At 67.3% G+C, this 54832-nt stretch carries 63 protein-coding genes and 1 tRNA gene (2 of these 64 cut by a window edge); 23 read left to right on the top strand and 41 right to left on the bottom strand.

Going from position 1 to position 54832, the window contains the following annotated elements:
* Positions 1-125: the 5' portion of a G/U mismatch-specific DNA glycosylase gene (gene mug, locus TPAU_RS19585; RefSeq protein WP_013128488.1), read on the bottom strand. Its footprint begins 448 nt before the window's first position; 125 of the gene's 573 nt are visible here — the first part of the coding sequence; its start codon is at positions 123-125; the stop codon falls past the left edge of the window.
* Between the two features lie 44 nt (positions 126-169).
* On the opposite strand from mug, the gene TPAU_RS19580 reads away from it, so the two are divergent.
* Positions 170-694 carry a nuclear transport factor 2 family protein gene (locus TPAU_RS19580; RefSeq protein ID WP_013128487.1) on the top strand — a complete coding sequence of 175 codons (525 nt, stop codon included), beginning with the start codon at positions 170-172 and terminating at the stop codon, positions 692-694.
* Here the strand turns inward: TPAU_RS19580 and TPAU_RS19575 are convergent.
* The 4 genes from TPAU_RS19575 to acs are packed head-to-tail and all read right to left on the bottom strand — an operon-like array spanning position 667 to position 5294.
* Positions 667-1623, bottom strand: coding sequence for an ABC transporter ATP-binding protein (locus TPAU_RS19575; protein WP_013128486.1), 957 nt, complete (start codon positions 1621-1623; stop codon positions 667-669). The two genes, TPAU_RS19580 and TPAU_RS19575, sit on opposite strands and share 28 nt — an antisense overlap.
* Positions 1620-2465, bottom strand: a complete 846-nt coding sequence (locus TPAU_RS19570) for an ABC transporter permease (RefSeq protein ID WP_013128485.1) — start codon at positions 2463-2465, stop codon at positions 1620-1622. The genes TPAU_RS19575 and TPAU_RS19570 overlap by 4 nt, the downstream gene beginning before the upstream one ends.
* Positions 2458-3312, bottom strand: coding sequence for an ABC transporter permease (locus TPAU_RS19565; RefSeq protein ID WP_013128484.1), 855 nt, complete (start codon positions 3310-3312; stop codon positions 2458-2460). The genes TPAU_RS19570 and TPAU_RS19565 overlap by 8 nt, the downstream gene beginning before the upstream one ends.
* A gap of 35 nt (positions 3313-3347) precedes the next feature.
* Positions 3348-5294 (bottom strand): acetate--CoA ligase, encoded by a 1947-nt coding sequence (gene acs, locus TPAU_RS19560; protein ID WP_013128483.1) that lies wholly within the window; start codon positions 5292-5294, stop codon positions 3348-3350.
* Between the two features lie 200 nt (positions 5295-5494).
* On the opposite strand from acs, the gene TPAU_RS19555 reads away from it, so the two are divergent.
* Genes TPAU_RS19555 through TPAU_RS19535 form a run of 5 tightly spaced genes read left to right on the top strand, consistent with a single transcriptional unit; the run spans position 5495 to position 11554 of the window.
* Positions 5495-7126, top strand: a complete 1632-nt coding sequence (locus tag TPAU_RS19555; protein ID WP_013128482.1) for a peptide ABC transporter substrate-binding protein — start codon at positions 5495-5497, stop codon at positions 7124-7126.
* Positions 7127-7130: 4 nt separating this feature from the next.
* Positions 7131-8057: an ABC transporter permease gene (locus tag TPAU_RS19550; protein ID WP_013128481.1), complete on the top strand. Its 927-nt coding sequence runs from the start codon at positions 7131-7133 to the stop codon at positions 8055-8057.
* The gene (locus TPAU_RS19545; RefSeq protein WP_013128480.1) at positions 8050-9000 is read left to right on the top strand and encodes an ABC transporter permease; all 951 of its coding nucleotides are present in this window, start codon (positions 8050-8052) and stop codon (positions 8998-9000) included. The genes TPAU_RS19550 and TPAU_RS19545 overlap by 8 nt, the downstream gene beginning before the upstream one ends.
* Positions 9000-10784: a dipeptide ABC transporter ATP-binding protein gene (locus tag TPAU_RS19540; protein ID WP_013128479.1), complete on the top strand. Its 1785-nt coding sequence runs from the start codon at positions 9000-9002 to the stop codon at positions 10782-10784. Before TPAU_RS19545 ends, TPAU_RS19540 begins: the two co-directional genes overlap by 1 nt.
* 32 nt (positions 10785-10816) lie before the next feature.
* Positions 10817-11554 carry a Fic family protein gene (locus tag TPAU_RS19535; RefSeq protein WP_013128478.1) on the top strand — a complete coding sequence of 246 codons (738 nt, stop codon included), beginning with the start codon at positions 10817-10819 and terminating at the stop codon, positions 11552-11554.
* A 437-nt stretch (positions 11555-11991) separates the two neighbouring features.
* Here the strand turns inward: TPAU_RS19535 and TPAU_RS19530 are convergent, their stop codons facing one another.
* A complete protein-coding gene (locus TPAU_RS19530; RefSeq protein WP_115329954.1) occupies positions 11992-12822 on the bottom strand; it encodes an HAD family hydrolase in 831 nt (276 codons plus the stop codon).
* Positions 12823-12961: 139 nt separating this feature from the next.
* Here TPAU_RS19530 and ssd point away from each other — a divergent pair, with 139 nt between their 5' ends.
* From ssd to TPAU_RS19505, 6 genes are read left to right on the top strand one after another with little or no spacing between them, the layout of a single operon-like run.
* Complete coding sequence (ssd, locus tag TPAU_RS19525; protein WP_013128476.1) at positions 12962-14029, top strand: septum site-determining protein Ssd; 1068 nt, start codon at positions 12962-12964, stop codon at positions 14027-14029.
* Positions 14026-15207: a TadA family conjugal transfer-associated ATPase gene (locus TPAU_RS19520; protein ID WP_013128475.1), complete on the top strand. Its 1182-nt coding sequence runs from the start codon at positions 14026-14028 to the stop codon at positions 15205-15207. Before ssd ends, TPAU_RS19520 begins: the two co-directional genes overlap by 4 nt.
* Entirely contained in the window at positions 15204-16013 is an 810-nt protein-coding gene (locus TPAU_RS19515) for a type II secretion system F family protein (protein WP_013128474.1), read from the top strand. Before TPAU_RS19520 ends, TPAU_RS19515 begins: the two co-directional genes overlap by 4 nt.
* The gene (locus TPAU_RS19510; RefSeq protein WP_013128473.1) at positions 16010-16603 is read left to right on the top strand and encodes a type II secretion system F family protein; all 594 of its coding nucleotides are present in this window, start codon (positions 16010-16012) and stop codon (positions 16601-16603) included. Before TPAU_RS19515 ends, TPAU_RS19510 begins: the two co-directional genes overlap by 4 nt.
* A gap of 23 nt (positions 16604-16626) precedes the next feature.
* Positions 16627-16791: a DUF4244 domain-containing protein gene (locus tag TPAU_RS22555; RefSeq protein WP_013128472.1), complete on the top strand. Its 165-nt coding sequence runs from the start codon at positions 16627-16629 to the stop codon at positions 16789-16791.
* Complete coding sequence (locus TPAU_RS19505; protein WP_013128471.1) at positions 16779-18161, top strand: recombinase family protein; 1383 nt, start codon at positions 16779-16781, stop codon at positions 18159-18161. The genes TPAU_RS22555 and TPAU_RS19505 overlap by 13 nt, the downstream gene beginning before the upstream one ends.
* Here the strand turns inward: TPAU_RS19505 and TPAU_RS23260 are convergent.
* From TPAU_RS23260 to TPAU_RS19430, 17 genes are all read right to left on the bottom strand, one after another.
* The gene (locus tag TPAU_RS23260; RefSeq protein ID WP_013128470.1) at positions 18143-18286 is read right to left on the bottom strand and encodes a hypothetical protein; all 144 of its coding nucleotides are present in this window, start codon (positions 18284-18286) and stop codon (positions 18143-18145) included. The genes TPAU_RS19505 and TPAU_RS23260 overlap by 19 nt on opposite strands.
* A gap of 10 nt (positions 18287-18296) precedes the next feature.
* Entirely contained in the window at positions 18297-18452 is a 156-nt protein-coding gene (locus TPAU_RS23255; protein ID WP_013128469.1) for a hypothetical protein, read from the bottom strand.
* A gap of 51 nt (positions 18453-18503) precedes the next feature.
* Entirely contained in the window at positions 18504-19718 is a 1215-nt protein-coding gene (locus TPAU_RS19500) for an IS110 family RNA-guided transposase (protein ID WP_013125570.1), read from the bottom strand.
* Between the two features lie 380 nt (positions 19719-20098).
* Positions 20099-20407, bottom strand: a complete 309-nt coding sequence (locus tag TPAU_RS19495) for a hypothetical protein (protein ID WP_013128467.1) — start codon at positions 20405-20407, stop codon at positions 20099-20101.
* 2 nt (positions 20408-20409) lie between these two features.
* On the bottom strand, positions 20410-21249 hold the full coding sequence (locus tag TPAU_RS19490; protein WP_013128466.1) for a phage major capsid protein: 840 nt from the start codon (positions 21247-21249) through the stop codon (positions 20410-20412).
* Between the two features lie 210 nt (positions 21250-21459).
* On the bottom strand, positions 21460-21741 hold the full coding sequence (locus TPAU_RS19485) for a hypothetical protein (RefSeq protein WP_147291117.1): 282 nt from the start codon (positions 21739-21741) through the stop codon (positions 21460-21462).
* 14 nt (positions 21742-21755) lie between these two features.
* A complete protein-coding gene (locus tag TPAU_RS19480; RefSeq protein ID WP_013128464.1) occupies positions 21756-22139 on the bottom strand; it encodes a hypothetical protein in 384 nt (127 codons plus the stop codon).
* Positions 22129-22719 (bottom strand): VG15 protein, encoded by a 591-nt coding sequence (locus TPAU_RS19475; RefSeq protein ID WP_013128463.1) that lies wholly within the window; start codon positions 22717-22719, stop codon positions 22129-22131. The genes TPAU_RS19480 and TPAU_RS19475 overlap by 11 nt, the downstream gene beginning before the upstream one ends.
* Positions 22716-23990, bottom strand: coding sequence for a phage portal protein (locus TPAU_RS19470; protein ID WP_013128462.1), 1275 nt, complete (start codon positions 23988-23990; stop codon positions 22716-22718). The genes TPAU_RS19475 and TPAU_RS19470 overlap by 4 nt, the downstream gene beginning before the upstream one ends.
* Positions 23991-24000: 10 nt before the next feature.
* Positions 24001-25470, bottom strand: coding sequence for a terminase large subunit domain-containing protein (locus tag TPAU_RS19465; RefSeq protein ID WP_013128461.1), 1470 nt, complete (start codon positions 25468-25470; stop codon positions 24001-24003).
* Positions 25467-25976: an HNH endonuclease gene (locus tag TPAU_RS23750; protein ID WP_083773895.1), complete on the bottom strand. Its 510-nt coding sequence runs from the start codon at positions 25974-25976 to the stop codon at positions 25467-25469. Before TPAU_RS23750 ends, TPAU_RS19465 begins: the two co-directional genes overlap by 4 nt.
* Positions 25969-26241: a hypothetical protein gene (locus TPAU_RS19455; protein ID WP_013128460.1), complete on the bottom strand. Its 273-nt coding sequence runs from the start codon at positions 26239-26241 to the stop codon at positions 25969-25971. The genes TPAU_RS23750 and TPAU_RS19455 overlap by 8 nt, the downstream gene beginning before the upstream one ends.
* Positions 26242-26342: 101 nt before the next feature.
* Positions 26343-27614, bottom strand: coding sequence for a hypothetical protein (locus TPAU_RS19450; RefSeq protein ID WP_013128459.1), 1272 nt, complete (start codon positions 27612-27614; stop codon positions 26343-26345).
* A complete protein-coding gene (locus TPAU_RS19445; RefSeq protein ID WP_013128458.1) occupies positions 27611-27970 on the bottom strand; it encodes a DUF2742 domain-containing protein in 360 nt (119 codons plus the stop codon). Before TPAU_RS19445 ends, TPAU_RS19450 begins: the two co-directional genes overlap by 4 nt.
* Positions 27971-28054: 84 nt before the next feature.
* Positions 28055-28258, bottom strand: coding sequence for a hypothetical protein (locus TPAU_RS19440; protein ID WP_013128457.1), 204 nt, complete (start codon positions 28256-28258; stop codon positions 28055-28057).
* Complete coding sequence (locus TPAU_RS19435) at positions 28255-28437, bottom strand: hypothetical protein (RefSeq protein ID WP_013128456.1); 183 nt, start codon at positions 28435-28437, stop codon at positions 28255-28257. The genes TPAU_RS19440 and TPAU_RS19435 overlap by 4 nt, the downstream gene beginning before the upstream one ends.
* Positions 28434-28643, bottom strand: coding sequence for a helix-turn-helix transcriptional regulator (locus TPAU_RS19430; protein WP_013128455.1), 210 nt, complete (start codon positions 28641-28643; stop codon positions 28434-28436). The genes TPAU_RS19435 and TPAU_RS19430 overlap by 4 nt, the downstream gene beginning before the upstream one ends.
* A gap of 172 nt (positions 28644-28815) precedes the next feature.
* Between TPAU_RS19430 and TPAU_RS19425 the strand changes: the two genes are divergently transcribed.
* Both TPAU_RS19425 and TPAU_RS19420 read left to right on the top strand, forming a co-directional pair.
* A complete protein-coding gene (locus TPAU_RS19425) occupies positions 28816-29124 on the top strand; it encodes a TadE family type IV pilus minor pilin (protein WP_013128454.1) in 309 nt (102 codons plus the stop codon).
* Complete coding sequence (locus tag TPAU_RS19420; protein ID WP_013128453.1) at positions 29121-29483, top strand: Rv3654c family TadE-like protein; 363 nt, start codon at positions 29121-29123, stop codon at positions 29481-29483. Before TPAU_RS19425 ends, TPAU_RS19420 begins: the two co-directional genes overlap by 4 nt.
* Here TPAU_RS19420 and TPAU_RS19415 read toward each other — a convergent pair whose 3' ends face one another.
* Entirely contained in the window at positions 29484-29957 is a 474-nt protein-coding gene (locus tag TPAU_RS19415) for a tetratricopeptide repeat protein (protein WP_013128452.1), read from the bottom strand.
* Positions 29958-30025: 68 nt separating this feature from the next.
* Between TPAU_RS19415 and TPAU_RS19410 the strand changes: the two genes are divergently transcribed.
* Positions 30026-30355, top strand: coding sequence for a TfoX/Sxy family protein (locus tag TPAU_RS19410; protein ID WP_013128451.1), 330 nt, complete (start codon positions 30026-30028; stop codon positions 30353-30355).
* Between the two features lie 2 nt (positions 30356-30357).
* On the opposite strand, the gene TPAU_RS19405 is transcribed toward TPAU_RS19410, so the two are convergent.
* On the bottom strand, positions 30358-32676 hold the full coding sequence (locus TPAU_RS19405) for a DEAD/DEAH box helicase (RefSeq protein ID WP_041944508.1): 2319 nt from the start codon (positions 32674-32676) through the stop codon (positions 30358-30360).
* A gap of 366 nt (positions 32677-33042) precedes the next feature.
* Between TPAU_RS19405 and TPAU_RS19400 the strand changes: the two genes are divergently transcribed.
* From TPAU_RS19400 to TPAU_RS19390, 3 genes are all read left to right on the top strand, one after another.
* Positions 33043-33246 carry a cold-shock protein gene (locus TPAU_RS19400; RefSeq protein WP_013128449.1) on the top strand — a complete coding sequence of 68 codons (204 nt, stop codon included), beginning with the start codon at positions 33043-33045 and terminating at the stop codon, positions 33244-33246.
* 144 nt (positions 33247-33390) lie between these two features.
* Positions 33391-33798 carry a hypothetical protein gene (locus TPAU_RS22995; RefSeq protein ID WP_115329697.1) on the top strand — a complete coding sequence of 136 codons (408 nt, stop codon included), beginning with the start codon at positions 33391-33393 and terminating at the stop codon, positions 33796-33798.
* 61 nt (positions 33799-33859) lie between these two features.
* The gene (locus TPAU_RS19390; RefSeq protein ID WP_425358571.1) at positions 33860-35119 is read left to right on the top strand and encodes an IS30 family transposase; all 1260 of its coding nucleotides are present in this window, start codon (positions 33860-33862) and stop codon (positions 35117-35119) included.
* Between the two features lie 53 nt (positions 35120-35172).
* Here TPAU_RS19390 and TPAU_RS22545 read toward each other — a convergent pair whose 3' ends face one another.
* Positions 35173-35307, bottom strand: coding sequence for a zinc transporter permease (locus TPAU_RS22545; protein ID WP_425358570.1), 135 nt, complete (start codon positions 35305-35307; stop codon positions 35173-35175).
* Between TPAU_RS22545 and TPAU_RS23845 the strand changes: the two genes are divergently transcribed.
* Entirely contained in the window at positions 35245-35754 is a 510-nt protein-coding gene (locus tag TPAU_RS23845) for a hypothetical protein (RefSeq protein WP_425358560.1), read from the top strand. The genes TPAU_RS22545 and TPAU_RS23845 overlap by 63 nt on opposite strands.
* Positions 35755-35932: 178 nt before the next feature.
* Positions 35933-38839, top strand: a complete 2907-nt coding sequence (topA, locus tag TPAU_RS19380; protein ID WP_013128447.1) for a type I DNA topoisomerase — start codon at positions 35933-35935, stop codon at positions 38837-38839.
* On the opposite strand, the gene TPAU_RS19375 is transcribed toward topA, so the two are convergent.
* Positions 38836-40335, bottom strand: a complete 1500-nt coding sequence (locus TPAU_RS19375) for an adenylate/guanylate cyclase domain-containing protein (protein WP_013128446.1) — start codon at positions 40333-40335, stop codon at positions 38836-38838. The two genes, topA and TPAU_RS19375, sit on opposite strands and share 4 nt — an antisense overlap.
* 97 nt (positions 40336-40432) lie before the next feature.
* Between TPAU_RS19375 and TPAU_RS19370 the strand changes: the two genes are divergently transcribed.
* Complete coding sequence (locus TPAU_RS19370) at positions 40433-41653, top strand: DNA polymerase III subunit delta' (RefSeq protein WP_013128445.1); 1221 nt, start codon at positions 40433-40435, stop codon at positions 41651-41653.
* On the opposite strand, the gene TPAU_RS19365 is transcribed toward TPAU_RS19370, so the two are convergent.
* From TPAU_RS19365 to TPAU_RS19310, 12 genes are all read right to left on the bottom strand, one after another.
* The gene (locus tag TPAU_RS19365) at positions 41650-43326 is read right to left on the bottom strand and encodes a serine/threonine-protein kinase (RefSeq protein WP_245537812.1); all 1677 of its coding nucleotides are present in this window, start codon (positions 43324-43326) and stop codon (positions 41650-41652) included. The two genes, TPAU_RS19370 and TPAU_RS19365, sit on opposite strands and share 4 nt — an antisense overlap.
* 66 nt (positions 43327-43392) lie before the next feature.
* Positions 43393-43788 carry a PPOX class F420-dependent oxidoreductase gene (locus tag TPAU_RS19360; RefSeq protein WP_013128443.1) on the bottom strand — a complete coding sequence of 132 codons (396 nt, stop codon included), beginning with the start codon at positions 43786-43788 and terminating at the stop codon, positions 43393-43395.
* A 3-nt stretch (positions 43789-43791) separates the two neighbouring features.
* Positions 43792-44334 carry a dihydrofolate reductase family protein gene (locus TPAU_RS19355; RefSeq protein WP_013128442.1) on the bottom strand — a complete coding sequence of 181 codons (543 nt, stop codon included), beginning with the start codon at positions 44332-44334 and terminating at the stop codon, positions 43792-43794.
* A gap of 109 nt (positions 44335-44443) precedes the next feature.
* Positions 44444-45943: a flavin-containing monooxygenase gene (locus tag TPAU_RS19350; RefSeq protein ID WP_013128441.1), complete on the bottom strand. Its 1500-nt coding sequence runs from the start codon at positions 45941-45943 to the stop codon at positions 44444-44446.
* A 208-nt stretch (positions 45944-46151) separates the two neighbouring features.
* A complete protein-coding gene (locus TPAU_RS19345) occupies positions 46152-47369 on the bottom strand; it encodes a PucR family transcriptional regulator (RefSeq protein WP_013128440.1) in 1218 nt (405 codons plus the stop codon).
* A 133-nt stretch (positions 47370-47502) separates the two neighbouring features.
* Positions 47503-48288: a S1 family peptidase gene (locus TPAU_RS19340; protein ID WP_013128439.1), complete on the bottom strand. Its 786-nt coding sequence runs from the start codon at positions 48286-48288 to the stop codon at positions 47503-47505.
* A 206-nt stretch (positions 48289-48494) separates the two neighbouring features.
* Positions 48495-49289, bottom strand: a complete 795-nt coding sequence (locus TPAU_RS19335; protein WP_013128438.1) for a phosphotransferase — start codon at positions 49287-49289, stop codon at positions 48495-48497.
* An 82-nt stretch (positions 49290-49371) separates the two neighbouring features.
* A tRNA-Thr gene (locus TPAU_RS19330) sits at positions 49372-49447 on the bottom strand.
* Positions 49448-49536: 89 nt separating this feature from the next.
* Positions 49537-50037, bottom strand: a complete 501-nt coding sequence (locus tag TPAU_RS19325; protein WP_013128437.1) for a DinB family protein — start codon at positions 50035-50037, stop codon at positions 49537-49539.
* Between the two features lie 109 nt (positions 50038-50146).
* The gene (locus TPAU_RS19320) at positions 50147-51136 is read right to left on the bottom strand and encodes an ABC transporter substrate-binding protein (protein ID WP_013128436.1); all 990 of its coding nucleotides are present in this window, start codon (positions 51134-51136) and stop codon (positions 50147-50149) included.
* A gap of 83 nt (positions 51137-51219) precedes the next feature.
* Positions 51220-51447, bottom strand: a complete 228-nt coding sequence (locus TPAU_RS19315) for a type II toxin-antitoxin system antitoxin (RefSeq protein ID WP_013128435.1) — start codon at positions 51445-51447, stop codon at positions 51220-51222.
* The gene (locus TPAU_RS19310; protein ID WP_013128434.1) at positions 51447-52367 is read right to left on the bottom strand and encodes an SPFH domain-containing protein; all 921 of its coding nucleotides are present in this window, start codon (positions 52365-52367) and stop codon (positions 51447-51449) included. Before TPAU_RS19310 ends, TPAU_RS19315 begins: the two co-directional genes overlap by 1 nt.
* A gap of 276 nt (positions 52368-52643) precedes the next feature.
* Between TPAU_RS19310 and TPAU_RS19305 the strand changes: the two genes are divergently transcribed.
* Entirely contained in the window at positions 52644-53117 is a 474-nt protein-coding gene (locus TPAU_RS19305; RefSeq protein ID WP_013128432.1) for an SgcJ/EcaC family oxidoreductase, read from the top strand.
* Positions 53118-53253: 136 nt separating this feature from the next.
* Positions 53254-53943, top strand: coding sequence for a hypothetical protein (locus tag TPAU_RS19300; RefSeq protein ID WP_013128431.1), 690 nt, complete (start codon positions 53254-53256; stop codon positions 53941-53943).
* Positions 53944-53955: 12 nt separating this feature from the next.
* On the opposite strand, the gene TPAU_RS19295 is transcribed toward TPAU_RS19300, so the two are convergent.
* Complete coding sequence (locus TPAU_RS19295; protein ID WP_013128430.1) at positions 53956-54582, bottom strand: PaaI family thioesterase; 627 nt, start codon at positions 54580-54582, stop codon at positions 53956-53958.
* 3 nt (positions 54583-54585) lie between these two features.
* A protein-coding gene (locus TPAU_RS19290) for a lipid-transfer protein (RefSeq protein WP_013128429.1) crosses the window boundary here: on the bottom strand, positions 54586-54832 show its 3' end. It continues 926 nt past the right edge of the window; the window shows 247 of its 1173 coding nt (coding positions 927-1173); the start codon falls outside the window, past its right edge; its stop codon occupies positions 54586-54588.

Below are 54832 nucleotides of genomic sequence, written 5' to 3'. Positions count from 1 at the left end.
GCACCGGTGGCGGCCGTCCACAGTCCCGGATTGATTCCGGCGAACAGCAGCCGGCAGTCCGGACCGACCAGGTCGGGCACCGTCGTGCCCGCGTACGCCAGGAGTTGCTCGCGTGTGAATCCCACGGAACCTGCCTACGCGGTCCAGCCCGTGTAGTCCACTGGAATCCGTGACGCTCGATGACGTACTGGCTCGGCAGGAGATTCACGATGTCGTGCTGCGCTACTGCCGCGGTATCGACCGGCTCGACCTCGACGCGGTACGCGAGTGCTACCACCCGGGCGCCGTCGATCACCACACCGGGTTCACCGGTCCGGTCGAGGAGTACGTACCTTGGGTACGCGGCCAACTCGCATCACTCGGTGGCACGCACCATCAGATCGGCAATCATCTGTGTGAGCAGTTGCGGGATGTCGCCGCAGTCGAGACATATTGCACGGCAACGCATTGGTCCAGGCCGGGTGCGGACCTCCAGGTCCATCTGACGCTGGGGATGCGCTATGTGGACCGGTTCGAGCGCCGCGGTGGACGGTGGGCGATCGCGGAGCGCTGGGCCGTGACCGACTGGACGCGCTGGGAGAACGATCTGACGGGGCCCCTCGGCGTCCCCGAGGCGGGGCCGCCGCCTGGGCGCGAGGGCGACGATCCGGTCGACCTGCTGCGCGCTCACTTACTGGGGCGCGAGCGTTCGTAGAGCCGGCGCACCACGTCCTCGATATCGGGCTCGTCCACCGTCAGGTCGCGCACCGTCGCCGTCCGTGAGACCGCTGCCAGCACCTCGGGGAGCGGGCCGCGCAGTTCCAGTCGCTGGCGCAGGCCCCCGGCTTCGCTGGCGAGGTGCCGCGCACCGTCGACGTGCAGATCAGGCGTGGGACGGTTCAGGTCGAGCGCGAGCACCCGTGCGGCGCCGACGGTGCCGACCAGTCCGGGAAGGGTGCCGTCGTAGACCGTTCTGCCGTGATCCACCACCACGATCCGGTCGCAGAGTCGTTCCACGTCGCCCATATCGTGCGTGGTGAGCAGCAGGGTGAGGCCCCGTTCGGCCCGCTCGGCGATGAGGAACTCCCGCAGCCGTTGCTTGCTGAGCACGTCGAGGCCGATCGTCGGCTCGTCGAGGATCAGCAACTCGGGGGAGTGGAGGAGGGCCGCCGCGACCTCCGCGCGCATACGCTGTCCCAAGCTGAGCTGGCGCACGGGCTGATCGAGGAATTCGCCCAGTTCCAGTCGTTCGACGAGCCGGCCGGTCCGGGCTCGTGCCTCGTCGGGCGTGAGCCGGTGAATCGCGGCGAGGATGTCGAACGAGCGCGACGTCGGCAGGTCCCACCACAGTTGCGACCGTTGGCCGAAGACCACGCCCACCCGCCGGGCCACTTCGCGTCGCTGTGCCAAGGGATCGAGACCCACGGTGCGCACCGTTCCGGATGTGGGCACCAGGATCCCCATGAGCATCTTGATGGTGGTCGACTTGCCGGCTCCGTTGGCACCGATGTAGCCGACTGATTCGCCTGGCGCGAGAGTCAGATCCAGCCCGTCGACGGCGGTCGTCGACGTCCTCACCCGCCCGTTCCAGGCGCGGCGGACGAAGGTGCGCGTCAGGCCCCGTGTCTCGATGATGTTCGTCATCCGCCCGCTCCTCGGTAGTGTCGAAGTCCGGCCCGCCACGCGAACGCCGCAAGCAGCGCGGCCCACAGTGCCATCAACGGCAGCAGCCATGCCAGCCACGGCTGGAAGGCGCCCCGACCGGGCGATCCCAGCACCACGAGTGTGGGGAGATACCCGGTGAAGGACAGCGGCAGAACGAATCCCAGCGTCACCTTGACAGCGCCGGGCCATACCGACGCGGGCTGGGTCGAGGCGTAGTGCCCTCCGTAGACGAACGCGTTGGTGAACTCCGCGCCGTTGACCATGATGAACTGCAGGCCCGCGGCCATCACGAACAGGGAAGCGTAGATCACCGGACCGCAGACCATCGCGAGCACCAACATGCCGATGGTGTCGGGGCCCCAGTCGATCGGGTTGTGGGTGAGTGCATAGACCAAGGCGAACACGCTGACCAGCGGCCGGGTGAGCCGGTTGATCCGGATGTCGCTGGTCATGAGCTGTGCCAGGATCGGCTGCGGCCGAAGGTAGAAGACGTCCACGGTGCCTGTGCGGACGTAGCGGCTGAGCTTGTCGAGGTGCCCGAACAGGATGTCGGCGAGGCAGAAGGAACCGTCGGCCAGTGCGAACACCAGGAGAACAGCGGAGAAGGTGAGGCCGCCGATGATCGCGGCGTTGTGGAACAGGAGCCACACCTCGGCCAGCTCGACGAGTCCGAGGATCGCAGCGGTCACCAAGTCGAGCGCGAGGGATGGGCGATAGGACGCTTGAGCCTGGATCCGCGAGGCGAGCACAGCGCGGTACGGGGCGAACCTGCCCGGGCGGCGAGCGCCGGACGCGCGCCCGCGGCTCGACACCTCAGCCACCCTGGACCTCCAGCCGTCGTCGGCCGGCGGCCGTTAGTGCCGCCCCGATCGCGACGGCCGCCACGCACCACAGCGCCTGCGCCCCGACCGCCGAGGCGCCGGCTGCTACGTCGATCCGGCCCGACAGGATATCGCAGGGAGGCATCAGGACCGACGCGAACGGCGAGTACTCGGCGATCGCCGCGAGCCAGCCCGGGAACATCCCGATCGGGACGAACATGCCCATCAGGAAGCTCGCCACGATGACGTAGAACAGAACGATGCCGCGGGTCTCGACCACCCAGAAGCCGATGACCTCGACGGCGTACAACAGGGCGCGGGCGAGCACGATGGAGAGCAGGATGCTCAGTGCCCCGAGGGGATACGCGGCGGGCTCGCGGGCCCACGCCATCATCCCGGTCAGCAGACCGACCCCGACGAGCGGCAGCCAGCGCGGAATGAGGGAGTAGAGGGCGCCACCGATGCCGGTGGCGAGCGAGGCGAATTGCACGTTGAGCGGTCGCAGGAAGTCGACGGCGATATCGCCGCTACGAATCCGTTCCGGGAGCTCGCCATCGGTGCCGAAGGCTCCGACCGCGGTGAGCAGCCCCTGCGAGAGGAAGATGTAACTCACCATCAGGCCCGGGGTGTATCCGCCCGCCACACCGCCGGCGCCGGCGACCGTCGCGAGCAGGACGCCCATCTTGAGAAAACCGAAGACGGTGTTCGTGAACAGCCCGGCGAGCGCCGCCGTGAGATAGGTCGACTGTTGCCGGAACCCCGCGACGACCAGGCGGACGTACGGGCGGAGAGCTGCGGGGAGGGCGGCACGCCCGGACACTGCGGCCGCGCGGGATGGCGACGACACAGTTGTCCGACGTTACCGCCCTCCCGCGGGTCGTGCTAGCTCTTTCGCTTCCGAATGTTCTCGAAGACGGTGGGATCGACCAGCGTGGACGTATCGCCCAGCTCGCGGCCCTCGGCCACATCGCGGAGGAGGCGGCGCATGATCTTGCCGGAGCGCGTCTTCGGCAGTTCGGGCACGATGTTGATCTCGCGCGGCTTGGCGATCGGGGAGATGTCCTTGGAGACCTGTGCCGTCATCTCGGTGATCAGCCTGTCGGGATCGGAGTCGTCCACGCCCTGGCGGAGGATGACGAACGCCGCGATCGCCTGGCCGGTGGTCGCATCGGATGCGCCCACGACGGCGGCCTCGGCGACGGCGGGGTGGCCGACGAGTGCCGATTCGACTTCGGCGGTGGAGATCCGGTGGCCCGAGATGTTCATGACGTCATCCACGCGGCCCAGCACCCAGAGGGCGCCGTCCTCGTCGTACCGCGCACCGTCGCCCGCGAAGTACCAGCCCTGATCGGCGTAGCGCGACCAGTAGGTGTCCACGAACCGTTCCGGATCGCCCCAGATACCGCGCAGCATCGCCGGCCACGGCTCGTCGAGTACGAGGAGGCCGGATTCGCCACGGGGCAGACTGTTTCCGTCGTCATCGACGATGTTGGCGCTGATGCCGGGGACCGGCTCCATCGCCGAACCGGGCTTGAGTGTGGTGGTACCCGGCAACGGGGCGACCATGGCGGCACCGGTCTCCGTCTGCCACCAGGTATCGACGATGGGTGCGGTGCCCGCACCGATCACCTCGCGGTACCAGCGCCACGCCTCGGGATTGATCGGCTCGCCCACCGAACCGAGTACGCGGATCGAACGGAGGTCGTGGGCATCGGGAATCTCCCTGCCCCACTTCATGAACGTGCGCACCAGGGTGGGGGCGATGTAGTAGATCGAGACGCCGTACTTCTCGATGATCTCGAAATGACGGTGTTCCGTCGGCGAGTTCGGGGTGCCCTCGTAGACGATCTGGGTGGCACCGTTCGCGAGCGGTCCGTACACGATGTAGGTGTGCCCGGTGACCCAACCGATATCGGCCGTGCACCAGTACACGTCCTTCTCGGGCTTGAGGTCGAAGAGGTAGTAGTGCGTGTACGCGGCCTGGGTGAGGTAGCCGCCGGAGCTGTGCACGATGCCCTTGGGCTTACCGGTGGTGCCGGAGGTGTACAGCAGGAACAGAGGGTGCTCGGCGTCGAACGCCTCGGGGGTGTGCTCCGGCGACGCGGCACCGACCGACTCGTGCCACCACACATCCCGGTCGTGCCAGTCGATGTCGTTCGTGCATCGCTGCACGACGATGACCTTCTCGACCGAGGTGGCTTTCGCACCGTCGACGTCCATGTCCAGGGCCTCGTCGACGTTCGCCTTGAGCGGTGCGGGCTTACCGCGACGGAACTGACCGTCGGTGGTGATCACGACCTTCGCCTGGGCATCATCGATGCGCGAGCGCAGGGCGCCCGCGGAGAAGCCGCCGAAGACCACGGAGTGCGTCAGGCCCAGGCGGGCACAGGCGAGCATCGCGACGATGGCCTCGGGGACCATCGGCATGTAGATCGCGATGCGGTCGCCCGCGTTCAGGCCCAGCGAGCTGAGGTAGTTGGCGGCGCGGCTGACCTCGGCCTGCAGGTCGGCGTAGGTGATATCGCGAGTATCGCCGGGTTCGCCGACCCAGTGGATGGCCACTCGATCGCCGTTGCCGGCAATCACGTGCCGATCGACACAGTTGTACGCCACGTTGAGTTTGCCGCCCACGAACCACTTCGCGAAGGGGGCACCCGACCAGTCCAGGACCTCGCCGAACGGGGTGTCCCAATCCAGCCGATTCGCCTGCTCGGCCCAGAATCCCAAGCGGTCTGCTTCGGCACGGTCGTACAATTCTCTGCCATGGGTATTGGCCTGAGCTGCGAAGTCTGCGGAGGGCGGGTACGCGGAGGTCGCGGAATCAGTCATGAGCCGATCGTAGTTTTCGGCTCGGGACGTGAGGAGGGGTTTACCCGAATTCGCGCTGCTACGGGCGGGGTTGCAGGGGGTTGCCGAGTCGTGCCGGACGGTCGCGCGACGACGGTGCCCGTTATCGGTTAGCAAGACAACACAGGAGGGGCGGCCTTAAAGTGCTCAGCACCGAAGACAGGCCAATTCAGGCGGAGGTAATGGTGAGAAGACGAAGTAGGTCGACGGCGACGCGGGCGATCCTCGCGATCGCGGTGGCCGCGAGCCTGGCGGTATCGGGCTGCAGCATGCAGGGGGCGCGTTCGCAGAACACGGTGGGCCCCGACGCGATCATCCGGGTGAACGGCGGCGAACCGCAGAACGGGTTGATCCCGTCGGACACCAGCGAGAACATGGGCGGCCGCGTGGTCGACTCCCTATTCACCGGTCTGTACAGCTACAAGGCCGACGGCACGCCCGAGTTGGCGAACGCCGAGTCGGTCGAGACCACCGACAACAAGCGCTTCCTGGTCAAGCTCAAGCGGGACTGGAAGTTCACCGACGGCACGCCGGTCAAGGCGGAGAACTACGTGCGTGCCTGGAACTTCGGTGCCGCAGTGGGCAATCTGCAGAAGCAGCAGAGCTTCTACGCTCCGATCGCGGGTTTCGACGAGGTGTCCGAGAAGGGTGCCACGAAGACCGAGATGCGCGGCCTGCAGGTGATCGACGACTACACCTTCTCGATCGAACTGGCGGCGCCGAACATCGACTTCAAGCTTGCGTTGGGGTTCACACCGTTCGTTCCGCTCCCCGATGTCTTCTTCACCGAGGGTAAGGAGAAGTTCGGCCAGAACCCGGTGGGCAACGGGCCGTACAAACTCAAGCAGTGGCGGCACAACGTGCAGCTCGAGGTGGTGCGGTACGAGGACTACAAGGGTCCGAAGCCGAAGAACGGCGGGCTCACCTTCATCATGTACGAGTCCTACGATCCCGCGTACATCGACCTCACGTCCGGGAATCTCGACGCGCTCGACAACATCCCGAACAGCGCGCTGCGCTCGTTCCAGAAGACGCTGGGCAAGAAGGCGATCATCAAGTCGACCGCGCAGACCCAGAACTTCGTGATCCCGCAGTTCCTGGAGCACTTCGGCAGCGACGAGGAGGGCCGCCTGCGCCGGCAGGCGATCTCCATGTCGTTCGACCGGCAGCAGATCATCGATGTGGTGTTCCAGGGCTTCCGGAATCCCGCGCTCGAGTTCACCGCTCGCTCGATCCCCGGGTGGGACGGAAACATCCCCGGCAATGGCAACGTCAAGTACAACCCGGAGCTGGCCAAGCAGCGCTGGGCGCAGGCGAACGCGATCAAGCCGTGGACCGGATCGTTCACCATCGCCTACAACTCCGACGGCGATCACAAGCAGTGGATCGATGCGGTGACCAACCAGATCAAGAACACGTTGGGCATCGATGCGGCGGGCAAGCCCTACGCGACGTTCAAGCAGATCCGCGATGAGCTCACCAAGAAGACGATCAAGTCCGCGGGGCGCAGCGGTTGGCAGGGCGACTACCCGACGCAGCTCAACTTCTTGGAGTCCAACTACCTCACTGGCGCTGGGTCGAATGACGGCGACTACAGCAATCCCGCGTTCGACGCCAAGATCGCCGAGGCGCAGCAGGCGCTCGACCCGGTGCAGTCGACCAGGCTCGTCAACGAGGCACAGGCGATCCTTCTCAACGACTTGCCCGTGGTCCCGCTGTGGGACTACAAGGCCGCGGCCGGCGTCGGCGACGGTGTCAAGGGTGATCTCACCTGGAACGGCCGCTTCGACTTCACCAACATCACGAAGGAGTAGCGGGATGACCAGATATCTCCTGAGCAGGCTCGGGCAGTTGGTGATCGTCTTCTTCGGTTCCACACTGCTGATCTACGCGCTCGTCTTCCTGGTGCCGGCCGACCCGATCGCAGCGCTCGGCGGCGATCGGACACTGCCGCCCGAGGTGGTGGAGGGCCTGCGTGCCCAGTACCACCTCGACCAACCGTTCCTGGTGCAGTACTGGTACTACATCAAGGGCGTCTTCACGCTGGACTTCGGCACGTCCTTCTCCGGCCAGCCGGTGTGGGACGTGATGAAGCGGGCCTTCCCGGTCACCGTGAACCTCGCGCTCATCGCGCTCGTCGTGGAGGCCGTGCTCGGCATCTTCTTCGGTGTGCTGGCGGGCCTGAAGAAGGGCAAGTGGTTCGACACCACGATCCTCTTCGTCTCGCTGGTGATCATCGCGGTGCCGATCTTCGTGCTCGGCTTCATCGCCCAGTTCATCTTCGGCGTGAAGCTGCAGTGGTTCCCGGTCACCGTGGGTGGCAACCTGGACTTCTACCACTTGCTGCTGCCCGGCATCGTGCTCGGGCTGGTGTCGTTCGCCTACGTGGTGCGGCTCACCCGCTCGCAGGTCTCCCAGAACCTCACCGCCGACTACGTGCGGACCGCCACGGCCAAGGGCCTCCCGCGCTCGCGCGTCGTGCTGGTACACGTGCTGCGGAACTCGCTGATCCCGGTGGTCACCTTCCTCGGCGCCGATATCGGTGCATTGATGGGCGGTGCGCTCGTCACCGAAGGCATCTTCAACATCCCCGGCGTCGGCGGCACCATCTACCAGGCCATCATCCGTGGCGAGGCAACCACCGTGGTCTCCTTCGTGACGGTGCTCATCGTCATCTACCTCATCTGCAACGTGGTGGTCGACCTGCTCTACGCCGCCCTCGACCCGAGGATTCGCTATGCCTGACAATCAGACCTACCCCGGACAGGAACGTTTCGTCGCCGCTGCGGACGACGTGGTGGTCGGCGCGATCGACGCCGTCGATCAGGATGTGGAGCCGGCAGGCTTCTGGAAGACGGCGTGGTTGCAGCTCAAGGTCAAACCGCTGTTCTGGGTCTGCATGGCTTTGCTCACGCTGATCCTGCTCGTAGTGCTCTTCCCCGGTGTGTTCGCCTTCGGGAAGGATCCGCACGAGGCCTCGCTGGACCGGTCGCTGCTGCCGCCCAGTGGTGAGCACTGGTTCGGCACCGACCTGCAGGGCTACGACATCTACGCCCGCACCATCTACGGTGCCCGCGCTTCGGTACTCGTCGGTGTGCTGACCACACTGGCCGTGGTCGTGATCGGTGGCCTCCTCGGCGCCACCGCCGGATTCTTCGGCGGCTGGCTGGATTCGGTGATCGCCCGCCTATCGGATGTCTTCTTCGGCGTTCCGCTCATGCTGGCCGCGGTCGTGGTGATGCAGATGGTCACCGAACGCACAGTTCTGTCGGTGGTCTTCGTTCTCACCATCTTCAGTTGGCCGCAGATCGCCCGCATCGCGCGCTCGGCAGCCATCTCGGTTCGCAACGAGGAGTTCATCACGGCGTCGAAATCGTTGGGCGCCTCGAAGATCCGTACCCTGTTCACCCACGTGATTCCGAACTGCCTCGGGCCCGTGATCGTGGTCGCCACCGTGGCGCTCGGTATCTACATCGTCACCGAGGCCACACTCTCCTACCTCGGCATCGGTCTCCCGTCGAGCACCGTGTCCTGGGGCATGGACATCTCCGACGGCCAGACTCTGCTCCGCGAAGGCACACCGATCCTGTTCTTCCCCGCGTCCGCCCTGGCGCTCACCGTGCTCACCTTCATGATGCTCGGTGACGTCCTGAGCGACGCACTCGATCCGAAGGCGAGGACCCGCTGATGTCCGACGACCACAAGCGCAGTATCGCCGGCAAGATCAAGGACACCGTCAAGGACAAGGTCGCCGAGAAGTTCGGCAAGACACCGGATCCGCTGCTCGAGATACGCGATCTCATCGTGGAATTCACGGTGGCGGGCAAGCAGGTACCCGCCGTGCGCGGCGCGAACCTCACCGTGTATCCCGGGCAGACCGTCGCCATCGTCGGCGAGTCCGGATCGGGCAAGTCGACCACCGCGGCCGCGGTCCTGGGATTGCTCCAGGGCACCGGCAAGGTGGCGGGCGGCCAGATCCTTTTCGACGGGCAGGATCTGGCGAAGGCCTCCGAGAAGGACTTCCAACAGATCCGCGGTAGCGGCATCGGCCTGGTTCCGCAGGATCCGAACACGAACCTGAACCCGCTGTGGCGGGTCGGATATCAGATCCGGGAGACCCTCAAGGCCAATAACGCCGATCGAGGTGACGCGAAGAAGCGCGCTGTCGAGCTGCTGGACGAGGCGGGGATGCGTGATTCCGATAAGCGCGTCAATCAGTACCCGCACGAGTACTCGGGCGGTATGAAACAGCGCGCGCTGATCGCGATCGGTCTCGCTGCCCGCCCCAAGCTTCTCATCGCCGACGAGCCGACCTCTGCACTGGACGTCACCGTGCAGCGGCAGATCCTCGATCACCTGGAGACGCTCACCGAGGATCTCGGAACGGCGGTGCTGCTGATCACGCACGACCTGGGGCTCGCGGCGGAACGCGCCAGCCACCTCGTGGTGATGTACAAGGGGCGCGTAGTGGAATCCGGTCCCGCGCAGGAGATCCTGCAGAGTCCGCAGCACGCCTACACCAAGCGATTGGTTGCCGCGGCGCCGTCGCTCAACGCGCGGCGTGAGGACGCCCCGTCGATCACCGACGTGGTCGAGCAGGAGAAGGCCGAGGAGGCGGGCGCGGATGCGCTCGCTGAGAAGGCCGGCGCGGCCTCGCGGGCGGAAGGCCCCGCCGAAGTGGTCGTCGCATCGCATCTGGTGAAAGACTTCCCGATTCGCGGCTCGGTGCCCTTCCAGAGCACCGATTTCCGCGCGGTCGACGACGTCAGCTTCACCATGCTGCGGGGCACCACCACCGCGATCGTGGGTGAGTCGGGCTCGGGTAAATCCACCGTCGCCCAGATGGTGCTCGGGTTGCTCGAACCCACGAGCGGCACCGTCGAATTCGACGGCGTCGACGTGACGACCCTGCGCGGCGCCGACGCCAAGCAGTTCCGACGGCGGGTGCAGCCGGTGTTCCAGAATCCGTACGGATCACTGGATCCCATGTATTCGGTGTACCGGGCGGTGTCCGAGCCGCTAGCAGTGCACGGCATCGGCAGCAAGGACGAGCGAGTGGCGCGGGTGCGTGAACTGCTGGAGATGGTGGCGCTGCCGCCGGACACCATGCACCGCTACCCGAACGAGCTCTCGGGTGGACAGCGGCAGCGCGTCGCGATCGCTCGGGCGCTTGCACTCAATCCCGAGGTCGTGGTGCTCGACGAGGCTGTCTCTGCGCTCGATGTTCTGGTGCAGGCGCAGATCTTGATCCTGCTGGAGAATCTTCAGAAGGAACTCGGGCTGACGTACCTGTTCATCACGCACGATCTGGCCGTGGTCAAGCAGATCGCGCACCAGACGATCGTGATGTCGCGCGGCAAGGTGGTGGACTCCGGTCCCACGGATCAGGTCTACGACAATCCCTCGTCGGACTACACCCGGAAGCTGATCGACGCCATTCCCGGTGGCTCGATCGAGCTGGCGGCGGGCTGAGATGCGCGGCGGGCGGGCTACCCTGGATCATCGTGACCGATCCGCTGAGCCCGCTCGCCGCCGTCCCCGCCGTCGCGGAGGCGGCGTCCGCCGCGCGTGATGCGCTCGCCCAAGTGCACCGTCATCCCGCCAACCGGCGGGAATGGCGCGCCACGGCCACCGAATCGTCGCTGCGTGGCGCCCGCGCCTCCGCGGCGCTCGACGGTGGCGCCGTCGAACTGAGCCGCGACGAGCTGATCACCGATCCGGTGCTGGCCGGTGCCATGCGCGTCTATCAGGCGATCGACGGTGATTCGCTGGACGCCACGGTCGCGGTGTGGCGGCGTGCCCCGCTCCAGGTGCTGGCCCGGCTGCACACGCTGGCCGCGGCGGACCTCGTGGAGGGTGACGCTGAACGGCTCGGACGGCCCCGTAGCGGGGCGGGAGAGCGGTTGGGGCTGCTCGCTCAGCTGATCACGGGTGGCACGCAGGCCCCGGCGCCGGTCCTCGCCGCCGTCGTGCACGGCGAGCTGCTGTCGCTGCGGCCGTTCGAGGTGTCCGATGGGGTGGTGGCCCGCGCGGCGTCGCGGCTGGTCACGGTGTCGTCGGGGTTGGATCCGCACGCGCTGGGAATTCCCGAGACCACGTGGCTGAAGTTCGCGCCCAGCTACGCGGAGGCGGCGGATACCTTCGGGCTGGGCGGTACCGATGGCGTGGTCGCATGGGTGGTGTTGTGCTGTCAGGCACTCGAGGCCGGCGCTCGTGAGGCACTCGCGCTCGCCGAACGCTGACCGTCGGCCCGGCGAACCTACCCCGGACATGCGCAACGGCGACCCGGCCTGAGCTCCAGGGCTCACACCCTGCGGGTGCGTCCTGAAGAACGGGTCCGAATCGCCGTTCGCAAGCACGGATCCCGGTTACCAAGCGTGCTGGGTGGGCTGTGTGTCCGGCCTCGGCGTACACCGGTGGAGAGGTCCACTATCCGCAGACCTATTCAGACGAATATCCCCGGTGCCGCAGGCCCACAGCGCTTTCTGCCAACGTGGCGTGCTCCGCGTGGGTGCCTGGTGTCCGTGCTGGGAGCCTTGACGCTCAGGAACCCTCGACCTTCTCTTCCGGTGGGGGTTTGGCTTTGCGCCGCTCCGTAATTCATTTGTACCTTGTGGTCGCGGTCACATCAAGGGTTCCGTGAAGAATTTTCCGCCGGCCGCGAGAACGTGGGAGCGAATCAGGGGCGTTTGCGTTGTAGCGCAAAGTAAGTCGCAACACTCGCACCGGCTGCCAGCACACCCAGCCCCGCTGTAGCCAGCACGGAGTTCCGTGAAGGAGTCGGAATGCGGTCGCGAAGCGGAACCGGATTCGAGAACGAAAGCACCGGCCACCCGCGGTCAGCCGCCTCTTTGCGCAGGCCACGGTCCGGATTCACCGCAGTGGGATGGCCGACTGCCGCGAGCATCGGCACATCGGTCACTGAGTCGGAGTAGGCGAAGCACTGCTCCAGGTCGTAACCGTGCTCGGCGGCCAACTTCTCCATCGCGGTGACCTTGTTCTCGCCATAGCAGTAGAACTGCACTTCACCGGCGTACTTACCGTCGTCGACCGCCATGACCGACCCCACGGAGTAGTCGGCGCCGAGCATCTCCGCGATCGGCCCCACCATCTCCTCGCCGGATGCCGAGACCACCACCACGTCGTGGCCGCGGGCGTGGTGGCCTGCGATGAGCTCGGAGGCCTCGGCGAACACCAGTGGGTTGACCACGTCGTGCAGGGTCTCGCGCACGATCGAGCGCACCTGCTCCACGTTCCAGCCCTCGCACATCTGCGTGAGGTGATCACGCATGCGTTCCATCTGGTTCTGGTCGGCGGCCGTCAGCATCATCAGGAACTGGGCGTAGCTCGACTTGAGCACGGCTCGGCGGTTGAGCAGGCCCTCGTCGAAGAAGGGACGCGAGAACGCCAGTGCGGACGATTTCGCGATGATCGTCTTGTCCAGGTCGAAGAACGCGGCGACCCGGCGCACCGGGGCCTCTGCGGGCGCGGTAGGGCTCACGTCCTTCAGCGTACCGCTGCCACGGCGGCGCACGCGCCGCAAGCGATGACCCCGGATTCCTCCACAGGTTTCTGCGGAGGCGTCCGTTCATCCACAGGTAGGGCATCGTCGCCGAGTTCGCGACGGCCCGCGGGGTGAGGCTGGGCCCATGCGGGGAATCGAGATCGGAATGGCCGTGGCCGACGGTGTGCTGGCCGACGATGTACGGCGCGCCGCTGCGGCCGCGGCACGCACCGTCACCGACGTCGACCGGGGGCAGCCCCGCGCGGCCTGGGCCAGCGCCAGTGGCCTGGTGCTCGATCTGGAGTCGGCGCGAGTGATGGCCGACGCCGCTCGTGCCGGCGGCTTGCCGCGACGGGAGGGCGTGGCCCTGGTCGCCACGCGTGCCGGGCTTCCCGAACTCAGCGCCGCCGTCGACGTCGGTGCGTCGCAGGTCTTCGAACTGCCCGAGCAGGTTCGCGAGCTGGCCCGGTTCCTCGCGGCCCGCGAACCCGATGATGGTGCGCGGTCCCGGGTGGTCGCCGTGCTCGGTGGGCACGGCGGGGCCGGGGCGTCGGTTCTGGCCGCTGCCGTGGCGGTTGCGGCCCCGGGCCGCGGAATCACGGCGCTCGCCGTGGATGCGGACCCGTGGGGCGGCGGCATCGATCTGTTGCTCGGATGCGCCGATCTCCCGGGCTTGCGTTGGGGTGATCTCGCGTTGCGCGGCGGACATCTGCCGTCGGAGGCGCTGGTCGCAGCTCTGCCGGGCCGTGCCGACGCCGTGGCCGTGCTCTCCGCGAGCGGAGCGACGGCGCCGGAGATCCCGTCGGAGGCGCTGCTCGCGGTGCTCGATGCCGGACGGCGCAGCGTGGGGATCACCGTCGTCGACCTGCCGCGGCGTGCCGACCCGGCTGTCACGGCCTGTCTCGACGTCGCCGATGTGGTGCTCCTCGTGTGCGCGGCCACGGTGCGCGGATGCGCGGCGGCCCGGTCGTTGTCCGACGGGGTGCTCCGCCGGGCCCGTTCCGCCCGGTTGGTGGTCCGCGGGCCGTCGCCCGGCGGACTGTCGGCGCGGGACGTCGAACGCGCGGTCGGACTGCCGCTGCTCACGTCGATGCGGCCGCAGCCAGGCCTCGACGCCCAGCTCGATGGCAATGGCCTGCGGCTGCGGAAGGGCTCGCCGCTCGCGGCAGCGGCCGGCCGGGTGCTCGACGGCGTCCGCCGGAGTGCGGCATGAGCGCCATGAGCGGCGATCTGCTGGCGCGCGTGCGCGAACGGCTCGCCCATACCGCGACCGTGCTCACCCCGGACGTCATGGCGGCGGCTCTGCGCGCCGAATGCGGTGGTGTTCTGGGCGATACCGAACTGCTGGACGGCCTGGCGTATCTGGAGACCGAATTGGTGGGCGCGGGGCGGCTGGAACCATTGCTGGCCGATCCATCGGTGGCCGATGTCCTGGTCGCCGGCCCCGGCCGGGTATGGATCGACCGCGGGGCGGGGCTCGAACTCACCGACGTGGTGTTCGAGGACGACGATGCGGTGCGCCGCCTCGCGGCGCGGCTCGCGCTCGCGGCGGGACGCCGGATCGACGATGCGCAGCCCTGGGTCGACGGGCACCTTCCCTCGGGTCCGGGCGGCCGCGCGGGCAGCGGAATCCGGCTGCATGCGGTGCTGCCGCCGCTCGCTCACGGTGGCACCTGCATCTCACTGCGGGTACTGCGCCCGGCCACGCAGAGCCTCGACGCATTGATCGCCGCGGGTGCGGTGCCCGATGAGGTCGCACCGCTGGTGCGGGCGGTGGTGGCGGCGCGGCTGGCCTTCCTGGTGGTCGGCGGTACCGGCAGCGGGAAGACCACCCTGCTCAACGGGCTTCTCGGTGAGGTGGCCACCGGCGAGCGTGTGCTCTGTGTCGAGGACGCGCACGAGCTGGATCCGGTGCACCCGCATGTGATTTCACTGATCGCGCGCGGCGCCAACGTGGAGGGCGTCGGCGAGGTCACCGTGCGCGATCTGGTCCGTCAGTCGCTGCGGATGCGGCCCGATCGGATCGTGGTCGGGGAGGTCCGGGGCGCCGAGGTCGTCGACCTGCTGACGGCGCTCAACACCGGGCATGACGGCGGCGCCGGCACGGTGCACGCCAATTCACCGCGGGAGGTCCCGGCGCGCCTCGAAGCATTGGCGGCGCTGGGCGGTCTGGGGCGTGAAGCGCTGCACGCGCAGCTCGCGGCGGCATTCCAGGTGGTCTTCGCCGTGCACCGGTGGCCGTCCGGACGGCGCGGACTGCGCAGCATCGGGATGGTCGAGCGCGGGGCCGACGGCTACGTCCGGGTGCGGCCGGCATGGGAGCGCGACGGCGGATTCGGCGATGCCGCAGGGGAACTACGGGGTCTCCTCGATGAACGGGGCGTGCGGTGACCGGCGCCGTGGCCCTCCTCGCCATCGCCGCACTGGTGTGGCCCGCAGGGGCGGGCGCCGCTGCCCGGTTACGGGCGGCGCACCGGAGGGAGCGTGCCGCGCGGACGTGGCGGTGGGGCTGGCTCGCCCTGGCGGTGCCGGCCGGTGCGCTCCTGGTCGGTCCGGGGCAGGCTCTGGCTGGCGCTCTCCTGATGGGAACGGGGCGCGAGCTGTGGTCCCGGTCGTCAGCACGCCGGGCGCGGACGGACCGGCTGAGCGCGATCCTGGCGGGTGTCGATGCCATGGTGGCAGAGCTCTCCGTGGGGGCGCATCCCGCCGCCGCCTGCGCTACCGCGGGCCGCGACGCCGAGGACTCGCACGTGCGGAGTGTTTTCGCTGAGATGGCTGGTCGCGCCGAGCTCGGCGGTGACGTCGCCGCGGGCCTCCGCCTGCACGCTTCGGAGAGTACGGCCTGGGAGCGGCTCGCAGCGGCCTGGGAGACCGGCACGCGGCACGGGATAGGCATGGGGGAGCTCCTGGCCTCCGTCAGGGAAGACCTGCGGGCGCGGGAACGGTATGAACGCCGGGCGCATTCGGCGTTGGCCGGGGCACGCGCCACGGCCCAAGTGCTCGCCGCCCTTCCGGTACTCGGTGTGGCCATGGGGCAGTTGATCGGGGCCGATCCGTTGGGCACGCTGCTCAGCACCGGCGCCGGTGGAGTTCTGTTGGTGGTGGGCGTGTGCCTGACCTGTGCCGGGTTGCTCTGGTCGCGGTCCATCGCCGACGGTGCCGCAGGCCTCGATCAGACCGACAGAGCCGGACAGTGAACGGCTACGGACCGCTCGCAGCGGCGCTGAGCCTGCTGGCCGGAGCGCTGCTCGTCATGCCCGTCGCCGCGCGTTCACGCGTGCATGCGGAAACCGTTGGAGGAAAGCGTCTCCCACGGATTCCGCGGCGTGCGCCGAAACCGGATCCGTTCGAGGGGGCAGCGGCCTACGACCTGTTCGCCGTGTGCTTGCGCGCCGGGATGCCCACGGCCGATGCGGCGCGTGCCGTGGCTTCCACTGCGGCTCCCGCGCTCGCCGCGGTCCTCGGTCGAGCGGCGGAGATGCTGGCCCTGGGGTCGGATCCGGATACGGCATGGCGCACCGAATCCGACGATGCCCAGGTGATCGCACTGACCCGGATGTTGCGACGCTCCGCACGTGCAGGTTCGTCGCCCGCGGTGGGACTCGCCGACCTCGCGCGCACCGAGCGGGCGCAGGCCGAGGACCGCGCGGTAGCGGCCGGGGAGCGTGCGGGCGTCATGGTCGCCGGACCGCTGGGGTTGTGCTTCCTGCCGGCATTCGTATGCCTGGGCATCGTTCCGGTGGTGATGGGACTCGCGGGCACAGTGCTCGGTGAGGGGCTGCTGTAGCAGCCCACAGGAAGGGGAATGGAATGTGGATTCGTCTGCGGTGCAGGATGACCGAATTGATGATGCAGGAGGAGGGGATGAGCACGGTGGAGTACGCGATCGGGACGATCGCGGCGGCGGCATTCGGTGCGGTGCTGTACGGCGTGGTCACGGGTTGTCAAGTTAGACTATCCCAATGGACGCCGTGATTTACTGCCGAATCTCGCAGGACCGCGAAGACGGTGCTGCAGGAATCGATCGCCAAGAGCAAGATTGCCTGGCGCTGGCAGCCGAACACGGCTGGAACGTCATCAAGGTGTACCGCGAGAACAACACCTCAGCCAGCGCCGCCCGCCGCCGCCCCGAGTTCCAGGCGATGCTCAAGCACCTCGCCACGGGCACGGTCGGCGGGTTGCTGTTCTACCATCCCGATCGCGCGTATCGGAAGCTCGATGATCTTGTAGACCTGACGTCGGTCTGTATCAAGCTCAAGATCCAGATTCATACCGTGAAAGCGGGTCGGGTGGACCTGTCCACGGCGACCGGCATCGCCGTCGCGGAGATGAGCGCAGTGTTCGCCAAGCTGGAAACGGCGCGGATGGGCGAACGCATCAAGCGATCGAAACAGCAGACGGCAGCGGAAGGGCGATACCGTGGAGGCGCCCGCCCCTTCGGCTACAAGGACGGCGGAATGGAGCTCGAACCCCACGAAGCCGACGCGATCCGCACCGCAAGCACCGACCTCCTGTCCGGAACCTCCCTGACACGCATTTCACGCAACTGGAACGACGCAGGGCTACGAACCGCCCGCGGCGGCACATGGCAAGCAACCAACCTCCGTAAGGTCCTGCAGCGCCCCCGGAACGCCGGCCTCGTCGAGATGGACGGCAACATCATCGGCCCCGCCGCATGGCCCGCCATCGTCACCGAGGACCAGCTACGAGCTGTCACATCCCTATTGTCCGATCCGAGCCGCCGCACCACCACCACCTACGAGCGAAAGCACATGGGGCGGGGGATCTTCCTCTGCGGCAAGTGCGGCGCATCGATGCGAGTATTCAAGCTGAAGACCCCGACCTATCGGTGTGTTGACCAGCCCCACCTCTCGATCCAGAAGAGCCTCGCCGATTCCGTCGTCTCCAATGTGATCATCGCGGCGTTCAATGAGCAGGGCGTCCAGAACCTCATCCGGCGATCCGCTTACCCCGCAGTCGACGTCGACGCGCTCACCGCTGAACGTGCTGACGTGAGCGCGAAGATTGACGAGCGGACCGACATGTTCGACAACGGCGAGATGACCCGCGACAGCTACCGCAAGTCGACCGCGCGATTCCGGGAACGACTCACTGCCATCGAACGCGAACTCGCCTCCGCCACAGTGCCAGAGCAACTAGAAGACGCCGACCAGTTCGACGACTTCCGGGACTACTGGGAGTCCATCAGCCCGGACCGGCAGGGCAAGATCATCGACCGCCTCCTGACAGTGACGATCCTGCCCGTCGGATCCGGCGCCCAAACCTCCGCCGCGAAGATCGAGCGCATCCAGATCGAGTGGAAAGATCAGCCCACGAGCGCGTAGTCGTCCTGGCGCTCGGGCACGAGCAGCGTCGCCAGGTCGGCCAACTGCTCCGGTGTGAACCGCGGTGCGCGAGCCGCGTGCTTCTTCGCGGCCTGCCGGATCAGTTCCTCAAGCTGGTCAGTCATGTATTCCCCTCTAGCTCATCAGTTTTGATGTCAGTTCGTAGTGGTGCAGTCGGCCACCTACGTAGTGCCGCTCGACTGCCCCGTCGGACTGGATTTTCTCGATGCCGCGCCAATCGATGGACAGGCCGCCCTTGGCGGGGATGTCGAGATCGGGCGCGATGATCACGCGGTATCGGACGCCGGTGAAGACCTGCGGGCCGGATTCTCAATGATCCTGTCAAGCGGCGGCCGCGGTGATTTGCGGGGCGGCTGGCTGCCAGGTTCGGTTGTCGCGGATGAGGGCGTAGAGCACGTTGACGCGGCGGCGTGCCAGGCAAATAGTCGCGGGGACGTGCTTCTTTCCCTGAGCGCGTTTTCGCTGGTAGTAGTCTTTGGCGGCGGGATCCCAGCGAGCAGCGCTCACCGCTGACAGATACATCACTCTGCGCAGTCCGCGGTGGTAGCGCTGGGGCGTGCATAAGCGTCCGGTCCGTTTGCCAGAGTCTTTCGTGACGGGTGCGAGGCCGGCCCACGACGCGAGATGATCTGCGGAGAGAATCCGTGAGGTATCGCCGACGGCGGCTAGAAATTCGGCGCCGAGGCGAAATCCCATGCCGGGCAGGCTCACAATCGCTTCGGCGAGCGGATGGCGGCGAAACCGTTCCTCGATGGCGGCGTCGGCCGCCTTGATCCGCTTATCGAGGTCGATCACCCCCTGTGCAAGCTCGGCTACCAGATCTGCGGCGATGGCCTCGCCGGGCAGGGTAATCGACTGCGCCTTAGCCGCGGTGACGGCGGCTTCGGCGATTGGACCTGCGTTCCGCACCCCTGCATCGGCTAGGACTCGGGTGATCCGTGTGATCCCCGATCGGCGGATTGCCTGGGGCCGCTGGTAGCGGGCCAAAAGCGCGATCCACCCGCGATCGGTGGAAGGCTGTGCAGCCCGCTCCAGCGCAGGACTGATGGCGACCAGCTGCTGCCGCAGCCGATTGATCGTGCGGGTGCGGTCGGCCACCAGATCCTCACGGTGAGCGGTGAGCATCGATAGCTCGGTGACCAGGTCATCGTTGGGGCGCAGCAGCGGAAGATCATCGCCCCGCATGCGCCCCTGGTCTGCGATAACCCTCGCATCTTTGGCGTCGCTCTTTGCCTCGCCGCCTCGGTAGATCGCCGAGGCCTGCCAGACGGCGCGACCAGTCAGATACCGCACGGAATGCCCGGCTGCGGCGAGCATCGTCAGCAGGAGGGTCGCGTAAGTGGTGGTCAGGTCCACCGTCCACGACACGGTGCCATCGCGAGATTCAACTTCGGTGATCGCCGCAGCGATCGAGACCTCATCGTTGGCAACCTTACGAGAGGAGATCACCTTTCCGGCGTCGTCGCAGACAGCCATCCAGTGGAACTCCTTGCCAACATCTACCCCTACCCACCAACGACTTTCGCTCTTCACCATCTGCGCTCCTGTTCGCTTGTTAGCCCTGTGAGGTGGACCCGATGGGCATCCTCGCCAGCAGGTCCTTAAACAAGCGATCGATTTCGCAGATCTCAATCAGCGGCCCGAGGACACCCAGACAGATCGGGTAGCCAATCCGGCCCAGCCGCACCGTAAGGCCGGCAACACCCTAACTAGCCTCGCCCGATCTGCCCGGGCTTGCAGCCGAACGTAATCCATCGCGCTCGCCTGCACCTATGAACTTAAGGACACCCACTGCTCCGCGCCGAGCGGAGTCACGTTCGCACGAGCCGGGAACGGCCGATTCTCGTACTTGATGTTGCCCATCGAGTCTTTGCCGACCTCCACGCGGATGTACACCGTGATCTTCTCGCGGTAGATCACAGCGCTTTCTCCCTGTAGCGGTCGAGCACGATCCTCTCGGTCACGGTCCAGCCGGTCGAGCCGCGCAGGTTCACGTTCCCCACGCTGGTGAATATCTGCTCCGGGTGTGCCGCGAGCCGGGCCGCGGCGGTGACGATCACCGACGCGATCTCGTCGTTGGGCTCACCGTCCACGAAGCCCTTGCCCCGCGTGTACGCGCTCGCCTGCGCGGTGACGATCCGGGCGTGTTCCTCGGCCAGGGCGACAGTCTGCTCGTCGCCCTGGCCGAGGAACGCCGCGACCGCCGCGCCAGTCACGGCGGCCACGACTAGCTGCCGTTCGCCGAGAGTCGGATGACGCCCTCCGGATGCAGCAGACCGAGGTCGTAGCGAGTCACAACACGGATGCCCTGCGAGTCAGTCCGGAAGTAGTCGCCGGACGCGTCGACGGTGACCGTCGGGTCGACGTCCCGCGCAACCGCGACCTGGTTCATGTCCAGCAGGAGCGCGGTACCGGCTGCGAGCTTGTTCGTGACCACCACGGGGATGCCGAACAAGGTGTAGGTGGCTCCGGCCGTGAGGTCAGCCTCAAGGATGTACTTTCCCGAGGTGTCCTTGATCTTGCGCAGCGCAATGAAGTCCGCGCCGCTCAGCATCCACCGGTTCGGGGTGACCTCCGCCGCGTGGGCGAGCCCGATCGCGTCAAGCAGGCTGTCGGCGTTCGTCACGTCGAGAGCCGCGTTCTGCACACCCGACTGCAGCGTCAGGCCGGTGATCGAGCCGTCCGCACCGTCACCGTTCAGCAGAGCGTCGTCGAGAGCCGAAGCCACGTCAGTGACGATCCGCGACTTGAGCACCGCGTCGATGCCGATCACGGACTGCCGGACCAGCTCATTGGTGACCGAGGTGATCACCTTCAGGCTCTTGCGGTCCGACGGCATCAGCTTCACCTCGTCGAACGCGACACCGCTCTCGGGGATGGTCTCGCCCTCGCCTACCCAGCCGACCGTCGCCCCCGACTTCAGGCGCGGGATACGCAGCGGCGAAGCAGTATTAAAGATCTGCGGGCCAGAAGCCAGGACCACCGAAGCGGCCTCAAGCGGCTGGACCAGAATGGACGCCACCTGCTCCTGCAGCAGCGTCGGGTTGTTATCGGTCGTTGCGACCATGTATGAATCTCCTTGACATACAAAAAGCCCGGCACCTGATGGTGTCGGGTTCGAAATTTGATCTTCTGGAATGCTCTTGCGCCGCCTGGGCTTCGAGCGGGTCGGCCACCAGGGCCACGTCTCAATTGTACCAACGGGACTAATTAAGCCCCGTCCTCTACTAACAGTCTATCAACGGGGGTGACACGTACAGTCTATCGGGCGGGTGGACTAAGCGACGCGAACCCGCCACTCCACCACTGCCTCCCAGCACAAGACGTCGTTACGCGACGGATCCTCCGCCATGTTCGGGCCGCTCAACCGCCGCGCAGCCTGCACCCAGCACCAGCCGCCCACGCGTGCCCCCGGCGCCGCCGACGCGTGGCCGCCACCCGACGCCCAGCACCACAGGAACCGCCACGAGCCCGTGTCGTGCTCCGCCGCCACCGGCACGTCATCGTTGAAGTGACGGAGCATCCCCCGCTGCAGGTGGCCGACCGCCAGGGCAGTCACGTTCGGTTCGACGATCACACTCGCCCCTTCAGGACGTCGATCAGCGACACCGAGCCGCCGCCGGACTGGCCCTGCCCAACATCCCCGGCAACCGTCCGCGCCCGCAGGTGCGGCTTCCTCTCCACCAACTCCTCGAGCGCTGCAGTAAGCGACTCCGGATCGTCAAGGTGAGCCTCGTCGAAATCCAGATCCGTGGGGTCCGCGAGTACACCAGTCGCGCGCACGAGCTCCGCGTGCAGTCGGTGGGCGAGGTCATCAGCAGCCTTGGCGCGGGTGCGGTACTTTGCCGACTCCGCGCGCAGATCCTCGACGTAGGCGCGGTCGAACGTGTCCTCCGTGGTCTCGGTGTTCTCGTCGGTCTGGTCGACGATCTCCTCGGTGTTGCTCTCACTCGTCATTGTCAATCTCTTTCCTGGTAGGTATTGGTGTGCACCGGCACCCGGTGTGCCGGTGCATCGGCTTGCTGGCCGGGTAGACGAACCCGCCCGGCCGCAGATGTTCCTTCCGCAGCCACACGCAGAGTTCGCAGGCCCCGGCGTTCAGGCCGCGTGTGTACCCGTCGATCCCGTGCGACTTGTAGGAGTGCACGACTTGCTGCTGTGCCGCCTGCGCGGGTTCATCGCGAGCGAACCGCTCCAACCTGGCGTCCACGTCCTCATCGGCGAGAATGCCGGCAAACGTGGCAGCGGCACGAGCAAGCCGGCCGTGATCCTCCACAGCCGACACCGCCGCCGAACCCGTCGCGGTGACCCGCTCACCAAGAACGGTCTCCACCGCGCGGGCAGCAACCACATCGGCCGCGGCCCGCGCCGACGAGTTCACCGCCGCCACCATCTGCCCCAGAGCCTCCGCGAACACCGCCTCGTCAACCTGACCGGCCCGGTACACCTCAAGCAGCTCAAGGACAGCACGCGCGGTCTTCTCCCCGAGGCGCTGAAGCCACGAGTCGAACCCGTCGATCACCGCCCGTTCGGTCACGCCAGGACCGCGCTTGCGTCGATATTCGCCACCGCATCACGAGCACGGGCAGCGTGAATCTCATCCACCTCGCCATCGGAGTAGCCGAGGCGCTTCAGCGCGTACGACGCGGGCAGCAGGCCAGCCGCATACAGCTTCGTCACGGCATCCGCCTCCTGAGCCTCCGAGCGTGTCGCGGCATCAGCCCACTCGATCCGAGGCTCCACCGTCAGCGGATCAACACCGTCACGGACCCCGACGATCAGCCGGGCCACCTGCTCCCACGAGCGGCCGAACTGTGCCTGCTTGGCCTCCGCGCGGGCAGTCAGCGCCGCCTCCGATGCCCGAATGCTGTCCGCGCTCGGGGGGTTGTCGCCGCCGATCCCGAGCTGATGTTCAGGTAGCCCGGACACCGCTGAGATCTGGCGCATGAGAACACCTATGGCATTCTCGTATCCGGCGAGATCCGCCCCGGCGAGCTGCCCGAACTTCGCCCCTTCGGCCTCGGAGATCATCATCCGGTCCCCTTCGGGGAACGGGTTTCGCACGTTGCCGTCGTCGTCCTCCACCAGCTCCACACCCGTAGCCCAGCGCCGCGGACGCGCACCGAACTCGGAGGCGATCAACAGATCGGTCGTGAGTTTCGTGACGGCATCAGAGAGATCGAGCACATCCGCCATCTCCGACCGGCCGCACTCGTCGAGCAACCGCGCCGAGTTCGTGAACCGCACCACCGGCACCACACCCAGCGGGTTATCCAGAACCTCCACGACCTCGAAACCCGTCGTGGTGGCCCCGGTGTTGTTCGCCCGCAACCGGGTGATCTGCTCGGCCTCGAAGATCGTGGCCTCCGTAGTAGTCGCCGTGGTCCAGCGCTTGGCAGCTGCGATCGGACGCCGCGAACCCGGATCGACGATCATGCTCATCTGACGGGCCGATTCGATCGACACCTGCGGCCGACGATCCGCGCCAGCCCAGACGATCGCGAACGACGAGCCCAAGATCAGCGCCTCACGATGAGCCACATGCGACACCTGATCCAGATCGTTGCGCAGCCAGTCATCCCAGACGTCAGCGCCCTTGATGCCGGTGACGCGCAGCCGCTCCGCCATCGAATCCACCAGCAGCCGGGGAACGTTCACCGACACCCTGCGCAGCCGATCACCCAACGCCTTCACCGCCTCCGGGGAGAGGAACGCCAGTGGCGACATCCCCTCGTAATATCGGTCGAGCCTCGAATGCTGCCCAGCGTTCGCGTCGATGCGCTGCAACAGTTCAGTAGTCAAATCCATTGAAATCCTTCTAGTTTGAGAATGAGACAGTGCGGCGTTTCTTCCTGTGTGCCGCCCGCCACGTCGCCCGCGAATGTGCCATCACCAGACATGCCGCGAGGTCGATCTTCCGAGCTGCACGCGACCGCGACCGCTTCGCCAATCGCAGCCCACGCGGATCTTCCTGCACCACAGCCGCCGCCACGTGAGCCGCGAGCTTGGCGGCGCCTGAGTGGGAGATTTCGCCGTTCACCGCAGACGTATAGAGGTCCGTCGTCGCCGCCGTCAGCCGCGAAGGCGAATGCGGGAACTCCACCACCGGCAAGCCCTCCTGCTCAAGAACCTGCAGGGTGCGGGTCCACCGGAACGGGTCCGCGATGATCTCCACCACCTGGTAGTCCCGGCACGCCTGGCGGATCGTGTTCTCCACCTCCAAGACCGGCACCCGCCAGTCATCGTTATCGGCAGGCCGCTCCCACACCCGCAAGGGATGGAAGTGAGGTGCCGCCGCCACCGTGCCCAACAGCAGGGCGGTCGTGTCGTCCGAGAATGATCCATCGAGCGCGATCACCACTTCCGCCCCCAGCGGAACCGGCTCACCCGTCGACAACCCCTCCCAGACGCCAGCAGGAAGGAACGAGCCCTCCGTATCCGCCGCGAACTGGCACAACCGCGCCCGCCTGAAGGTGCTCTCACGGGTCTTCGGCGGAAGTAGGGCCACCAGGGCGTCCCGGTGAAGAAAATCGTCCAGCGCCGGGTTCGCCAGCTCCCAGCAGTGTGTGCAGTCCACCGGGTGATCCTCGAAACCAGCCGCAGAGAACTCCCGCCACCGCAACGACGCATCGTCGGGATGCTCAAGGTGGTAATCCCGGAGGCTCAAGAGCACCTGGTCGTCCAGATTCGGGCCGGGCGTCCCGATCGCCACCAACACGGACTTTTCACGCTTGCCCTGCGCGAGCTGCACCACCTCGAACACATCGCGGTTCACCACGCCGGCCTCGTCGACCAAGGCGAGCACGTAGTCCAGGCCCTCCAACGCCGTCGGAGACGCAGGCAGGCACTGGAACACGCTGTCCGTGGTCGGCAGATACAGGCGGTCCTTGAAGATCTGGCAGCGCGCCGACAGTTCCTCGTTGAGCTCCACCATGCGGCGGGCCGCAGAGAACGCGAGACCGGCCTGCCGCTCATCCACCGCGACCACGCACACGTTCGCGCCCTCCCCGCCGGTGAAGAACCTGTACAGGGCGATCGCCGCGTTCAGGGTGGTCTTGCCCTGCCCGCGAGGGAACATGATCCCCACCGTCCGGGCACCGGAGTCCAGAACATCCCGCGCCACGTCGACCTGCCAGTCCCGCAGGTGCAGCTTCCCCTTCGCACCCGTGCCCTTCGGCACCCGCAAGAACTTGTCCGCGAAAGCAAGAAACCGCTCCGACTCCACCTCCGACCGCGGCCGAAAAGGCAACGGAGAGGTGTCGACAGCGGCCTTCGGACCCGCCTTCATGACGCCTTATCGACAATGACTGTCGAGAGTAACGGGCCCCGCGCCTTGCCTACGGGGTGCTGAGACCCGCTAGGCGGGGCCTCCCCCCTGGTTCCGACCGTCTGAACGGCCTTCTGAGCGACTAGAATCATGCTGCGGTACTTCGCCTTACGTGTTCTTTCGTGTGCGCTCTCAAGGCGTTTGAGGACGTCCTGGGCTTCGGTCGGCGTGTACGTGTCGCGGCGTCGGCTGTTGCATGAGCGGCATCGGACGGTGACGTTCTCGATCTCGTGCGCGAGTTCCGGGTAGTCGGACACGGGCAGGATGTGGTCGGCCGTGAGGTCGCTGGTTGTGCCGCAGTCGAGGCACCAGGGCTGCTGTTCTCGGGCTTTGAGGGAGATCCGCCGCCATCGGCTATCGGATCCGGCGTGTGCGACGGAGCGCGGCTTCTTGGTCGTGGATGCAGAACACCCCGAGCACCGTGTCGTGGTGCTCGGGGTGCCGCATCGTAGGCAGGGCCTAGCCACTGGTGTCCTTGCGCGCGTTCTTGCGTGCTCGGCGGCGGCGGGCCAGCTCGATGTGGCACTGCTCGATCATGCGATCGACGAACAAGACGTCCTCACCAGACAGCTCGAGTGCTCGTTGGGAGAACCGGGTGAGGCGGCTGCGGAGGTTGATGCGGGCGAGCTTGAGGGTGGCGTCGGCGTCGAACAGGTCGGTCTCGTCGACGGTGTTCGGCATCGAGTTCGGCGTGATGCCGGCGTCGGTGAGTGCTTCGGTGATGTTGGTCATGATCTTCTCTCTGTACGCGGCGTATGCCGCACTTGTCTGATTTATTGCCCGTCCTGGGCCTGGACCCCTGGACCAGTGGTCCACCCCGTTCACCTGCGGTTTTAGGGGTGGACCAGGGGTGGACCGGTCCACCCCTGGGCGGGGAGTTGGAGTACCTGTCCACCCTCGGTGAGGGTGATCTTCTGGTGCTGCCCGTCGTCGCGGACGGCGATGTCGCCCGCGTCGACGAGCACGGTGAGCGCGGTGTCGAAGTCGACACGCAGGTTGGACTTGATGGAGCATCGGACGGCCGACCGCGCTTGCGGGCCGTCGTGGTTGCGGAGGTACCGCAGGATGCCGTCTGCTGCGCGACGCACCTGCCGATCCTCGATGACGGTCTCTCGTTCGGCGGCAGCGAGGGCGCGGGCTCGGTTGGCGATCCTCGCGGCCGTCTCCGTCGCCTCGATGAGACCTGCCCGCACCGAGTTGGACTTCTTGAGTACATCTCCTGCGAGACGCCAGTCGTCGTCGGAGACGATGGTGCGGCCCTCGATCAACATGAGCGCGACCGCCACCTTGCAGCGGGTCAGTAGCGCGTGACCGTCGAGCGGATCCACGTCGGGATCTTCGCGTAGGACGCGGAGTCGGTGTTGTCGTACCGCGGCGCGGGCGACGTCGGGGAAGGGGATCGCGTACACGTCTTCTCCGGGTGCCGGGACGAGTTGTCCGGGTGCCTCGGGGATGAGGGGCTCGATGTCGTCGATCGCCTCGTCGGGTGCGTGCGGGTCGCTGACTGGCAGCCACACGAACCGCTGGGGTGTGCCGCCGCCTGCGTCCTGCAGGAGGGTGCCGGCCCGCTCGGGCTGAATCCCCACGGACAGGCACGCGCGGTAAGTCTGGGCTCGCACTACGCGGGTGGTCTCAGCCTTCGCGTTTTTCTGCCCGATCTGCTCGCCCATCGCGATCTGCCGCAGCGCCGGAAACAGCGTGGTTCCGCTGCGCTCACCGAGCGCCTTGAGCGTGTCTACCTCGCTGGTGGAGAAGATTGCCGCCTCAAGTTCTGGTGTGCCTTCGTCGTCGGGCTGGAACGCCGCCGCGAGCCCTTCACCTGATCCGACGGGGAACTCCGGCACTGCGGCTGCGGGAGTCCAGTATCGGCGTCCTACTCCGTCGGAGACGCCTTTGCCGTGGCCTGAGGGGCCGACGAAGCCGACGAAGAGGTTCAGGCTTGCGGGTGTGCCGACCATCGCGGGGATAACCACGTTGGGCGGGGTGTTGGCGATCGCGCGGAGCATGACGACGCCGAGCACAGCCCAGGGGCCGGCGAGACGTTCGCGGGCGTAGTCGCGGATGCGCTGGAGGGATTCTCGTTCGTTCCAGAATTCCTCGGTCATGCGGCGCCCCCGTACGGGAACAGTGCCGACATTTCTCGAGTGTCGATCGCCCCGAAAGCGTCGTCTCGGTAGTCGCCTGTGGGCCGCGCAGTCTTCAAGCCGTCGAGAACTGCGCGGCTGGCTTCCTTCATCGCCTCGGCGCGGCGCATGTCCTGCAGTTCCTGTTCGAGCACCCACCGCTCGGCCGCGACGCCGATCGCGCGCATTTTGATGTCGTCGTTGTCGTCGAGGTCGGCCCACGCCTGGCTGCCGGCCTCAGGAATGTGCCCGCCTGCGTACGGCTGGGTCTTCTTGATGAACCGCTTCACGCGGCTCCACCGGTCCTCTTCGTGACCGGCTCGATGTACCATCGTCATAGAACCTTCTTGATCAAGTCGCGCGTCGTGCCTATCCGCCAAGACCGGGCACGACGCGTTTCTGTTCTCCCCAGCAGGGGACGTTCACTCGTCGAGCCGCCACATGCTGCGGATGTCGACGTTGTTGCTCACCAGCCACCGAAGTAGCCAGAGGTTCGGCACCCCACCGGGCCTGATCGACCTCGCCGCATCCGCCAAGCTGACCCCTGCGGCTGTCGCCAGCTCCGCAAGGTTGTCGATGCCGAGCTTCTCGGATTCGGCTTTCAGCGCGATCGGATCGAGGCTCACCGGGCGTGTTCCCAGAACGCTGCGAACTCCTCGACCGTCGTCCCGGCCGCGGCGGCGCCAAGTTCGTGGACGGTGATCCCCAGCGCATCCTGGACGCGCGAGATCAGTTCGGCGGAGGTCTGCTCGGGTAGCGCGAACATGGCGAGGTATTGGCTCTTGCTGATGTACGGCTCGCTCATGCGGCGCCTCCTCGGCCGGTCGCGGTCTCCTGCTCGCTCAGCCAGCGGTCGACATCACCTAGGCGGTAGTACACGTGTTTCCCCACCTTGAAGCTGTGAGGGCCGGTGCCGTTCGCGCGGTACCACCTCAGGGTGTTCGCGTTCAGAAACGGGCGAGCGGCGACAAGCTGTGTCGTGGTTACGATGTCGTCGTTGTCGTATGTCATGTTGTGGACCTTCCAAGGGTGCTGGTCCCGGATGGGACGAGCTGATTGCGTTGGACAGTCCTACTAGTACCCCCGTGGTCACCGGCGACAACATCGTCAGCGGCCTCACGTCGATCATCGGGAAGGCGCTGGGCACTTCCACCGGTTAGCGGGCGATACGGGCGCGGTCACGGTGGAGGCCGCGCTCGCCGTCGCCAGCCTGGTCACGGTGCTGATCGTCAGCATCGGGGCGATCGTCGGCGTCACCGCACAGGTGCGATGTGTGGATGCGGCCCGGGAGGCCGCCAGGCTCGCCGCGCGGGGCGACGACGACCGGGCATCACGGGCGATCGCGGAGGTCGGTCCGCCGGGTGCGAGCTCCGCAGTCTCACGATCGGGTGACACGGTGACCGTCCGGGTCGAGGCTCCGGTGCCCGCGTTGCCGGGGCTCACGGTCTCGGCGACGGCCGTCGCGATGCTGGAACCGGGAGAGCCGAGGTGACCGGGCTCCGGAATCTCGTTCGGGAGGACGACGGCGTGGCAACGGTGCTCGGTGCCGTCATGGTGAGCGCGATCCTGGTGGTGGCGCTGATGATCATCGACATCGGTGCCGCCGTCTCCGCCCGGCACCGGGCGCAGACCGCTGCGGATCTCGCCGCGCTCGCGGGTGCGGCCTCGGCCGTCGATGCGGAAGCGGCGTGTGCCGCCGCGGCCCGACTGGCAGCGGAGAACGCGGGCCGGCTGCTCGCCTGCTCCGTGGAGCAGGAGTTCGACGTGACCGTCCGGGTCACGGTGCCGGTATCGTTCGCCGTCTTCGGTGCCGGCGAAGCGGTCGTACAGGCGCGGGCCGGGCCCCAATGATCAGCGGGTGCGTAGCTCGTCGGCGTACGCCTGGGCGGAGCGACGATATCGTGTCATGCCCTCGGCCACCGAGTCGATGAGCATCGCTATCGCCTCGTTCGGGCGCTGCAGGTCCGCAAGACACAGCGCCCGGAAGACGGCGATCGCACCGTCGAGACCGTCGCCGCGGTCGGTAGCGAGACCGTTGAGCAATGCCAGTCCGTCTGCGGCCTCGCCGAGGTTGCGCAGCGAGCTCGCGAGCTGGATCGTCGCCTGCCGGGCACGACTGTCATCGAGCCCAGCATCGAGCGCGCGGCGGTAGCCGGGCACGGCGCGATCGGGGTGCCCGGTCGAATCCTCGACTCCGGCCCGCTCGAATGCGGCGACGCCTGCGGGCACCGAGGGATCGCTGACTATGCGGTCGATCCGCGCCCGCAGCTCGGCGTCACCGAGGTCGGCCGCCCATGCGGCTTCGAGGTCGTCCTCCCAGGTCATGTGCGTCCCCCTCATGTCGATTCGTCTGGAACCTAGCAGCGGCGACCTGCCCGGCGCACACTGATTTCATGGCGTACGACGAGGGCCTGGCCGATCGGATCCGCGATGTGCTCGAAGGTGCTTCCGGGATCACCGAGAAGAAGATGTTCGGCGGCCTCGCCTTCCTCGCAGACGGGCACATGAGCGTCGCCGTCCGCAACGACGGCGGCGCCATGGTCCGGCTGCCGCGCGAGGTGGCCGACGAGTACGTCGGCGAACACGTCTCCCTTGCAGTCATGGCAGGCCGCGAGATGCGTGGCTGGCTCGTGCTCGACGACGAGGAGATCGCGTCCGATCTCGACCTGGCCGAGTGGGTCCGGCGCACCGTCGACTATTCGCGCACGCTGCCGCCGAAGTAGCGTCAGCCCTGTGCGAGGGCGGCCAAGACGAGGTCGAGAACGACGATCGCGCCGGCCTTGTCGAGCGGGTCGTTCCCGTTGCCGCACTTGGGAGACTGCACGCAGGAGGGACAGCCTGCCGGGCACTCGCAGGCCGCGACCGCGTCACGGGTGGCCAGGAGCCAGGTGGCGATCGCCTCGTAGCCGCGTTCGGCGAATCCGGCCCCGCCGGGGTAACCGTCGTAGACGAAGATCGACGGCAGGCCGGTGTCCTCGTGCTGCGCGGTCGAGAGCCCGCCGATGTCCCACCGGTCACACGAGGCGACAAGCGGCAGCAGGCCGATCGCCGCGTGCTCTGCAGCGTGCAGCGCGCCCGGCCAGTGCTCGGGTGCGAGCCCCGCCGCGAGCAATGCATCCGGCTCGATCGTGATCAACGCCGCCTGGGTGGCGAGTGACGTCTCCGGCAGGTCCAGTTCCACCGCATCGAGCACCTCACCGGTGCGCAGCGTGCGGAGGTATCCGACCACCTGACTGGTCACCTCGACCGAGACGAACCGCGCCGTCACCGCGCCCAGCTCCTCGGTCTGGTGCACGCCGGTGACCCGGACATCGGAGTCTTCGCGTGCTGAGGTCGTCCACTCGGGCTCCTCCGCGTGCACCATCGCCAACCCCTCATCGAGGTCGAGCTCGTCCACCACGTACGACTCACCCTGGTGCACGTGCACGGCGCCCTCGTACACCGTCGACAGCGCGCGATTGAAATCCACCGTTCCCAGCAGCCGGCCCGTGAGCTCCTCCACGATCAGCACCTCGCTGCCCGCTCCGCCCCGGATATTCACGCGTGCATGGGGATCGATACCGGCGGCCAGGAAGTACCCGGCGGGGCGCTCGCGCAGCAGTCCGTCGGCGGTGAGGCGACCGACCACGTCGACCGCACCCAGCGCGGTCACCTCCTCGCGCGTCAGCGGGAGTTCGCCGGCGGCGCAGAGCAACTGCGGCCCCAGCACATACGGGTTCCACGGATCGGTGATGGTGGCCTCCACCGGTCGCCCGAGCAGCGACTCGGGGTGGTGCACCAGGTAGGTGTCCAGGGGATCGTCGCGGGCGATCAGCAGGATCAGCGACCCCTGTCCGCGTCGTCCACTGCGCCCGGCCTGCTGCCAGAACGAGGCGACCGTACCGGGGAATCCGGCCATGAGCACGGCATCGAGGCCCGCGATATCGACACCCAGCTCCAGCGCGTTCGTGGTCGCAACCGCCAACAGCTCACCATCGTTCAGGCCTCGTTCCAGCGCACGACGGTCCTCCGCGAGGTAGCCCGCGCGATACGCCGCCACCCGAGAGGCCAGCTCCGGCGTGGCCTCGGCGAGCATGCGCCGGGTGGAGAGTGCGACGGTCTCGGCGGACCGTCGGGACCGGACGAAAGCCAGCGTCCGAGCGCCCTCCACGACCAGATCTGCCATCATCCGCGCCGCCTCGGTGGTCGCTTGCCGGCGTACCGGGGCGCCGTTCTCGCCTTCCAGATCCGGGATCAGTGGCGGCTCCCACAACACCACTGTGCGCGGTCCATGCGGCGACGAATCGGTCTCCACGGCAACGCAGTCGGAGCCGATGAGCCGCGATGCTGCGCCAGCCGGATCGGACGTGGTCGCCGAAGCACAGATCACCGTCGGTTCGGCGCCGTATTTCGCCGCCACCCGCAACAGGCGGCGCAGCACCAACGCGGTGTGCGATCCGAACACACCTCGATAGTGGTGACACTCGTCCACCACCACGTATCTCAAGCCACGGAGGAAGCGCGCCCACTTGGCATGCCGCGGAAGCATTCCCACGTGGATCATATCCGGATTGGTGAACACCCAACGACTATCCGAACGTGCCCAGCGGCGCATCTCCTGCGAGGTGTCACCGTCGTACATCGCGGGCGAGACGTCGCCCAGGCCGTCGAACATCGACGTCAGGCGTAGCGCGGCGGCGTGCTGATCGGTGCCCAGAGCTTTGGTGGGCGAGAGGTAGAGCACGGTGGCGCGCGGGTCCGTAGCCAGGCCGGCGAGTACGGGAAGCTGATAGGCGAGCGACTTTCCTGACGCTGTACCTGTGGAGATCACCACGTGTCGCCCGGCGTGCGCGTGCTCGGCGGCCTCGATCTGGTGCCGCCAGGGCCGCTCGACGCCCGACTCGATGAACCCGTCCCGGATGTTCGACGGCAGCCACTGTGGCCACTGCGCGAATTCGGCTCGTCGTGAGGGGATATCGGCCACATGGGTCAGTCCATCGCCTGCGGGGCCTGTTCCGGCTTGGATCCGATGCAGCAGTTCGCGCCCGAAGGTGTTGTGTTCCAATGCGTTTGCCCCCGACGCTGAAGCTCTGCCGATAGCCTCGGAATGTTCGTTTTCCGGGACTTGAATCACTCTACCCGCCGGTAGGAAAGGGATACGGTTCGACAGCCGGAGGGTGAACAGCAGGCGAATTCGACCCGCCCGCTGTCGCTCCGTTCGAAATCGTGATTGACTGTAAGCGGTCGCAGCTCCCGCCGGGGATCCGATGGATCAACGGGGGATCGATGTTGCGGGCGTGGTACTGAAGGTTTTTGTGTGCGGACTCCGCAAACGGCTCCAGAAAGTATGGCGGCCGGAACCGGCCAGGAACACGCCCTCTCTCTGGGTGAGTTCCTACACCGGTAGTAAGACAAGTTAGGAAACATCTCAATGGCACAGGGCACTGTGAAGTGGTTCAACGCGGAGAAGGGCTTCGGCTTTATCGCTCCCGCCGACGGCTCGGATGACGTGTTCGTCCACTACTCGGAGATCCAGGGCAACGGCTTCCGTACGCTCGAGGAGAACCAGCAGGTCGAGTTCGAGGTCGGCCAGGGCACCAAGGGCCCGCAGGCCACCGGCGTCCGCGCTCTCTAAGAAACCTCCGCACCACGCGATAAGCGTTTCTCGCGACACCCCCTTGCCGCACGGCAAGGGGGTGTCGTGCATCTGCGGAGCCTTCGCAGCCCATGCGCCCGTGTCGGCGGAGATTCTTCGCCGGGCGCCCTCTATTCTTAACTCGTGTCCCAACTGTCACTTTTCTCCGCCGAGCAGACCGCGCCCTCGCCGCGCGACCTCGCGGGTCTGCTGGCGGCTTCGGGGCAGATCGTTCAGTTGGGCGGCAGTGCGCGCATCTCCGTCGTCGTCGCCGACTCGTGGCGTGCCGATGCCATCGCCGCGATGATCGATGAGGCGGGGTTGCGCAGCGAAACCGGTGTCTCCGACGAGGGATCGCCGCTGGTACGCACCCTCGCCAGCCCCGAACTGCAGCCGATGTCATTGGAGTGGACCCGCGGTGCGATGAAGGCGGCCCCGTCGAACTCGTGGGTTCTAGCGATCCCCGCAACACCGCGGATAGCAAGGAGTTGCGGGGATCGTGCATTCACCGATGGTGAAGAAGAGGTTCTTCAAGGAATTGGACGTGTCTGACGGCAATGTGTCGGTCGCTGCTAGGGCGGCGGGGGTGACAGTGAATACGGCGTTTGGATGGATGCGCAGGGCGGGCCTGCGTGGACGTGGGAGCACTAGCAATGGTGGTCATCCCGGCCGGGCCGAGTACGACCGGCTTCGCCGTGAGGGGGTGCTGCGGCCGGACGCTGCTCGGCGTGTCGGTGTCAGCGTTCGCACTGCTGGGGACTGGGATCGAGGGGTGCGCAAGATTGGCGATACTCGTATCCATCCCGACGGACGCAAGATCGATTACCTGACAGGTGCGGTCACGTGGGTCGGAGTGGAATCGGATGCACCGAGGCAGCGGAGCCTGCATCCACGGTTTCTGACCTTGACCGAGCGGGAAACTATCGCTGACATGCGCCGCGAGGGGGCATCGCTGCGGGCCATCGGCAGGGAGCTCGGCCGGCCAGCATCGACGATCAAACGGGAGATCGACGCTGGCGTTGTCAACGGTGCCTATCGCCCGCATCAGGCGCACCGCAGGTGGGAAAAGAGCCGGTCACGGCCGAAGCCAGCGAAACTGGCCCAGGCCGGTCCGCTGCGGGACTACGTCGAGAACAAACTGCAGGACCAGTGGTCCCCAGAGCAGATATGTCACTCTCTAGGGACCGAGTTCCCCAACGAGCAAAGTATGCGTGTGAGCGTCGAGACGATCTACCAGTCGATCTACGTTCAGGCTCGGGGCGGCCTGCGCCGTGAAGTCGCGATGGCCTTGCGAACGGGCCGCACCCGCCGCAAGCCCCACCGCCGCGCCGAACATCGCACCAGACGATTCGTCGACAAGATGGTGATGATCTCCGACCGGCCCGCCGAGGTCGAGGATCGAGCCGTGCCAGGCCACTGGGAAGGTGACCTGATCGTCGGTACTCGCAGCGAGTCCGCGATCGTCACACTCGTCGAACGCTCCACCCGCTACGTCATGCTCGGCCACCTGCCTGGCGGCCACTCCGCCGAAGAAGTCCGTGACGTGCTGGTTTCGTTGATCGGAAATCTCCCAGGACATTTGCGGGGATCACTGACCTGGGACCAGGGCTGCGAGATGGCCGCCCACCAACAATTCACGGTCGCCACCGGGGTTCCGGTCTACTTCTGCGATCCCCACTCACCCTGGCAGCGCGGAAGCAACGAGAACACCAATGGACTACTGCGCCAGTACTTCCCGAAAGGCACCGACCTGAGCGCCTACGGCCGCGAAGACCTCGAACTCGTCGCCCAGAAACTCAATCGCCGACCACGCAAAACGCTCGGCTGGAAGACACCAGCCGAGCGTTTGCGTGACCTCATTACAGCTCGCTAGCACCGATGCCCCGCGCTCGTATCGCGAGCGTAGGACATCGTGCGGCGTTTGGATCAGTGCTCGTCGTAGTGGTCACCATGCGGAGCGTGACGGTGCCCATCGTGGACGTAGTCCACGTGATCGCCGTGCTGGATAGCCTCGTGGCCGCAGTCGGGTCCATGGGCATGGTCGGAGTGGTCGTGTGCCAGGTGCTCAGTGCGCGTCATCGTCATAGGCATGATTATATGCGAATGCGTGCACGTAATGCAACGAGCACCGCGGATCCCAGAAGCGCTCCGCTGGAATACTCAGCGGAGCACTTCCGTATGGTGGGCCCTACCAGGCTCGGTGTTGCGACGATCCCTAGAATCCGCCACTGGGTGCCCGGGCCCCGGGCCCTGCGCGCCTGGGCGCTGGCGTCCGGCGAGCCGGACGGTGCGCACTACCTGCTGTATCTCGATCCGCACGCCCCGGAATCGGCGCCGGTGCTGGCCACCGCCCTCATGCGCGCCGGGGTCGCCCCGACACTGGTCGGGACCCGCGGGAATCGTCCGGCGCTCCGCGTCTCCGGGCACCGGCGGCTGTTGCGTCTGCGCGAGAGCATCGGCGATCCGCCACTCGGCCCGGCGGCGGCAGCCGCTTGGCCGGTTCCCTGACCGCCGAAAGGCGAGGATCGGGCTGTGTGCGGCGTGCACGACACCCCTAGATATAAGGTGGCCGGTAGCAAGTCGGGTTCGGGTGCGGCAGAATGTGCACCCGTGACCTCTGCGTCGGAAGAGACGTGCGGGGTTGAGGTGGCGCGAGGCGACCACCGATAACAGGGCAGGAGGGTCCATGGCGGCACGCGGGAAGGCAGCAGACGGCGACGGTCTACAGCGTCTGGTGATCGTGGAGTCCCCCGCCAAGGGCAAGAAGATCGGCGATTTCCTGGGGCCGAACTACACGGTCCGGGCGTCGATGGGGCACATCCGCGATCTGCCCAGCCGCGATAATCCGCTCCCCGAGGCCGATCAGGGCAAGTCCTGGTCGCGTCTCGGTGTGGACGTCGATCACGACTTCGAAGCCCACTACGTGACCTCCGCGAGTAAGCGCTCGACGGTGTCCGAACTGAAGTCACTGCTCAAGCAGGCCGACGAGCTCTACCTCGCGACCGACGGTGACCGCGAGGGTGAAGCCATCGCGTGGCACCTCCAAGAGGTGCTCAAGCCCAAGGTCCCGGTCAAGCGGATGGTGTTCCACGAGATCACCCAGCAGGCCATCCAGGCCGCCGCCCAGGAACCGCGCGAGCTCGACATGAACCTCGTCGACGCGCAGGAGACCCGCCGCATCCTGGACCGCCTCTACGGCTACGAGGTCAGCCCCGTGCTGTGGCGCAAGGTCAACCAGGGCCTGTCCGCCGGCCGTGTGCAGTCGGTGGCGACGCGCATCATCGTCGACCGTGAGCGCGAGCGCATCGCCTTCCGCACCGCCGGGTACTGGGATATCGCCGCCCAGCTGGACGCCGGCGCCGAAGCCAGCCCCCGCACGTTCGGGGCGCGACTGGTCAGTGTGGATGGCGACCGCGTGGCCACCGGCCGGGATTTCGATGCCCAGGGCCAGCTCAAGAAGCCCACCGGGATCACCGTGCTCGACGGTACGCGGGCGAACGCCCTGGTCGCGGGCCTGCAGGGCGCGAACCTCGCCGTCACCTCGGTCGAGGAGAAGCCGTACACGCGCAAGCCCTACGCGCCGTTCATGACGTCGACCCTGCAGCAGGAGGCGAGCCGCAAGCTGCGGTTCAACACCGATCGCACGATGCAGATCGCGCAGCGCCTCTACGAAGGCGGCTACATCACCTACATGCGTACCGACTCGACCACGCTGTCGGAGACCGCGATCGCCGCTGCCCGCGACCAGGCGCGGCAGCTGTACGGCGCCGATTTCGTGCACCCGACACCGCGGCAGTACACGCGCAAGGTCAAGAACGCGCAGGAGGCGCACGAGGCGATCCGTCCCGCGGGCGAGACCTTCCAGACGCCCGGCGCACTGGCGTCCGTGCTGAACTCGGATGAGTTCCGTCTGTACGAACTGATCTGGCAGCGCACCGTCGCCTCGCAGATGGCCGATGTCAAGGGCACCACCCTGAGCTTGCGCATCGGGGGCACCGCCTCCTCCGGCGAGAGCGTCGAGTTCGCCGCCTCGGGCCGCACCATCACCTTCCCCGGCTTCCTCTCGGCCTACGTCGAGACGGTCGACGAGCAGGCGGGCGGCGAGGCCGATGACGCCGAATCCCGACTGCCGCAGCTCACCAAGGGCCAGCGGGTGACCGCGGCCGAGCTCACCGCGGCGGACCACGTCACCAGCCCGCCCGCGCGCTACACCGAGGCCTCGCTGGTCAAGACGCTCGAAGAGCTGGGCATCGGCCGCCCGTCGACCTACGCCTCGATCATCAAGACCATCCAGGACCGCGGCTACGTGGTGAAGAAGGGCAACGCCCTCGTCCCGCAGTGGGTCGCCTTCGCCGTGATCGGACTGCTGGAGGGCCACTTCGGTGGCCTCGTCGACTACAACTTCACCGCCTCGATGGAGGACGATCTCGACGAGATCGCCGGCGGCCGTGAGGGCCGGGTCGACTGGCTCACCCGGTTCTACTTCGGCGACGCCGGTGACGCAGCCGCGGCGGCCGCCGATGGTCCGGGCCCCGACAGCCCCGGCCTGAAGAACCTCGTCGCCGCCAACCTCGATGCGATCGACGCCCGCGAGATCAACTCGATCCCGCTCTACACCGACACCGACGGCAACGTCGTCTACGTACGAGTCGGCCGCTACGGGCCGTATCTCGAGCGCACCGTCGCACCGAAGGACGGCGAGACCGAGCCCCAGGTGCAGCGGGCCAACATCCTCGCGTCGATGACCCCGGACGAGCTGACCGAGGAGGTGGCGGAGAAGCTCTTCGCGACCCCGCAGGACGGCCGCCCGCTCGGCGTGGACCCGGCCACGGGGCACGAGATCGTCGCCAAGGAAGGACGATTCGGTCCTTACGTCACCGAGATCCTGCCGGAGCCCGAGACCGACGACGACACCGAGAATCTCGACGAGGCGGCGGCGAAGCCCAAGCGCAAGAAGAAGACCGACGCGCCGAAGCCGCGCACCGGATCACTGCTCAAGAGTATGGATATCGAGACGGTGACGCTCGACGATGCGCTGCGGCTCCTGTCGCTGCCCCGCGTCGTGGGTGTCGACCCCGAGTCCAAGGAAGAGATCACCGCTCAGAACGGCCGCTACGGTCCGTACCTGAAGAAGGGCACCGACTCCCGGTCGCTGGCCACCGAGGAACAGATGTTCACGGTGACCCTCGAGGAGGCGCTCAAGCTGTACGCGGAGCCCAAGCGTCGGGGCCGCGGTGCGGCTGCCGCGCCGCCACTGCGCGAGTTGGGCAACGACCCGGTTTCCGGGAACGCCATGGTGATCAAGGACGGCCGGTTCGGCCCGTACGTCACCGATGGGGAGACCAACGCCTCGCTCCGCAAGGGCGACGAGGTCGCGTCGATCACCGACGAGCGCGCTTCCGAGCTGCTCGCGGACCGTCGAGCGCGCGGCCCGGTGAAGAAGAAGGCCACCAAGAAGGCGCCCGCCAAGAAGGCGCCGGCGAAGAAGGCCGCCGCGAAGAAGGCGGTCGCGAAGAAGACCACCGCCACGAAGACGGCCGCGAAGAAGGCACCGGCGAAGAAGGCGGCCCCGGCCGCCGACGAGACGGTCTAATCGTCGTACAGGGGGCGCGCCAGCTGTGTGAGTTGGCCGCGTCCCCGCAATTCGATCGCCTCGCCGAGTGCCCATAGTGCCTGCTCGGCCGCGGTCGCCGATTCGACGGCGCGACCGGCCGCCAACAGCGATGACGGCTCCGACTTGGCGATCTCGGTGATCCGCGCCGCCTCGTTCACCGGGTCACCGATCACGGTGTACTCGAACCGGGCCTTCGCGCCGATGTGGCCCGCGACCACCTGCCCGGCGGAAACACCGATGCCGAAGCCGGTGCCGCCGAGCACATCGCGCAGCTGGAACCGCATCTCCCTGGCCGCGGCCAGCGCCGCGCCCGAGGCGTCCGGATGCGGTAGCGGGGCACCGAAGATCGCCAGCGCCGCGTCGCCCTGGAATTTGTTGACGAAGCCACCGTGCAGGTCGACCAGGTCGACGACCACCTTGAAGAAGTCGTTGAGCAGGTCCACGACCGCGGCGGGTTCCTCGGTCACTGCGAGCTTCGTCGAACCGACGAGGTCGACGAACAGCACACCTACCTCGCGGATCTCGCCCTCCAGATGGGTGCCGTGCTCCAACGCCTGGCGTGCCACATCCTCGCCCACGTAGCGGCCGAACATATCGCGCATCCGCTGCCGCTCTGCCAGGTCGTGCACCATGTCGTTGAAGCCCGCCTGCAGCAGGCCCAGTTCGCTGGAGTCGTAGATCTTCACCGACGTGTTGAAATCGCCGTCGCGCACCCGGCGTTGCGCGCGGAACAGATCGCGGATCGGATCGCCGATCGATTTCGCCGCGCGCACCATGCCGAGCAGGCCGGCGGCGAGCGCGACGAGCGAGAGCAGCAGGACGGGGTCGATGATGCTGGGGGCGTCCGGGTCGACCAGGCCGAAGTCCTGCAGCAGGATCACCATCAGGATGCCGATGATCGGGACCGCGGTACCCAGCAGCCAGCTGAGCATGATGCGCGTGTTCACCGACAGTCCGGCGGTGCCCTGCGGCTCCTGTGCGAGCGCCGCCACCGTGATCGGGCGCAGCACGCGCTCGGTCTGCATGTAGCTCAGCGCGCAGGTGGTGGCCGCGCCGAGGAAGACCGTCATCGCGATCACCGCGGGTGCCCCGGTGGGCGCATCGAAGTTGATCACGACGAAGAGGGCGCCGCCCACCAGCCACAGGATGGCCTGCAGCAGCGCCATCCGACTGGGCAGGGCCAGCACTCGCTGCGAGATGTCGAGGTCGTTGGGCGCGCTGCGCCGATGCCAGCGCAGCACCGGCAGCACCAGCCGCAGGCCCACGATGGTGCCGATCACCGTCGCCCCGAGCAGGTAGGCCACGAAGACCAGCAGGTTGATCCCGCTGATCTGCTGGATCTGCACGGACTGATTCACCGGGAGCGCGAACCGCAGGAATCCGAACACGAAGACGGCGCCCAGGATGTTCGAGCGCAGGATGTCCAGCGCGAAGATCGGCCAGGGCGTCTTGGCCAGCCAGCGCGCGAGCCGCATGAAGCGACTGAACCTGCTAGCTGGGGTGACCACGCGTCCAACTTAGCTTGCGCTCGGGCGGTCCGACGAGGGCCGGGACGAGGGCTAGGCTGGTGGGGTGAGTGGGGTGTTCAGTCGGCTGGTCGGGCAGGACGCGGTGGTAGCGGAGCTGCGTGCCGCCGCGGAGGCCGCCCGTGACGTGGTCGCGAGCGGGGGCACCGTGGCCGATCTGGCCGGATCCGCGATGACCCACGCCTGGCTGTTCACCGGTCCGCCCGGCTCCGGCAGGTCGGTGGCGGCCCGCGCACTGGCTGCCGCGCTGCAATGCGAAGACCCGGCCGAGCCGGGCTGCGGTCACTGTCGCGCGTGCACCACGGTGCTCGCCGGAACCCACGCTGACGTGCGCGCAATCGCCCCCGACGGGCTGTCGATCGCGGTCAAGCAGATGCGTGAAGTGGTGGCCGACGCGTCCCGCCGCCCGTCGGTCGGACATTGGCAGATCGTGCTCATCGAGGATGCCGACCGGCTCACCGAACAGGCCGGTAACGCATTGCTGAAGATGGTCGAGGAGCCGCCTGCGCAGACCATCGTCCTGTTGTGCGCGCCCACCGTCGACCCGGAGGACATCTCCGTCACGCTGAAGTCCCGCTGCCGGCATGTGCCGCTCGTCACGCCGTCGGCCCCGGCGATCGCCGCCGTGCTCGAACGGGACGGTATCGATGCCGAGCGGGCCGCGTGGGCGGCCGGGGTGTGCGGAGGCCATGTCGGGCGGGCGAAGCGGCTCGCGACCGATCCCGAGTCGCAGAAGCAGCGTCGGCAGGCCCTCAGCGTGGCGCGGGCCGCCACCTCGGAGGGTGTGTACGGCGTTGTCGAGCAGTTGCTGCGCGACGCGGAATCGGCCGCCAAGGAGATCAACGCCGATCTCAACGAGCGCGAGACCGAAGAACTGAAGACCGCGCTGGGCGCCGGCGGTACCGGCCGCGGAACGGCAGGTGTCATGCGTGGTTCCGCCGGTCAGCTCAAAGACCTGGAGAAGCGGCAGAAGGCTCGCAGTACCCGGTCGGTGCGCGACGCCCTCGACCGCGCGCTGATCGACCTGGCCGCTCTGTTCCGGGACGCGCTGGTGCAGGGATCGGGCGCGCAGGTCACGCTGATGCATCCCGACGAGGCCGAACAGACCAGTCGGCTCGCCGGCTACGCGCGGCCCGAGGGCCTGCTGCGCTGCGTGGAATCGGTGCTCGACTGTCGCGAGGCGATCGACCTCAACGTCAAGCCCGTGGTGGCACTCGATGCGATGGCGGCCGGCGTCTCGTCGGCGCTGCGCGACTACCGCCGTTAGTTCCCGCGCACTTGCACCTGTTCGATGGTGGTCTGCCATTTGCCGCCGGCGACCTGCGCTAGCCCGGTGATCCAGACCAACACGTAGCGCGTCTTGTCCGAACCACCGGCGGCGAAGGCGGTGTCACCGCTGTTGAGGGTGCCTTCCCACACCGTCGAGGTCTGATCGAGCGAACTCACTGAAGACGACTGCGCCGTACGCACCTGCACCGTCGAGCCCGCGCTGGGTGAGGTGATCGTGCCGGAGGTGATCGAAGCCTCGCGATCGAGGGTGATCAGCAATCCGACGCCCGATTTGAGCCCGCCGAACTGCGGTCCGCTGAAGTACTGGTCCGTCTTCCACGCCGGTGTTGCCCCGGTGAGGACGTTCCTGATGTTGGGTGACGAATCGTTCGTGCCCTGGAAATTCACCAACTGAACCGAGGTGGCGGTCAGTGGCGACCCGCTGGACGTCCCGCCGCCGCTCGTCTCCTTGAACAGGAAGAACCCGCCCACGACCAGCGCGACGATCACGACCAGTGCGCCCACGACGATCGGGAGGCTGCGTTTGCGCGGCTTGGTGTCGCCGCGATACTCGGCGGGCGGATACCGGTCGGGAGACTGCTCGGCCGGATACGGCTGCGCCGCGGTGGCCGGAGGCATCGCCTCGGCGCGCGTGGGCGCGGGCTGCGGCGCGGTGTGCCGCGGTGCATAACCACCGGTGGGCGGCCCGTACGAGCCGGTGGGCTGGCCGCCGGTGCGCGGGGCCGGGTACGCGCCGGTCGACGGTGACGGGTGCTCTGCGGTCCCGCCCTGCGCGGGCATCGCCGGGATCTCGCCGCGCAACCCGGCCACGAACTCGGCGCAGGTGGAGTACCGATCGTCGGGGCGCTTGGCGAGCGCCTTCCGGAACACCAGGTCCAGATGCGCCGGGAGTCGCGGGTTTCGGGAGGTGATCTTCGGAACCGGCTGGTTCAGGTGGGCGGAGATCACGGCGGCGGTGGAATCGCCGGGGAACGGTGGGGAGCCGGTGAGGAGCTCGAACACCGTGCAGGCGAGCGAGTACAGGTCGGCGCGATTGTCGAGGTTCCGGTTGTCGAAGGCCTCGGGCGACATGTAGGCCATGGTCCCCACGGTGACGCCGGTCGACGTGACGCCGAGCGCCTCACCGGCGGCCTTGGCGATACCGAAGTCCGCCAGCTTGACCTGCGGCTGGCCGTCCGCGTCGAAGGCCACCAGGATGTTGGCGGGTTTCACGTCGCGGTGGGTGATGTTGGCGTGCCGGTACGCGTAGTCGAGGCCGGCGCCGGCACCGTCGGCGATCTCGATGGCCAGTGGTAACGGCATGGGGCCGCGTTCGGCCAGCAGTTGCGCGGTGTCCGGACCCGCCACGTACTCCATCGCGATCCACAACCGGCCATCGTGCTCACCGCGGTCGTAGAGGTGGATGATGTTGCGGTGGTTGAGCTGGGCCAGCAGGTAGGCCTCCCGCTCGAACCGAGCCTTGTACTGCGGATTGCTGCTCACCGACGAATGCAGCAGTTTCAGCGCATCCTGACGAGGCAGCCGGGGGTGCTCCACCAGGAACACCTCGCCCATGCCGCCGCCGCCCAGGCGACGTACCACGCGGTACCCCGCGATGTACTGCTCGTTCATCCGCTCCCTCTGCGCCACTGCCAGACTGTCTTCACGCATCCGTTCCACGGTAGCGGGAGACCCTGAGCTTGCCATGTTCGCGCAGGTTGCAGGGGTGATGCCGGTTCACTGAGCCCGGTGGATCGCGATGATCACCGGTGGCCCGCCGTATCTGCGGCGCCTCCCCGCGGCGGCGGCACGGAAGATCAGGAATTGCAGCCGGTACTTGCTCCACAGGGCGCGACGGCCGCGGCGCGCCTCAGCACCGTCGACGATCCGGGCCGTCGCCGGTGTCCACGCGCTCAGGGCAGCGCCGGAGAAATCGGCGTCCGCCACGTCGACGCGCGGTTCGGACCGGATGCGCCGCGCCTTCCCCGATCGCGACGGTGTGCACACGTACCAATCCCCGTCGACCTGCGCGGCCCACACCGGCGTCAGTACGGCCGAGCCGTCGGCGCGGGTGGTGCGCAGCGCCAGGAACCAGCCCGGGCCCCGTCGTTCCTCGAAGGAGAGCAGGCCCACGAGCTACGCGGCGGGCCCGTACGCGAGGTGCAGTACGCCGTTGTCGTAGGCCTGCGACTCCTGGAGGGCCAGCGTCAGCTGGTCATCGGCGAACAGGCGCTCGCCCGTGCCGAGCACCACGGGGTAGACGAACAGGTGCAGCGAATCGAGGAGACCCTCGCGGAGCAGGGCCCGCACCAGCCGGCCGCTGCCGCTGATGTAGATGTCGCCCGCGCTCGACGCCTTCAGCTCGGCGATCTTCGCCGGGTCGTACGCGCCCAGAGGCACCGTGTTGTTCCACTGCTCGACGAGCGGGTTCGCCCCCACCACGTGCTTGGTGGTCTCGTTGAAGAACGGGGCACCCGGATCGTCCTCCGGCGTGCGGTCGCGCCAAGCCGGCGCGAACATCTCGTACGTGTTGCGGCCCAACAGGATATCGCTCGCCGCCCCGGTGATCGCGCCCAACGTCTCGCCCATCGCCGGATCGAATCCGAACGGGACGGTGAAACTGGGGTCATCGAAATAGCCGTCGAGCGTGACGAATTCGTGTGCGTGGATGCTGCCCATGGTGCCCTCTCCGGAAATGGCCGACGCGCCCTCTCGGCGTCCGAAGCGAAACTACCGTGCGGGGGTGCACGGTGCTGCGGAACGCCGGAGAGCGCGTCGGCGGAGCGGATCAGACGGTGGCGGGCGACGTCCGCTTGCTCGATGACAGGCGCAGTCCCGAGCTTTCATCCAGGGACAGTTCGCTGCCCAGCCGCTTCGCGTCCTCGAAGTAGCTCATCGACATGCGCCAGTCATCGGCCTCGCCCTGTCGCGGGAGCTCCTTGAGCGCGCGTTGCACGTAACCGGCCTCGAAGTCGAGAGCGGGCCGGGTGGGCATATCCGGGTCCGCGACGGCGACGGCGATGTCCTGCCCCTGCTGGTCCATGGTGTTGATCAGCTTGGTGATGTACTTCCACAACATGCCGATCTTGAGTGTCCACGAGGAGTTCGTGTAGCCGATCGCGAGGGCGGCGTTCGGTACCCCGGACATCATGGCGCCGCGATGGATCACGGCGTTCGGGACGTCGACCTCGCGGCCGTCGACCGAGAGCGTCACGCCGCCCAGCAGTTTCAGCTTGAGACCGGTGGCGGTCACGATGATGTCGGCGTCCAGGTGCTCGCCGCTGGCCAGCTCGATGCCGGTCTCGTCGAACGTCACGATCTTGTCGGTCGCCACGTCCGCCTTCCCCGAGCGGATGGCCTTGAACAGGTCGCCGTCGGGCACGGCGCACAGGCGCTGATCCCACGGGTTGTACGGCGGGTTGAAGTGCACGTCCACCGGGAAGTCCTTGGGCAGGCGCTTGGCGTTCTCGTGCCGGATGATCTTGCGGGCGGCCTTCGGGAAGCGCTGCGCGAAGACGTAGACGCCGCGCTGCTGCCAGATGAACCGCTTGCGGGACAGGTCGTGGCCGATCTTGTGGCCGAACACCTTGTGCAGCGTATTGGTGACCGGGTCCTGCTTGGGCACCGGCATGATGTACGTGGGCGTGCGCTGCAGCATCGTGACGTGCCCGGCGGTCTGCTCGCCCACCAGGAGCGACGGGACCAGGGTCACGGCGGTCGCGCCGGAGCCGATCACCACCACCTTCTTGCCGGCGTAGTCGAGGTCCTCGGGCCAGAACTGCGGGTGCACGATCTGGCCGCTGAACTTCTCGCGGCCCGCGAACTCGGGCGTGAAGCCTTCGTCGTAGTCGTAGTAGCCGGTGCCGGCCAGGATCCAGTTCGCGGTCATCGTGGTGGGCTCGCCGCCCTTGTCGATCTGCAGGGTCCAGCGGGCGTCGTCACTCGACCAGTCGGCGGAGATCACCTTGTGGTTGTAGCGAATCTTGTCGCCGAGGCTGTTCTCGTCGATCGTCTCCTGCAGGTAGTCGATGATCTTGTGGGCGTCGGCGATGGAGTCCTTGCTCTCCCACGGCTTGAACTCGTAGCCGAAGGTGTGCAGATCGGAGTCCGAGCGGATGCCGGGGTACTTGAACAGGTCCCAGGTGCCGCCGAAGGTGTCGCGCCCCTCGAGGATCGCGAAGCTCTTGGTGGGCAGCTCGGTACGGATGTAGTGCCCGGCGCCGATGCCGGAGATGCCTGCGCCGATGACCAGGATGTCGAAGTGCTCGGCGGGGGTGGTGCTCGTCATAGCTGTTTCTCCTGCTGATGGGGCTCAGTGATAGAACCGATGCCCTACTCTCTCGCGGCAGAGGTGGCGCGAGCCACAGCAGAATGCACCCGGTTGCCCTACGGCGTTGTGCAGATCGTCACGCGGCCCGTCGCGAAAATGCACTCCACAGGGCCGCCGCGGACACTATGTCCACGCCCCGTCGCTGCAGAGCAGTTTCGCGGACCGTTCAGGGTGCCAGCCAGCGCAGCACGTCGAGGGCCACGGCTACGCCCGTGGGATTCTCGGCCAACGGGCGGGGCAACAGCTCGTCCGCCCTGGTCAGTCGACGGATCACGGTGTTGCGATGGGTGTAGAGGCGCTCCGCGGTGCGGGAGGTGTTGAACTGTTCGCTCACATAGGTGGCGACGGTGTCGCGGGTGTCCTGATCGGCGGTGAGCAGCTCGCCCAGGGTGTCCCGGACGAACTCGTCGGCCTTACCGGTATCGGCCGTGATCAGGGAGATCAATGCGATGTCGTCGTAGCGGGCCACTCGGCGGGGTGATCCGAGCCGAGTGAGCAGGCGCTGCGCCGAACCGGCATCGAGGTGACTGCGGCGGAACCCGTCGAGGTCATCGCCCGGACGGCCCAGTGCCACCCGGACCTCGGGGTGGTCGGCCAGTTCACGCGCCAGATCGGAACTGTTCGGAACGACGGTGCCCGGTAGCCACACCCACAGGGCCGACGCGCTGGCGACCACGGTGAGCGGTCGTGGTGTCCCGGCGTGCCGGGCGAGGGCCTGGGCGGCGGCATCGAGGTCCGATGTGTCGCCCGAGGTCCACACCACGGCTGCGGTGTGCGGTCCGGTGAGCCGGTAGCCGAGCTGCTGTTCGGCGCGGACCCGGGAGATGGGGGCGCCCTCCAGGACCAGGGAGATGGTGGCCAGACGGTCCGCGTTCGTCCCGGTGGTCAACTGCTCGTGTTCGGCGGCCATGCGGATCGCGATCGCGGTGATGGTGTCGTCGATGTAGGTCGACATCGAGTGCCAGGTGATGCTGAGCAGTTCTCGCAACTCGTCGGGGTCGGCGGTCAGGGTGAAGCACAGTTCCATCCACCGGCGCCACGCGGCGTTGAGTCCGGTGCGATAGGAATCGATGCCGTGCAGATCGAGGCCGCGACGTACCAGGTCGCGTGCCACGGCGAGCGCCTCGTCGTCGGTGTTGGGCGGCACGCGGGCGCCCGGATGGCGCAGGTTGTGGGTGGCCCACAGCAGCATGGCGGCCATATTGGACTGGCGGACCAGCTCGGCCAGCGTCGGATCGGCGGCGATGCCCTGCATGATGGCGCCGGCCAGCGTCGCATCGTGGAGTTCGGCGACCCATTCCTTCGGCGGGTTGCTGGCGATCTCCGCACCGCGGCGGATCAGGTCCTTGACCTGTTCCGACGGCTCGGGCCAGGAGTTCGGCATCGACGGTCCTTCCGATCTGTCCCGTCGATTCTGTCGCAGGTTCACCCGGCGGGGGAGACCGGCCCGGCGACGCCTACGCGGAAGGCGCCGTGCCGGTGCGTAACGATCTGCGGTCCGAGGCGGCGACAGTCGCTCAGACGCGTGCGGGGCCGACGGTGGCCAGTCGCAGCCCGCCCGCCTTGGCGAGCGCGTCCTTGACCGTCCAGTAGACGGTGCGTGCGAGTGGATCGTTGTCGCCGGGGCCGGTCGAGATGATGCCGAGGGCGGCACCGTCGGACAGGCGGATCAGCGGCCCGCCGCTGTCGCCCTGGCGAGAGCGGATATCGGTGAGAATCTGCTGGGCGTCGGCTTCGAGCACCACACCGCAGCTCCACCCGGTGGTGACGCCCTGCTGGCACACCCGGTCGCCTTGCCGTGCGATGCCGACACTCTTGGGTTGGACGAAACCTCTTCCGGCCGTGGTCTTCACGGTGGGGCGGAACTCAAGGATCGCCCAATCGGGAGCGCCCGGATCCTCGGGACCGGCGTTCCCGGTCTCCGGGTTGATGCGGGTCGGCGGGTTCGACGACTTCGCGACGCGGCCGATCTCGCGGATGGTGTCCGGTCGGCCCGGCGCGGGCACGCCGATCGCCTGTCCGGTTTTGCCGCAGTGGCCTGCCGTGAGGCCGACGCGGGAGCCGTCGGGGCGGATGGCGATGAAGCCGAGCGTGCACTGCGAGGCCATCACCGTGCCATCCCGGTTCTGCTTCTCCGCGATGTCGATCGCAGCACCGGGGGCCACTGTGACCGACGGCGTCGGCGTCGGCGTCGGCGCCGGCGCGGGGGCGGCGTGCGCTGCGGGAGCGCCGAGGGCGGTGCCGAGAATTGCCAGGGCGCTCGCGGCGACTGTGCCGCCTCGACGTGCCGAACGTGCTCGCATGACTGTCCCTACCTTCGCTTGCGACCCCGTACAAGCACGGGAATTCCGTGACAGAGTTTAAGGGAGTGGACTCGTGGTGCGAAAGATATGGCGCAGCAAATAATTGTGTCGAGTTGATGAAGCCGTCAGTCGCGTCTGCACTGCGATCGAAGACCGCAGCGTGCCCGTCGTCGTCTGTGCCGAGGTTTCGGCATCGTCCATGGTGGTCAGGTGGTTCTTCCCGTCGAATTGCGGGCCGTCGAATGGCCGTACGCGATCGCCTCCGCCCAGACTGCGGCGTGCTGCTCGACGTAGTCGGCGGCGGCGGACCAGTATTCGCCGTGACCTGATGCGAACATGCCGGCCCACGGTTCTCGACGCGTATGCGATGCGTCGCGCAGGGTGTCGAACATCGCGCGGGTCCGGTGTGCGATGACGTCCGGTAGTTCTCGGCTCATCGCGGCGTCGGGCTGGTAGCCGAGCAGCAGTGACCGCAGTCGCTGGGCGGCTGCGACCGGCGGCGAGGACGGGTCCATTCGAGCGAAAGATTGAGCGGCATAGGCGAGATCCCAGGTCCGGGTGCTCGGTCCGGCTCCGTCCCAATCGATGAAGCTCAGAACATTCCCATTGATCACCAAGTTCCACGGAGCTATGTCGTTGTGGCACAACAGGGTCGACGGTGCCGGGGAGGGAATGAGCACATCCCAGTGGTCGTTATTGAAGGGGATCGATTCGCTGGCATCGTGGATGCGGCGAATCGCTCGTCCGACATCGATCAGTCGGTGATCGGACAACGTCCGGTGATGGTGCGCGAGCCGACCCGGTACGTAGGCGATCCTCTGCCGGCCCGCACTGTCGCGTCCGAGGTGTCGCGGTACCGTCACACCGTTCGTGGACAGCGCACGGAGGTACCGAACCACTGATGGCGTGCTGTCCGTCCACGGTTTGCGCACCGTGTCGCCGCGCCGGATGACGTGAGCTGCGCTGTTCCCGCCGACCAAGGGCTCGTCGTGCCCGTCCATGTACTCAGGGTAGGGCGATGGCGAGCGCTGTGACCGCGGGCGCACGCCGAGCCGGATCAGGGAGATGCTCGACTGAACTACGTGGAGCCGCCTGGGGGAATCGAACCCCCGACCTTTTCATTACGAGTGAAGCGCTCTACCGACTGAGCTAAGGCGGCGTGGCCCCGCCGAGGCAGGACCGAGGACCAAGTGTACTGTTCGCCCGCGCGGCGGCCAAATGCGCCGCCCACCCCCGCTGACGCCCAGGTCAGGCGCGGCGCTTCGCCAAAACCTGCTCGCGCAGGATGTCGGCGTGGCCGAGGTGCTGCGCGTACTCCCGCAGCAGGTGCAAGTACACCCAGTGCAGGGGCAACGGCCCGAGGCGGTGGCCGGGGAAGGTGTGATCGAGCGCGAGCCCCGCGACGGCGGCGCGGGATGCGGCGCACGCAGCGGCATGGTCGGCGAGGACCGACTCGACGGTGTCCGCCTCTTCGAGGATGAAGGACTCGTCCGGGGTCTCCGGGATGCCGATCTCCGCCCGTGTGCGGCCGGACAGTGCCGAGTCGAACCACACCTTCTCGACGAAGACCGCGTGCTTGACGAGACCCAGCAATGTGGTGCGCGAGGGCACCAGCGCAACCCGCGCTTCTGCCTCGGACAAGCCGTCGAGCGTCGAGGCGAGCCGCGCCCGATGCTCATCGACGAATACGTCGAACTGCGCGCGCAGCGCTGCGTCGATCGCCGCGCGTTCGATAGTGGGCTGAGTCATGGGACGCGCACCGCTGGGCGAATGGTCACGCCGGCCTCGACGAGGATCTGCACCGTCATTCCTCGATGCTACGGCCGGGCGCGGCACGCCCGCCGGGCCTGCATCCGAATCAGCCGCCGATCCAGGCGGGAATCACCGGTCCGGGCACGTCGAAGGCTTTCGCGATGTCGGAGAGGATGCGGTACGCGCCCTGCACGCTCACCGCACTCATCCACTCGGAGTCCTTGACCTCCACGCTCTTCGGCGCGAGTGGTGTCCACAGGGGGTTCTGGGTGAAGGAGGACTGCGAGTCGAGTCCCTTGTCGCCGTTGATGCTCAGGAAGATCTTGCTGCCATCGGCCAGGGGAATCTGTTCGGGGCTGATCTCCACGGTGAAGGAGTCCACGTTCTGCGCGGCGGGGCGGGCGAGGCCGGCGTCCTGGAGCACGATGCCGGAGAACGACTTGTTTGCGTACAGTCGCGTGGGGCCGTCCACGAATCGGACCACGGAGATCGTGGTGTTCGCACCGGCTTTGGCCTTCACTGCGTCGCCGACCGTGCGCGCCTGCGTCTCGTACTCGCCGATCCGCTGATCGGCCAACGATTCCTTGCCCAGTGCTTTGGCGAGCATCCGGATGTTGGCCTTCCATGTGGGCCCGGTGGTCTCGCTGAAGACGGTCGGAGCCACCTGGCTCAACTGCGGGTAGATCTTCTCGTGCCGCACCTTCGCGCTCACGATGAGATCGGGCTTGGTGGCCACCACCTGCTCGACCGACGGCGAGGCGAGCTTGCCCACGCTGACCGCGTCGGAGCCGTAATTCTCTCGCGATTTCCCCAGGTAGTCGGGGAGTGTGCCCCCGAGGGTGTTGTACTCGGTGAACGCGACCACCGCGGTGTCCAGCATGAGAGTCGCGTCCACGAACGAGGCGTCGAGTGCGGCGATCCGTCGTGGCTGTGCGGGAATCCCGGTGGTGCCCATCGCGTGGTCGACGGTGCGCGGGAATCCGCCCGGCGCGGACGAACTGCTGGAGCCGGTCGTCGTCGACGGGCCGCTTCCGCAGGCGGTCACGAGGCCGACGGTGACGGCGGCGATCGCGATGCGCGCCATGGGGATCTTCATGTGGGGGAGGTTCCTTCCTTCGCGGACAGCGAGAAGGAAGGCTACCCTAGCCTTACATGCCTGCCAAGGATGGTGCGCGCGGCTCAGTTGTTCTGCGATGGCCGTCCCGGCCCCCGCATCGGGCGGGCCTTCGCCGGCATCCGTCCCGCATCGTCGAGGGCGCGGCGCAGCAGGAACTCGATCTGCGCGTTGACGCTGCGCAGGTCGTCGGCCGCCCACTTCGCGAGCGCCTGATAGACGGCCGGGTCGATCCGGAGCGGCACCGCTTTGCGGCCCCGCTCCGGACGTTCGGGTGCGTGCTCGGAATCCACTAGCTGTACAGGCTGCCCGTGTTCACGACCGGTGTGGTGCGGCTGTCCGAGCACAGCACCACCAGGAGGTTCGAGACCATCGCGGCACGCCGCTCGTCATCCAGCTCGACGATGCCGTTGTCCTCGAGCCGGGTGAGTGCGTTCTCCACGAGGCCGACGGCACCCTCGACGATCTTCTCGCGGGCTGCGAGCAGGGCTGAGGCCTGCTGGCGTTGCAGCATCGCCTGCGCGATCTCCGGTGCGTACGCGAGTGAGGAGATGCGTGCCTCCAGGATTTCCAGACCCGCCAGTTCCACTCGCGCTGCGACCTGTTCGGCGAGTTCACCGGCCACCTGATCGGTCGACCCGCGCAAGCTGGTGGCGCCGGCCACGGCATCGTCGGCGTCGTAGGGGTGGCTCGTGGTCACGTGCCGCAGCGCCGATTCGGCCTGCGAGATGATGAACTCCTCGTAGTCCTCGACGGCGAAGGTGGCGCGAGCGGTGTCGGCCACCTGCCACACGATGATCGCGGCGATATTGACCGGATTGCCGGTGGAGTCGTTCACTTTGAGTTCGGCGGTCTCGAAGTTGTGCACGCGCACCGACACCTGGCGCCGCGAGGTCAGTGGTAACACGAGGCCGAGGCCCGCGGGCCGCACCGTGCCCACGTACTTGCCGAAGAGTTGTACCACCAGCGTGTGACCGGGCGAGACCATCATGATCATGCTGGCCAGCAGCGCCGCCGCGATCACCAGGATCACGGTACCCACCACGTAGCCGGGGCTCGACTGGTTGATCGCGAGGAGGACGAGTCCCGCGGCACCGGCGAGGAGCGCGATGATCGCGAGAAAAGCCGCGACCGCAGCCCCGGCGCCGGCGTGCCATGCCGGTCGTTCGGAGATGGCCACCTGGGTGTCCTCGGGTTGAACTATGTCGGTCATCACCCCTCCTAATTCTGATATCACTTATTTAAAGTGATATCAGTTTCTCGCAGGCGGCGTCAAGGAGTCGTCAGGAACCCGTCAAGCACCCTGTTCTGCGGTCCTGGGTGGTCCTAGCGTCATCTCTCATGACGTTCCTGCTGATCCTCGTGGCTGTGCTGCTGATGTTGCGGCTGGTCAACGAGCTGTACTACCGCCGCACCGACCGGCGAGTGATCCAACCACGCTGAATCGAAGCCTTGACCTCAACCGGGGTTCATACGCGAGCCTTGAGGCATGGCTGACAACGCATTCGACCGTGAATTCCCGGAGATCCTCGGCGACGGCGCACCCGCCGATCGTGCCGCGATCATCGAGTTCGTGGCCGAGGTGCTCGAGGCGCAGCGCATCGGCAGTGTTCCGCGCGTGCGCACGCTGTTCCGCGACGATGCGGTTTGGACCACCGCGCACGGCCGTCGTCTGCATGGTCGAGCCGCCATCGACGGCTTCCTCGCACGCACCGTGCGCGGCTCGATGCAGCGGGGCGGTGCGCAGTATCGGGTCGAGCGCATCCTGTTCGTCCGTCCCGATGTGGCTGCGGTCAGCGTGCGGGTGCGAGCCCTCGGGTCCGACGGTGCGCCGCTGCCCGGCGCACCCGATTCCGCACCCCTCTACGTGCTGTCCAAGGACGACGGTGCCTGGCGCATCGTCGCCGCCCAGTCCACGGCCGTCTTCGACGATCCCGCTGCGCGGCAGTCGCGCGCCGGGTAGGTTCGCATCCGGTCTTTCTGCGGAAACCCCACCCGCGGCGCAACTGGAACGTGTTACAGTTTCGCCCACGCAACCGCATCCGTGATGGCTCTGATCTGGGCTGATGTCGGGGATCATGCGGGGAAGGGGACTCGAAATGGCCGCCACATCGGAGACCGGCGAGGCAACGGAAGCCGGCGAGATCGCCGGAGCTGACCGATCCGACGCGGAGACGAAGCCTGTTTCCACCGCGGTGAAGCCGGCGACGAAAAAGCCCGCTCCGGCGGCATCCGAGACGCCGAAGGGCGTCACCGTCTCTCCGCTCGCACTGGGGCTCGCCGCGCTCGTCATCGTGCTCGCCGTCGCCGCCACGGCCTTCGGTTTCCTCTGGATGTCCGCGGTATCGGACCGGAACGACGCGCAATCCCAGCTCTCCTCGATGCAGGCGACTGCGGATCAGAACAAGCGCGCGGAAGACATCGCCACCAAGTACGCGATCGGCGCCGCCACCGTCGATTACCAGAACCTCCAGCCGTGGCGAACCGCCTTGGGCGCCAACACCACCCCGGGGCTCGCGACTACTCTGCAGCAGGCATCCACGGAGCTGGAGCAGGTCTTCGTGCCGATGCAGTGGCAATCCACCGCCACCCCGCTCGGTTCGGTGGTGAAGTCCAACCAGGATGGCGTGATCCAAGCCAATGTCTTCGTCAACGTGATCACCAAGAGCACGCAGCGGCCGCAGGGTATTCCGTCGGTCGCGACTTACGCAGTCACCATCGACACCAAACAGAACTGGATGATCACCGACGTCAGCGGCATCGATTCCGCGCTCGGCGGCGGCAAGTAGCCACCGAACCGGTCAGGGCTGACCGGGGAGCAACTGCACCATCAGGCCCTCGCCGTCGGCGAGCAGGGTGCCGTCCTCCTCGGTGAGCCGGGCGGTGATGAAGGTCTTGCGACCGTCCACGCGATCCACCGTGCCCTCGATCACCAGTGGCACGTTGAGCGGCGTCACCTTGCGATAGTTCACGTGCAAGTACGCGGTGCGGCTGATCGGGCGTTTGGCGGCGTAGACCACCATCCCGAAATTGTCGTCGAAGATCAGGGGGAGCACCCCGCCGTGCGCCACCCCGCCGCCGCCCAGGTGGTAGCGCCGCAGCACGCCGCGCGAGACCACGGGCTCCTGATCGAACTTCTCCACCTTCCACGGCGGCATCAACAGGCTGCCGCGGCCGGGCAGTTCCAGGGAGCGGTTCGCCGGCCCCTTACCCTCGCGCGCCTCGAACGGGCTGAGCAACTCCACCAGCTCGGCGGTCTTCTCCCGCGCCGCCGCGTACACGTCGTCGGGGGCGTCGACGCTCACGGCCAGGTCCTGCAGCCGCCGCATGTTCTCCACGAACTCCCCGAAGGCCGCCGGCGGCGTGGCCGGCTTGACCCGTGGAATCTCGCTCCGCAGGTCCACTCTTTCCGATTCGGCCTCAGTCATGGATCAGACCTTACTCAGCACCAATCCGCTGGTCGGAACTCCGGTGCCCGCGGTCACCACGGCTCGCGACGCGCCCGGCACCTGGTTCGCCGCGGTGCCGCGCAATTGGCGCACCGCTTCGGCGATGCCGTTCATGCCGTGGATGTAGGCCTCGCCCAGCTGCCCGCCGTGCGGGTTGAGCGGTAGTCGCCCTTCCAGCTCGCAAGCACCGGAGGCGAGGAACGACGCTGCCTCGCCACGCCCGCAGAAG

It is taken from the genome of Tsukamurella paurometabola DSM 20162, from assembly GCF_000092225.1.
Lineage (GTDB): Bacteria > Actinomycetota > Actinomycetes > Mycobacteriales > Mycobacteriaceae > Tsukamurella > Tsukamurella paurometabola.
The sequence above is the reverse complement of the archived record's forward strand: the minus strand, read 5'-3'. Positions and strand labels throughout refer to the sequence as shown.

Excerpts from the sequence above, each read along its gene's own strand:
- TPAU_RS19555 (WP_013128482.1), top strand. The coding sequence starts at position 5,495 with ATGGTGAGAAGACGAAGTAGGTCGACGGCGACGCGGGCGATCCTCGCG.
- TPAU_RS19480 (WP_013128464.1), bottom strand. The coding sequence starts at position 22,139 with ATGACGAGTGAGAGCAACACCGAGGAGATCGTCGACCAGACCGACGAG.
- TPAU_RS19335 (WP_013128438.1), bottom strand. The coding sequence starts at position 49,289 with ATGGACGGGCACGACGAGCCCTTGGTCGGCGGGAACAGCGCAGCTCAC.
- TPAU_RS19400 (WP_013128449.1), top strand. The coding sequence starts at position 33,043 with ATGGCACAGGGCACTGTGAAGTGGTTCAACGCGGAGAAGGGCTTCGGC.
- TPAU_RS19540 (WP_013128479.1), top strand. The coding sequence starts at position 9,000 with ATGTCCGACGACCACAAGCGCAGTATCGCCGGCAAGATCAAGGACACC.
- TPAU_RS22555 (WP_013128472.1), top strand. The coding sequence starts at position 16,627 with ATGTGGATTCGTCTGCGGTGCAGGATGACCGAATTGATGATGCAGGAG.
- acs (WP_013128483.1), bottom strand. The coding sequence starts at position 5,294 with ATGACTGATTCCGCGACCTCCGCGTACCCGCCCTCCGCAGACTTCGCA.
- TPAU_RS19340 (WP_013128439.1), bottom strand. The coding sequence starts at position 48,288 with ATGCGAGCACGTTCGGCACGTCGAGGCGGCACAGTCGCCGCGAGCGCC.
- TPAU_RS19310 (WP_013128434.1), bottom strand. The coding sequence starts at position 52,367 with ATGACCGACATAGTTCAACCCGAGGACACCCAGGTGGCCATCTCCGAA.
- TPAU_RS19345 (WP_013128440.1), bottom strand. The coding sequence starts at position 47,369 with ATGCCGAACTCCTGGCCCGAGCCGTCGGAACAGGTCAAGGACCTGATC.
- TPAU_RS19470 (WP_013128462.1), bottom strand. The coding sequence starts at position 23,990 with ATGGATTTGACTACTGAACTGTTGCAGCGCATCGACGCGAACGCTGGG.
- TPAU_RS19500 (WP_013125570.1), bottom strand. The coding sequence starts at position 19,718 with ATGGTGAAGAGCGAAAGTCGTTGGTGGGTAGGGGTAGATGTTGGCAAG.
- TPAU_RS19520 (WP_013128475.1), top strand. The coding sequence starts at position 14,026 with ATGAGCGCCATGAGCGGCGATCTGCTGGCGCGCGTGCGCGAACGGCTC.
- TPAU_RS19350 (WP_013128441.1), bottom strand. The coding sequence starts at position 45,943 with ATGACGAGCACCACCCCCGCCGAGCACTTCGACATCCTGGTCATCGGC.
- TPAU_RS19305 (WP_013128432.1), top strand. The coding sequence starts at position 52,644 with ATGGCTGACAACGCATTCGACCGTGAATTCCCGGAGATCCTCGGCGAC.
- TPAU_RS23260 (WP_013128470.1), bottom strand. The coding sequence starts at position 18,286 with ATGACTGACCAGCTTGAGGAACTGATCCGGCAGGCCGCGAAGAAGCAC.
- TPAU_RS19490 (WP_013128466.1), bottom strand. The coding sequence starts at position 21,249 with ATGGTCGCAACGACCGATAACAACCCGACGCTGCTGCAGGAGCAGGTG.
- TPAU_RS19465 (WP_013128461.1), bottom strand. The coding sequence starts at position 25,470 with ATGAAGGCGGGTCCGAAGGCCGCTGTCGACACCTCTCCGTTGCCTTTT.
- TPAU_RS19390 (WP_425358571.1), top strand. The coding sequence starts at position 33,860 with ATGCGCAGGGCGGGCCTGCGTGGACGTGGGAGCACTAGCAATGGTGGT.
- TPAU_RS19455 (WP_013128460.1), bottom strand. The coding sequence starts at position 26,241 with ATGACCAACATCACCGAAGCACTCACCGACGCCGGCATCACGCCGAAC.
- TPAU_RS19320 (WP_013128436.1), bottom strand. The coding sequence starts at position 51,136 with ATGAAGATCCCCATGGCGCGCATCGCGATCGCCGCCGTCACCGTCGGC.
- topA (WP_013128447.1), top strand. The coding sequence starts at position 35,933 with ATGGCGGCACGCGGGAAGGCAGCAGACGGCGACGGTCTACAGCGTCTG.
- TPAU_RS19300 (WP_013128431.1), top strand. The coding sequence starts at position 53,254 with ATGGCCGCCACATCGGAGACCGGCGAGGCAACGGAAGCCGGCGAGATC.
- TPAU_RS19415 (WP_013128452.1), bottom strand. The coding sequence starts at position 29,957 with ATGACCTGGGAGGACGACCTCGAAGCCGCATGGGCGGCCGACCTCGGT.
- TPAU_RS19365 (WP_245537812.1), bottom strand. The coding sequence starts at position 43,326 with ATGCGTGAAGACAGTCTGGCAGTGGCGCAGAGGGAGCGGATGAACGAG.
- TPAU_RS19545 (WP_013128480.1), top strand. The coding sequence starts at position 8,050 with ATGCCTGACAATCAGACCTACCCCGGACAGGAACGTTTCGTCGCCGCT.
- ssd (WP_013128476.1), top strand. The coding sequence starts at position 12,962 with ATGCGGGGAATCGAGATCGGAATGGCCGTGGCCGACGGTGTGCTGGCC.
- TPAU_RS19450 (WP_013128459.1), bottom strand. The coding sequence starts at position 27,614 with ATGACCGAGGAATTCTGGAACGAACGAGAATCCCTCCAGCGCATCCGC.
- TPAU_RS19295 (WP_013128430.1), bottom strand. The coding sequence starts at position 54,582 with ATGACTGAGGCCGAATCGGAAAGAGTGGACCTGCGGAGCGAGATTCCA.
- TPAU_RS19435 (WP_013128456.1), bottom strand. The coding sequence starts at position 28,437 with ATGAGCGAGCCGTACATCAGCAAGAGCCAATACCTCGCCATGTTCGCG.
- TPAU_RS19575 (WP_013128486.1), bottom strand. The coding sequence starts at position 1,623 with ATGACGAACATCATCGAGACACGGGGCCTGACGCGCACCTTCGTCCGC.
- TPAU_RS19430 (WP_013128455.1), bottom strand. The coding sequence starts at position 28,643 with ATGACATACGACAACGACGACATCGTAACCACGACACAGCTTGTCGCC.
- TPAU_RS19355 (WP_013128442.1), bottom strand. The coding sequence starts at position 44,334 with ATGGGCAGCATCCACGCACACGAATTCGTCACGCTCGACGGCTATTTC.
- TPAU_RS19550 (WP_013128481.1), top strand. The coding sequence starts at position 7,131 with ATGACCAGATATCTCCTGAGCAGGCTCGGGCAGTTGGTGATCGTCTTC.
- TPAU_RS19445 (WP_013128458.1), bottom strand. The coding sequence starts at position 27,970 with ATGACGATGGTACATCGAGCCGGTCACGAAGAGGACCGGTGGAGCCGC.
- TPAU_RS19505 (WP_013128471.1), top strand. The coding sequence starts at position 16,779 with ATGGACGCCGTGATTTACTGCCGAATCTCGCAGGACCGCGAAGACGGT.
- TPAU_RS19325 (WP_013128437.1), bottom strand. The coding sequence starts at position 50,037 with ATGACTCAGCCCACTATCGAACGCGCGGCGATCGACGCAGCGCTGCGC.
- TPAU_RS19410 (WP_013128451.1), top strand. The coding sequence starts at position 30,026 with ATGGCGTACGACGAGGGCCTGGCCGATCGGATCCGCGATGTGCTCGAA.
- TPAU_RS19375 (WP_013128446.1), bottom strand. The coding sequence starts at position 40,335 with ATGCGGCTCGCGCGCTGGCTGGCCAAGACGCCCTGGCCGATCTTCGCG.